At 70.5% G+C, this 57,424-nt stretch carries 51 protein-coding genes and 2 pseudogenes (1 of these 53 cut by a window edge); 26 read left to right on the plus strand and 27 right to left on the minus strand.

The genetic code is table 11. The annotated features are described in order from the left end of the window. The 5 genes from Aple_RS52020 to Aple_RS16670 all read left to right on the plus strand — a co-directional run. Positions 1–1,386: hypothetical protein (locus tag Aple_RS52020; RefSeq protein ID WP_170321515.1), on the plus strand; the 1,386-nt coding region annotated here is incomplete at its 5' end. 10 nt (positions 1,387–1,396) lie between these two features. Next, the gene (locus Aple_RS56260; protein ID WP_373869592.1) at positions 1,397–1,474 is read left to right on the plus strand and encodes a 50S ribosomal protein bL37; all 78 of its coding nucleotides are present in this window, start codon (positions 1,397–1,399) and stop codon (positions 1,472–1,474) included. A 60-nt stretch (positions 1,475–1,534) separates the two neighbouring features. After that, the gene (locus Aple_RS16660) at positions 1,535–2,044 is read left to right on the plus strand and encodes a PH domain-containing protein (RefSeq protein ID WP_155345520.1); all 510 of its coding nucleotides are present in this window, start codon (positions 1,535–1,537) and stop codon (positions 2,042–2,044) included. Between the two features lie 95 nt (positions 2,045–2,139). Then, positions 2,140–3,531, plus strand: a complete 1,392-nt coding sequence (locus Aple_RS16665) for a TROVE domain-containing protein (RefSeq protein WP_155345521.1) — start codon at positions 2,140–2,142, stop codon at positions 3,529–3,531. Between the two features lie 193 nt (positions 3,532–3,724). Then, the gene (locus Aple_RS16670) at positions 3,725–4,642 is read left to right on the plus strand and encodes a slipin family protein (protein WP_155345522.1); all 918 of its coding nucleotides are present in this window, start codon (positions 3,725–3,727) and stop codon (positions 4,640–4,642) included. A gap of 93 nt (positions 4,643–4,735) precedes the next feature. Here Aple_RS16670 and Aple_RS16675 read toward each other — a convergent pair whose 3' ends face one another. The 5 genes from Aple_RS16675 to Aple_RS16695 form a co-directional block, all read right to left on the minus strand. After that, positions 4,736–5,539: an ABC transporter permease gene (locus Aple_RS16675; RefSeq protein WP_155345523.1), complete on the minus strand. Its 804-nt coding sequence runs from the start codon at positions 5,537–5,539 to the stop codon at positions 4,736–4,738. Further along, a complete protein-coding gene (locus Aple_RS16680; RefSeq protein WP_155345524.1) occupies positions 5,536–6,501 on the minus strand; it encodes an ATP-binding cassette domain-containing protein in 966 nt (321 codons plus the stop codon). The genes Aple_RS16675 and Aple_RS16680 overlap by 4 nt, the downstream gene beginning before the upstream one ends. 75 nt (positions 6,502–6,576) lie before the next feature. Further along, positions 6,577–7,119 carry a DUF1707 SHOCT-like domain-containing protein gene (locus Aple_RS16685; RefSeq protein ID WP_155345525.1) on the minus strand — a complete coding sequence of 181 codons (543 nt, stop codon included), beginning with the start codon at positions 7,117–7,119 and terminating at the stop codon, positions 6,577–6,579. A gap of 51 nt (positions 7,120–7,170) precedes the next feature. After that, positions 7,171–7,716, minus strand: a complete 546-nt coding sequence (locus tag Aple_RS16690; protein ID WP_155345526.1) for an EXLDI protein — start codon at positions 7,714–7,716, stop codon at positions 7,171–7,173. 27 nt (positions 7,717–7,743) lie between these two features. After that, complete coding sequence (locus tag Aple_RS16695; protein WP_218038363.1) at positions 7,744–10,518, minus strand: ATP-binding protein; 2,775 nt, start codon at positions 10,516–10,518, stop codon at positions 7,744–7,746. 124 nt (positions 10,519–10,642) lie between these two features. On the opposite strand from Aple_RS16695, the gene Aple_RS16700 reads away from it, so the two are divergent. From Aple_RS16700 to Aple_RS16745, 10 genes are all read left to right on the plus strand, one after another. Then, positions 10,643–11,344 carry a DUF4386 domain-containing protein gene (locus Aple_RS16700; protein WP_155345528.1) on the plus strand — a complete coding sequence of 234 codons (702 nt, stop codon included), beginning with the start codon at positions 10,643–10,645 and terminating at the stop codon, positions 11,342–11,344. 62 nt (positions 11,345–11,406) lie between these two features. Beyond that, positions 11,407–12,546, plus strand: a complete 1,140-nt coding sequence (gene glf, locus Aple_RS16705; protein ID WP_155345529.1) for a UDP-galactopyranose mutase — start codon at positions 11,407–11,409, stop codon at positions 12,544–12,546. 95 nt (positions 12,547–12,641) lie between these two features. Beyond that, a complete protein-coding gene (locus tag Aple_RS16710; protein WP_155345530.1) occupies positions 12,642–13,610 on the plus strand; it encodes a glycosyltransferase family 2 protein in 969 nt (322 codons plus the stop codon). After that, entirely contained in the window at positions 13,574–14,866 is a 1,293-nt protein-coding gene (locus Aple_RS16715; RefSeq protein ID WP_155345531.1) for a hypothetical protein, read from the plus strand. Before Aple_RS16710 ends, Aple_RS16715 begins: the two co-directional genes overlap by 37 nt. A gap of 1 nt (position 14,867) precedes the next feature. Then, the gene (locus Aple_RS16720) at positions 14,868–16,673 is read left to right on the plus strand and encodes a carbamoyltransferase family protein (protein WP_155345532.1); all 1,806 of its coding nucleotides are present in this window, start codon (positions 14,868–14,870) and stop codon (positions 16,671–16,673) included. Further along, a complete protein-coding gene (locus Aple_RS16725; protein WP_155345533.1) occupies positions 16,670–17,320 on the plus strand; it encodes a hypothetical protein in 651 nt (216 codons plus the stop codon). The genes Aple_RS16720 and Aple_RS16725 overlap by 4 nt, the downstream gene beginning before the upstream one ends. Next, on the plus strand, positions 17,317–18,522 hold the full coding sequence (locus Aple_RS16730; protein WP_155345534.1) for an ATP-grasp domain-containing protein: 1,206 nt from the start codon (positions 17,317–17,319) through the stop codon (positions 18,520–18,522). Before Aple_RS16725 ends, Aple_RS16730 begins: the two co-directional genes overlap by 4 nt. After that, positions 18,509–19,525 (plus strand): GNAT family N-acetyltransferase, encoded by a 1,017-nt coding sequence (locus Aple_RS16735; RefSeq protein ID WP_155345535.1) that lies wholly within the window; start codon positions 18,509–18,511, stop codon positions 19,523–19,525. The genes Aple_RS16730 and Aple_RS16735 overlap by 14 nt, the downstream gene beginning before the upstream one ends. Continuing rightward, positions 19,522–20,802 (plus strand): phenylacetate--CoA ligase family protein, encoded by a 1,281-nt coding sequence (locus tag Aple_RS16740; RefSeq protein ID WP_155345536.1) that lies wholly within the window; start codon positions 19,522–19,524, stop codon positions 20,800–20,802. Before Aple_RS16735 ends, Aple_RS16740 begins: the two co-directional genes overlap by 4 nt. Positions 20,803–20,951: 149 nt before the next feature. After that, complete coding sequence (locus Aple_RS16745) at positions 20,952–22,307, plus strand: aminotransferase-like domain-containing protein (protein WP_170321516.1); 1,356 nt, start codon at positions 20,952–20,954, stop codon at positions 22,305–22,307. Here the strand turns inward: Aple_RS16745 and Aple_RS16750 are convergent. The 5 genes from Aple_RS16750 to Aple_RS16770 all read right to left on the minus strand — a co-directional run bounded on the left by Aple_RS16750 (position 22,282) and on the right by Aple_RS16770 (position 27,310). After that, entirely contained in the window at positions 22,282–23,490 is a 1,209-nt protein-coding gene (locus tag Aple_RS16750; protein WP_174889841.1) for an ATP-grasp domain-containing protein, read from the minus strand. The two genes, Aple_RS16745 and Aple_RS16750, sit on opposite strands and share 26 nt — an antisense overlap. Further along, entirely contained in the window at positions 23,480–24,466 is a 987-nt protein-coding gene (locus tag Aple_RS52790) for a glycosyltransferase family 2 protein (RefSeq protein ID WP_155345539.1), read from the minus strand. Before Aple_RS52790 ends, Aple_RS16750 begins: the two co-directional genes overlap by 11 nt. After that, positions 24,463–25,146: a hypothetical protein gene (locus Aple_RS16760; RefSeq protein WP_155345540.1), complete on the minus strand. Its 684-nt coding sequence runs from the start codon at positions 25,144–25,146 to the stop codon at positions 24,463–24,465. Before Aple_RS16760 ends, Aple_RS52790 begins: the two co-directional genes overlap by 4 nt. Positions 25,147–25,173: 27 nt before the next feature. Further along, entirely contained in the window at positions 25,174–26,184 is a 1,011-nt protein-coding gene (locus tag Aple_RS16765) for an NAD-dependent epimerase/dehydratase family protein (protein WP_218038364.1), read from the minus strand. A gap of 88 nt (positions 26,185–26,272) precedes the next feature. Next, complete coding sequence (locus tag Aple_RS16770; RefSeq protein ID WP_155345541.1) at positions 26,273–27,310, minus strand: GNAT family N-acetyltransferase; 1,038 nt, start codon at positions 27,308–27,310, stop codon at positions 26,273–26,275. Between the two features lie 398 nt (positions 27,311–27,708). Here Aple_RS16770 and Aple_RS16775 point away from each other — a divergent pair, with 398 nt between their 5' ends. Then, the gene (locus tag Aple_RS16775) at positions 27,709–31,029 is read left to right on the plus strand and encodes an ATP-binding protein (RefSeq protein ID WP_155345542.1); all 3,321 of its coding nucleotides are present in this window, start codon (positions 27,709–27,711) and stop codon (positions 31,027–31,029) included. A gap of 47 nt (positions 31,030–31,076) precedes the next feature. Here Aple_RS16775 and Aple_RS16780 read toward each other — a convergent pair whose 3' ends face one another. After that, the gene (locus Aple_RS16780; protein ID WP_155345543.1) at positions 31,077–31,352 is read right to left on the minus strand and encodes a hypothetical protein; all 276 of its coding nucleotides are present in this window, start codon (positions 31,350–31,352) and stop codon (positions 31,077–31,079) included. A gap of 219 nt (positions 31,353–31,571) precedes the next feature. On the opposite strand from Aple_RS16780, the gene Aple_RS16785 reads away from it, so the two are divergent. From Aple_RS16785 to Aple_RS16795, 3 genes are read left to right on the plus strand one after another with little or no spacing between them, the layout of a single operon-like run. Beyond that, the gene (locus Aple_RS16785; RefSeq protein WP_155345544.1) at positions 31,572–32,297 is read left to right on the plus strand and encodes a methyltransferase domain-containing protein; all 726 of its coding nucleotides are present in this window, start codon (positions 31,572–31,574) and stop codon (positions 32,295–32,297) included. Positions 32,298–32,309: 12 nt separating this feature from the next. Further along, positions 32,310–33,341 (plus strand): hypothetical protein, encoded by a 1,032-nt coding sequence (locus tag Aple_RS16790; protein ID WP_155345545.1) that lies wholly within the window; start codon positions 32,310–32,312, stop codon positions 33,339–33,341. Then, the gene (locus Aple_RS16795) at positions 33,338–34,234 is read left to right on the plus strand and encodes a phosphotransferase family protein (RefSeq protein ID WP_155345546.1); all 897 of its coding nucleotides are present in this window, start codon (positions 33,338–33,340) and stop codon (positions 34,232–34,234) included. The genes Aple_RS16790 and Aple_RS16795 overlap by 4 nt, the downstream gene beginning before the upstream one ends. 113 nt (positions 34,235–34,347) lie before the next feature. Here Aple_RS16795 and Aple_RS16800 read toward each other — a convergent pair whose 3' ends face one another. The 5 genes from Aple_RS16800 to Aple_RS16820 all read right to left on the minus strand — a co-directional run bounded on the left by Aple_RS16800 (position 34,348) and on the right by Aple_RS16820 (position 39,324). Then, on the minus strand, positions 34,348–35,130 hold the full coding sequence (locus tag Aple_RS16800; protein ID WP_155345547.1) for an HAD family hydrolase: 783 nt from the start codon (positions 35,128–35,130) through the stop codon (positions 34,348–34,350). After that, a complete protein-coding gene (locus Aple_RS16805) occupies positions 35,123–36,274 on the minus strand; it encodes a GNAT family N-acetyltransferase (RefSeq protein ID WP_155345548.1) in 1,152 nt (383 codons plus the stop codon). Before Aple_RS16805 ends, Aple_RS16800 begins: the two co-directional genes overlap by 8 nt. Next, positions 36,271–37,479 (minus strand): MFS transporter, encoded by a 1,209-nt coding sequence (locus Aple_RS16810; protein ID WP_155345549.1) that lies wholly within the window; start codon positions 37,477–37,479, stop codon positions 36,271–36,273. Before Aple_RS16810 ends, Aple_RS16805 begins: the two co-directional genes overlap by 4 nt. Continuing rightward, complete coding sequence (locus tag Aple_RS16815; protein WP_155345550.1) at positions 37,464–38,321, minus strand: GNAT family N-acetyltransferase; 858 nt, start codon at positions 38,319–38,321, stop codon at positions 37,464–37,466. Before Aple_RS16815 ends, Aple_RS16810 begins: the two co-directional genes overlap by 16 nt. A 508-nt stretch (positions 38,322–38,829) precedes the next feature. Beyond that, the gene (locus tag Aple_RS16820) at positions 38,830–39,324 is read right to left on the minus strand and encodes a MarR family winged helix-turn-helix transcriptional regulator (protein WP_155345551.1); all 495 of its coding nucleotides are present in this window, start codon (positions 39,322–39,324) and stop codon (positions 38,830–38,832) included. Positions 39,325–39,428: 104 nt separating this feature from the next. Between Aple_RS16820 and Aple_RS16825 the strand changes: the two genes are divergently transcribed. Then, a complete protein-coding gene (locus Aple_RS16825; RefSeq protein WP_155345552.1) occupies positions 39,429–41,723 on the plus strand; it encodes an LLM class flavin-dependent oxidoreductase in 2,295 nt (764 codons plus the stop codon). On the opposite strand, the gene Aple_RS16830 is transcribed toward Aple_RS16825, so the two are convergent. Together Aple_RS16830 and Aple_RS16835 are read right to left on the minus strand one after the other, a co-directional pair. Further along, entirely contained in the window at positions 41,677–43,569 is a 1,893-nt protein-coding gene (locus tag Aple_RS16830; RefSeq protein WP_155345553.1) for an ABC transporter ATP-binding protein, read from the minus strand. The genes Aple_RS16825 and Aple_RS16830 overlap by 47 nt on opposite strands. 59 nt (positions 43,570–43,628) lie before the next feature. Further along, positions 43,629–44,210 (minus strand): TetR/AcrR family transcriptional regulator, encoded by a 582-nt coding sequence (locus Aple_RS16835; RefSeq protein ID WP_155345554.1) that lies wholly within the window; start codon positions 44,208–44,210, stop codon positions 43,629–43,631. A 148-nt stretch (positions 44,211–44,358) separates the two neighbouring features. On the opposite strand from Aple_RS16835, the gene Aple_RS16840 reads away from it, so the two are divergent. Together Aple_RS16840 and Aple_RS16845 are read left to right on the plus strand one after the other, a co-directional pair. Further along, positions 44,359–45,780, plus strand: a complete 1,422-nt coding sequence (locus Aple_RS16840; RefSeq protein WP_155345555.1) for an MFS transporter — start codon at positions 44,359–44,361, stop codon at positions 45,778–45,780. Between the two features lie 51 nt (positions 45,781–45,831). Continuing rightward, on the plus strand, positions 45,832–46,251 hold the full coding sequence (locus Aple_RS16845; RefSeq protein ID WP_155345556.1) for a hypothetical protein: 420 nt from the start codon (positions 45,832–45,834) through the stop codon (positions 46,249–46,251). Here Aple_RS16845 and Aple_RS56040 read toward each other — a convergent pair. Beyond that, a pseudogene (locus tag Aple_RS56040) lies at positions 46,237–46,395 on the minus strand (ATP-binding cassette domain-containing protein); the annotation flags it as partial. The gene Aple_RS16845 and the pseudogene Aple_RS56040 overlap by 15 nt on opposite strands. Before the next feature lie 154 nt (positions 46,396–46,549). Here Aple_RS56040 and Aple_RS52030 point away from each other — a divergent pair. Then, the gene (locus Aple_RS52030; protein ID WP_170321517.1) at positions 46,550–46,987 is read left to right on the plus strand and encodes a hypothetical protein; all 438 of its coding nucleotides are present in this window, start codon (positions 46,550–46,552) and stop codon (positions 46,985–46,987) included. Positions 46,988–46,992: 5 nt separating this feature from the next. Here the strand turns inward: Aple_RS52030 and Aple_RS56265 are convergent. Then, positions 46,993–47,127 (minus strand): annotated as a pseudogene (locus tag Aple_RS56265) (peptidoglycan-binding protein); the annotation flags it as partial. Here Aple_RS56265 and Aple_RS54430 point away from each other — a divergent pair. After that, on the plus strand, positions 47,084–47,236 hold the full coding sequence (locus Aple_RS54430; RefSeq protein ID WP_246264522.1) for a hypothetical protein: 153 nt from the start codon (positions 47,084–47,086) through the stop codon (positions 47,234–47,236). The pseudogene Aple_RS56265 and the gene Aple_RS54430 overlap by 44 nt on opposite strands. A gap of 58 nt (positions 47,237–47,294) precedes the next feature. Here Aple_RS54430 and Aple_RS16860 read toward each other — a convergent pair whose 3' ends face one another. Continuing rightward, positions 47,295–47,534, minus strand: a complete 240-nt coding sequence (locus Aple_RS16860; RefSeq protein ID WP_155345557.1) for a hypothetical protein — start codon at positions 47,532–47,534, stop codon at positions 47,295–47,297. A 149-nt stretch (positions 47,535–47,683) separates the two neighbouring features. On the opposite strand from Aple_RS16860, the gene Aple_RS16865 reads away from it, so the two are divergent. Then, positions 47,684–49,024 carry a sensor histidine kinase gene (locus tag Aple_RS16865; protein WP_170321518.1) on the plus strand — a complete coding sequence of 447 codons (1,341 nt, stop codon included), beginning with the start codon at positions 47,684–47,686 and terminating at the stop codon, positions 49,022–49,024. A gap of 69 nt (positions 49,025–49,093) precedes the next feature. On the opposite strand, the gene Aple_RS16870 is transcribed toward Aple_RS16865, so the two are convergent. Further along, positions 49,094–49,807 carry a TIGR03943 family putative permease subunit gene (locus tag Aple_RS16870; protein WP_155345559.1) on the minus strand — a complete coding sequence of 238 codons (714 nt, stop codon included), beginning with the start codon at positions 49,805–49,807 and terminating at the stop codon, positions 49,094–49,096. A 140-nt stretch (positions 49,808–49,947) separates the two neighbouring features. Between Aple_RS16870 and Aple_RS16875 the strand changes: the two genes are divergently transcribed. Further along, positions 49,948–51,174 (plus strand): RNA-guided endonuclease InsQ/TnpB family protein, encoded by a 1,227-nt coding sequence (locus tag Aple_RS16875; protein WP_155345560.1) that lies wholly within the window; start codon positions 49,948–49,950, stop codon positions 51,172–51,174. 35 nt (positions 51,175–51,209) lie between these two features. Here the strand turns inward: Aple_RS16875 and Aple_RS16880 are convergent, their stop codons facing one another. From Aple_RS16880 to lysA, 5 genes are all read right to left on the minus strand, one after another. Then, on the minus strand, positions 51,210–52,223 hold the full coding sequence (locus Aple_RS16880; RefSeq protein ID WP_155345561.1) for a permease: 1,014 nt from the start codon (positions 52,221–52,223) through the stop codon (positions 51,210–51,212). Between the two features lie 67 nt (positions 52,224–52,290). After that, positions 52,291–53,364 (minus strand): patatin-like phospholipase family protein, encoded by a 1,074-nt coding sequence (locus Aple_RS16885; protein WP_155345562.1) that lies wholly within the window; start codon positions 53,362–53,364, stop codon positions 52,291–52,293. Continuing rightward, positions 53,357–54,358 carry a diguanylate cyclase regulator RdcB family protein gene (locus Aple_RS16890; protein ID WP_155345563.1) on the minus strand — a complete coding sequence of 334 codons (1,002 nt, stop codon included), beginning with the start codon at positions 54,356–54,358 and terminating at the stop codon, positions 53,357–53,359. The genes Aple_RS16885 and Aple_RS16890 overlap by 8 nt, the downstream gene beginning before the upstream one ends. Further along, positions 54,355–56,265, minus strand: a complete 1,911-nt coding sequence (locus Aple_RS16895) for a dynamin family protein (protein WP_170321519.1) — start codon at positions 56,263–56,265, stop codon at positions 54,355–54,357. Before Aple_RS16895 ends, Aple_RS16890 begins: the two co-directional genes overlap by 4 nt. 378 nt (positions 56,266–56,643) lie before the next feature. Beyond that, positions 56,644–57,424, minus strand: the 3' portion of a protein-coding gene (gene lysA / locus Aple_RS16900) for a diaminopimelate decarboxylase (RefSeq protein ID WP_155345565.1). It continues 560 nt past the right edge of the window; only the last 781 of its 1,341 coding nucleotides appear in the window; its start codon lies beyond the right edge, outside the window — the gene reads right to left on this strand; the stop codon is at positions 56,644–56,646.

The following is a 57,424-nucleotide window of genomic DNA, read 5'->3' on the forward strand; positions in this document are numbered from 1 at the left end:
TCCATGACCACACCCCAGTCCTCGCGGCCCCGGGCCGTGGAGGCCACCAAGAAGGAATTGTTCCTCCTGGTCGCACGCGCTCTGACCGACGAGGAGGCTCAACATCCCGGCGACCGCTTCGCCGCACTGGTACACGAACTGGCGCTCGCTGACGACGACTGGCTCCAGCGGCTCGCCGACTGGACACGCGCGCAGCCCGTACTGCGCCGGACCAGGCTCGCGATCACCGTGGGGTCCGCGCATGTCAGGCTGGAGGCCACGCTCCGCTCAGCCACCGAGACCCGGCGGCTGATCAGCGAGGCCCTGGTCCGCGCGGACGAGCCGGGCGAACTGCTCGCCTACGCGGCCGACCGGTACGGCCGCTCGATTCCCAAGCCGATCAAGGCCGGGGTCGCCAAGGCGGCCGAACGGCTCTACGACGAGCACGCGCTGGCCACCTACGACACCGCGGACGCCCCCATGCGCTTCTCCGAGGTGATCGACCTCACGCACGCCAAGCCGGTCGGCCAGGCCCAGCGTGAGGTGTTCCAGCACGCGGCGCAGCGCCTGCGCCTCGGCTCGCATCCGGTTCCCGAGGCACTGACCACGCTGCGGGCCCGCGCCCAGCTGCAGGCCCTCCCGGCCGAGCAGCGCGTCAGGACGCTGGACGGTCTCGACGCCGCGGACATGCTCGCCAAGGCCGCGATGACCTGGCAGCAGATGAGCGCCTGGCTGAACGGCGAGATGACCGACAAGGTGTGGGCCACGGTCCTGCCGTCGATGAGTTACCGGCAGCGGCTGGCCCACCTCCGGGACTTCGAGACGGCCGGTCTGGCCGGTGAGGTGGCCGACTGGGCCTGCGCCGAACTGGCCGAGGAGGGATCGGTGGCGCGCGGCCGCGCGATGCCCGTGGAGATTCTGGCCGCCTACCGTTCCGTCCCGGCCTCGCGCTGGTCCTGGGCGCTGGAGCAGGCGCTGAGCCACTCGCTGGCGCAGGTCCCCGCGCTGTCGGGCCGCACGCTCATCCTGGTGGACCGCAGTGCGGCGATGGCCTCGCGAGCCGATGCCGCCGCCGTCTTCGCCGCCGCGCTCGCGCTGCGTTCGCCCTCCGTCGAGCTGGTGGAGTTCGGGCCGGCCACCAGGCCGGTGACCGCGGCCGCCTCGGTGCTCGCGACCGTGGACCGGTTCAGCGCGACCGGTGGCGCCCAGACCGTGGCGCAAGCCGTGCCGGCGTATGTCGAAGGCCATGACCGGATCATCGTGCTGACTCACCCCGGCGCGGCCGTGGAGGCCGTCCAGGCCGTGACGGCGCCCGGCCACGAGCACGTCATCAGCCAGATCAACGACGGCTGGTTCGCCGCGATCCCCGCCATCGAGTCCGCGCGCACCGGCGCCTGGCCCTTCTAGAGAGTTCCGCATGTCCAAGCGCTCCCGCAAGAAACACGCGCGCCGCAAGAAGAAAGCCAATCACGGCAGAAAGCCCTGCAACCGCTGATCCAAAGGCTCCGGCACCGAACCTGCCGGAGCCCGTGGCGTTCTGAGGAGGTCGTCTCCCATGCTTCCCGAGTTCTTCCACCCCCGCCCGTCACGCGGTTACGTGTCGCTGTCCGTCGTGACGGCGCTGGTCGGATTCGCGGCCGCGAGCAATCTCGCCGCCGGCACCGACCACGAATTCCTCATCGGCCTCTGCCTCACCCCGGTGGCGGCCTACCTGATGGCCTTGACACTGTGCTTTCCCCTGATGCGGTATGTGGTCTCCGCGACGACGCTGACCGCTCAATACGGTCCCCTGCTGCGGTACCGCGTTCGACTGTCGGACATCATCTCGGTCACCCGCGTCCAGCTGTCGCCCAGGTTCTTCGCCGCACTGGCCATGCCGGGAATCGCCCTGTACGGCATGCACTGCCTGGGCGTCGGCCGCGTGCGCATGTGCGCGACCCGTCCCGCCCACCGCATTCTCCTGATCAAGACCGACCGGGGAACCTGCTATGGATTCACGCCCGCCGACGACAAAGCGTTCCTCGGCGCTTTGCGCAGGCATGGCGTACGTGTAGGCAACGCGTAGCGATTATTCGAGGCGCGGACAACCCCGGGCCGCCCGCGGCGTGTGGGCGGCACTTTCCCCAAGACCCACCTCGATCCAATGGAGTTGAGCTGTCCATGAGCACGCGCGCGATCATCGGCGTGGAAACGACCAGGAAGGAGATCTTCCTGCTCGTCTCACGGGCACTTGCCGTCGGCCACGCCGGGATTCCCACGGACCGGTTCGCCGATCTCGTCCGCCGGCTGGCCATGACCGACGACGCCTGGCTGGCCAGGCTGACCGGATGGATGGCCCGCCACGGGACGCTCCGCCGGCTGCGGCTGGCCGTCGTCGCCGAACTGGTGCACGCCCGGCTGGAGGCCGGGACGACCGGCGCGAGGAAGACCGTCGACCGGGCCCTGCTGCGGGCCGACGAGCCAGGCGAACTGCTCGCCTACTGGATCCGCCGGTACGGCCGGGCCAGCCCCAAACCGATCAAACGCGGCGTGGCGGACGCGACCGTCCGCCTCTACGACGAGCTCGCCCTGGCCGTCTACGACAGCCCGGGAGCCGCGATGCGCTTCGCCGACGTGCTCGGTCTGACTCATCCGGCTCCCGTTGGAGACAAGCAGGCGATGGTATTCGGCCACGCGGTCGACCGGCGCCGTAACCTCGTGGAGGGCGTCCCGGAAGGGTTGCCGCTGCTGCGCGCCCGGCGCACGCTCTACTGGATTCCCGCCCACCGGCGCGCCACGCTGCTGGAGCGGCCGGAAGCTGCCGAGAGGCTGGCCCTGACCACCATGTCCTGGCGGACGATCCAGCGCTGGCTGCTCGGCGAGATGACGGGACCGGCGTGGGTCGCGGTCCTGCCCTCCATGTCGTACCAGGATCGGCTCGCCCATCTGGCCGACTTCGATCGGACGGGGGTATCCGACGAGGTCGCCCGCGGCGTAGCGGCTGAATTCGTGGAACCGGCTTCGGTGATCCGGTCCGGAGTGACCCCGCTGGAGATCTACGCGGCCATCCGGTCGGTACCGGCGTCCCGCTGGTCCCGGGCTCTGCGCCAGGCCATCGACCTGTCGATGACCAACGTCCCCGCCCTGCCGGGGCGTACCCTCGTGCTGATCGACCGATCTGACCTGATGGCCGGCCCCGCCGTTCCGTCGTTGACGCACGCCGACGTCGCCGCCGTCTTCGGCGCGGCGCTCGCCCTGCGTGCGTCGTCGGCCGATCTGGTCGAGTTCGGTACGGTCACCGCGCGCGTGCCGGTCCGGCCGGGGCGGTCGCTGCCGGAGACGATCGAAGGTTTCCACCCGATCGGTGGTGCCGCGAGCCCGGCGCACGCCGTGTGCGACCATCTCAAGGGTCACGACCGCGTTGTGATCCTTACCCACCCCGACTCCGCGGTCGAGACCGCCGAGGCCGTCACGACCCCGGGCCACGAGCACATCATCACCGACGTCTCCAGCGGCTGGTTCGCCGCCATCCCGCACATCGAGATGGCTCGCACTGCCACCTGGCCGTTCTAGGCGTCGGCGGCGGGGGAACCACGCTCGCCCGTCCTGTACCGGCTCCAGCTGATCCGACTCCCAGTGGAAGCCGGCACGATCAAGATCATGTAGGTGCCGCCCGCCCGACCCTCGATCTTTACGTTTTCCCTACGCCTTCCCCGCGTGCAAGTTCCGCCGAGGAGCCTTAGCTTCGAGAAGGAAGGGATCCCCCATGTTCATCTATATTGCGCTCGGATTACTCGCGATCCCCGCCCTGTGGATCGTGCTCGGTGGGGTCAGGGTCGTCAACCAGATCGAACGGGGCGTGGTCTTCCGCTTCGGAAGAGTTCGCCGCCGAGTGCTCGAGCCGGGACTCGCCCTGCTCATCCCCCTGGTGGACCGGCTGCAGAAGGTCAACATCCAGATCGTCACGATGCCGGTGCCCACCCAGGAGGGCATCACCCGCGACAATGTCTCGGTTCAGGTGGACGCCGTCGTCTACTTCCGGGTCCAGGATCCGCTGAAGGCGACGATCGATGTGCAGAACTACCTGTTCGCCATCGGCCAGGTGGCGCAGACCTCACTGCGCTCGATCATCGGCAAGAGCGAGCTGGACGACCTGCTGTCCAACCGCGAGGAGCTGCACCGGGGCCTGGAACTCATGATCGACAGCCCGGCGCTCGGCTGGGGTATCCACATCGACCGGGTGGAGATCAAGGATGTCCAGTTGCCGGAGTCGATGAAGCGCTCGATGTCGCGCCAGGCAGAGGCCGAGCGGGAACGACGCGCCCGGGTGATCACCGCGGACGGCGAGTTCCAGGCCGCGCAGAAGCTCGCCGACGCCTCGGCGATCATGTCCGAGACGCCGGGAGCCCTGCAATTGCGGCTGTTGCAGACCGTGGTGGAGGTCGCGGCTGAGAAGAACTCCACCCTGGTCATGCCGTTCCCGGTCGAGATGCTGCGATTCTTCGACCGGGCCACGCAACCCGCCCGGGCCGAGGAGGTGTCAACGCCGGCCGATTCGGGCAGCCCCGAGTTGCCTCCCGTGGAGGACAGCCCCCGAGCCCTCACCGAAGCCGCCGTGAACATCCACCACCCGGTCGCCGAGGGTCAGGACGGCGGCGAGAGCCGCGCACCTCAGCCGGCCTAGATTTCTGTTCGTGGAGGTGATCGTGCCCGACGCCTCGGAGTTCGAGAACGAGTCGCGACCTGGTCAAACCACCAGGCAGGTGGCAGGTGGCGGTCAGCGGCTGACCGCCTTCTGGTACAGCCGGGTGGCCAGGGGGACGAACACGATCAGGATCAGCACGCACCAGAGCAGCGACACCAGCACCGCGTGCTGGAGCGGCCAGGCGCCCGAGACGGCGGTGGCGGGAATGGCGTTGCCGAACAGGTCGCGCGCCGCCTGGACGATCGTGGAGACGGGATTCCACTCGGCGACGGTCTTCAGCGGGCCGGGCAGCCGGGCGCTGTCGACGAAGACGTTGGACAGGAACATCAGCGGCATCGACACCAGGGTGGCGATGTTGTTGAACACCTCGGGCGTGCGCAGGGCCAGCGCGACCGTCGCCGTCACCCAGGAGAACGCGTAGGCGAAGAGCAACAGCAGCAGGAAGCCCAGGACGGCCTCGAGCGGTGTCGTGTGGATCCGCCAGCCGACGATCAGGCCCACCACGGCCATCACGACGATGCTGGTGAGGTTCATGAGCACGTCGCAGAGAGTCTGGCCGGTCAGCACCGCCGAGGGCGACATCGGCAGGGTGCGGAACCGGTCGAAGATGCCTTTCCGCAGGTCCAGGGTCAGGGTGTAGCCGGTGATCTGCGCGCCGGAGACGATCGCCACGACGAAGACTCCGGGGACCATGTACTCGCGGTAGGAGACGCCGGGCACCTCGATCATGCTGCCGAAGATGTAGGCGAACAGCAGCACGAACACGATCGGGAGGATGACCGCGCCGCCGAGCAGGTCGGGGGCACGCTTGATCTTCAATGCGTTGCGCTTGGTGATCGTCACGGTGTCGGCGATCGCCATCTGGAGGGTGTTCATCGGCTGTGCTCCTTCGGGTTGCCGGTTGCCTGGCGCCCGGTGAGGGTCAGGAACACCTCGTCCAGGGTCGGTCGCCGCAGGCCGGCGTCGCGGATGGTGACGCGTTCGGCGGTCAGTGTGCTCAGGGCGGTGGTGAGGGATGCGGCGCCGCTGGTCACCGGGATCGTCACCTGGAGTGTGGTGGCATCGGTCCGCATGTCTCCGACGGCCAGGGGCGCCAGCGTCCGCCGTACCGTCTCCAGGTCCGCCGGGTTCGTCACGGTCAGCTCGATCCGGTCGCCGCCGATCTGGTCCTTGAGCTCGTCGGCGGTGCCGAGCGCGATCACGTGGCCGTGGTCGACCACCGCGATCCGGTCGGCGAGGCGGTCGGCCTCCTCCATGTACTGGGTGGTGAGCAGCACCGTCGTGCCGGTGGCGACGAGTTCGGAGATGGTGTCCCACAGGCCGGCGCGCGCTCTCGGGTCCAGGCCGGTGGTGGGCTCGTCGAGGAACAGCACCGGCGGGTTGGCGACCAGGGCCGCGGCGAGGTCGAGGCGGCGGCGCATGCCGCCGGAGTAGCCCTGCACCGGGCGGTCGGCGGCCTCGGTCAGGTCGAAGCGTTCGAGTAGTTCGCGGGCGCGTTGTCTGCTGGGTTTGGTGCCGAGGTGGTAGAGGCGTCCGACCATCTCCAGGTTCTCGGCGCCGGTGAGGTGGTCGTCGACGGCGGCGAACTGGCCGGAGGCGCCGATGCGGGAGCGCAGGCGGTGCGCGTCGGCGACGACGTCGAAGCCGGCGACGGTGGCATGGCCGGCGTCGGGTTTGAGAAGGGTGGTCAGGATTCGCACGGTCGTGGTCTTGCCGGCGCCGTTGGGGCCGAGCAGGCCGAACACCGTGCCCTCGGGGACCGACAGGTTCATCCCGTCGAGGGCGACCACGTCGCCGTACTTCTTGACCAGGCCTTCGGCCATGATGGCGGGGGGCATGAGCGTTTCCTTCGGTTGAGGGCATGACGACATGGCGGACGGTCGGCTGATCGTCCGGTTTGTGGTTATGAAGGGTTAGTTGAAGGGTTTGCGCGCGTAGCGGATCTTCACGTGGCCGTAGCCCAGCTGGCCGGTGACCCGGACGTGGAGCTTGCCGGGGGTGGGACGTCCCGGCACCTTGCAGGTGGTGTTGCCCCAGTTGGTCACCACGGCGTCGGCGTTCGCGGTCGCGCCGGATGGGAGGATGATCGTCGCGGAGCCGTACGCGAGCTGGAGGTCGATCTCGATCTCCGGGTGGTCGATCACGGTCTGGGAGAGGTCGAGGTTCGCGCCGCCGTACCCGGAGATGATCCGCAGCCGTCGCGGGACCAGCCAGTCACCCGCGCGCTTGACGCGCCCGCTCGTGGAATTCAGCTCGACCACCTCGTCCACGGGCTCGTCGGGCAGGTCGGCGACCGCCGGGGCCAGATCGCCGTGGGACCTGGCCGTGAAAGCCAGCTCGAGCCGGTCGTCCATCTCCTCACGGGTGATCAGGCCCGCCGCGAACGCCCGCTGAAGTCGCTGAACGGTCCTGTCCCGATCGTCATCGGAGATACGCACCCGCGGCTCTATCGGCATAACTTCTCCTTTGGCGTACGCCGGCCGAACGACCCCATTGTCGTTCAGCTATTAAATGTCGAGGTCCTCCACGGCGGGACGCGTGGCCACATCGGCGATCAGGTCGTAGAACTCGTCCGGAACCTTCCCGCGCAGGTCCTCGAAGGACGCCACCACCTCGAGCGTGGCTTCCCCCTGCACGAAACCCCAGTTCGAGTCGGCCAGGCCGAGATAGGTCTTCCACGCCCCTCGGGAGAAGAGCCCTTCCAGCCAGTTCTCGGATCCCTCGCTCGCACTGTCCGTCCAGTCGGGAGAGCGGTCTATGTGCAGGACATACTTGCCCGTCCGGGACCGGTAGACGCGGAACATCTCGACCCGGCTCCCCGTGGTGCGCCCCCACTCGCCGAGAAGCACCCCGGAGAACCGCTGCTTGCGCCCGACCCCCTGCCCCACCTGCACGATGATCTCGTCGTAGCCCTCCTGGCGCCCTTCCTCCATCTCGATGTAGCGCCGCAACGCCGTGGAGATCGCCTGAGACAGATTCCCCCCGGAGAGCTCCTGAGCCCGCTGGAAGAGCTTCAGATCGTCCTCGGACACATAGATCGTCTTATTCGGCATACGTATGAGTCTACGTATACGCGAGGACTATCGCAATGCCGCGAGAACGTCACGCATGTACTCAAGCGCTTGCCGGGCATCGAACTTCTGTCCAGGCTGTACGACACCTGCGGCGATCTGGCCGGCGGCGTCGGCGACGAGGGTCCGGAGCGCGAGGGCGCCGAAGTCGCCGGTGGTCGCGAGGTAGTCCAGCACGCGTGCCGCGTCCCGCAGGCGTCCGATCGCCGCCATCATGTTGACGAACTCCACGGCGGCGATCCTGGCGACGTCGGTGTAGTCGGTCTCAAGCAACTCTTCGACGTACGAGCGGAGAATCCGGAACGCCCCCGGCCGGTCCCCGCGCCGGAAGGCGGATCGTGCCTCCATGGGTTTGCCCACCGAGACGGTCCGATGGGGGACGGCGACGCTCGCCGACTCGTCGAAGAACCGGTCCGCCCGGTCGGCGTCGCCCTGGAGCAGGGCGGAGTAGCCGAGCATGGCCAAGCTCAGGCACAGGAAGGTCGGCGGGCCCTGAACGCGATACCGATCCACCAGGGCCGGGACGAATCCGTCCAGTTCCTCGAAACGTCCGACGCTCAGCAGCCCTGACGCCACCCCGGCGATCTCCGTGAGCGCCGCCGCGTGGTCCTCGCCTATCCGCCGGAGCCAGGCCACGGCCTCGGCGGCGGACTCCCGCTGCGCTTCGCCGTCCTCGTAGAGGTACGCCCGCGTGTACCGAATGAGCGGATGGTCCGGCCGCCCGTGCCGGCGGACGAGACGCTCATACCCGTCGTGATCTCCGCTTTGCATGGCGCGATACGCGGCCCACGCGAGCCAGTAGACGATCTGCTCCTCGTCGTCCGCCGGCGTGATGGCGAGGATCCGCTCGGCCCAGTCGCTGATCTCGCTCTGCTTGCGCAGGTTGACCTCCGCCGCGACAGGCCGGACCAGCGCGTCGGCCGCCTCGCGGTCGCCGGCGGCACAGGCCCGGTCGAAGGCGGCACGGAGGTTCGGCCACAACTGCCCGAGGCGGGCCACCCCTTCGATCTCGGCCGGGCCGACGAGCAGCCGATGGATATCGGCGACACTGTCGCGGCACCACCGCGCGTGGCGTTCGGCGATCAGGCCGGTCTGGCCCTCCTCCGCCAGATGCTCGGCCGCCAGCTCACGAATGGACTCCAGCAGCCGGAAACGCCGCCCGAACGGGCCGGACTCGGCGACGAGCATCGACTTGTCGACCAGATCCCCCAGCAGGTCGTCGATATCCGCACCCGCGGCGACGCTCCCGGCCGCCGCGAGATCGAACGGCCCCGCGAAGATCGAGAGCCGCTGGAAGAGGACCTGCTGGGGGCGCGTGAGCAGGTCGTAGGACCAGTCGATGGTGGCCCGCAGCGTCCGGTGGCGTTCGGCGCTGGTTCGCCTGCCGCCGGTCAGGAGGCGGAGGGGAGCGCCGAGCCGGGCCACGAGATCCGGTGGCGCGAGACTTCTCGTGCGAGCGGCGGCCAGCTCGATGGCGAGCGGGACGCCGTCGAGGCGGCGGCAGATCTCCTCGACGTCGTCCCGGTGGGCCTGGGGGTCGAAGGTCAGCGAGACCGCCCGGGCCCGCTCGTTGAACAGCTCGGCTCCCGGCCCGGCAGGGTCCAGGGGCGCCACCTCGACGAGCTGCTCGCCGCCGATGCCGAGGGGCTCCCGGGACGTGGCGAGCACCCGCACGCTCGGGCAACGCTCGGCGACGGCGTGGGCGAGCTCGGCCGCGCCGTCGATGACATGTTCGCAGTTGTCCAGGACGAGAAGCGCCGCACGTGACCGCAGGGCCACGACGATCGACTGGGTCAGGGTGCGCCCCGAGCTCTCCTCGACCTCCAGGGTGTCGGCCACGACGCGGGGCACGTCGCCCGGCGAGGCGATGTCGGCCAGTTCCACGAGCCAGGCCGCCGCGCCGGACATCTGCGCCGCCGCCAGGGCCAGCCGGGTCTTGCCTATCCCGCCCGGTCCTACCAGCGTCACGACGGGGGACTCCGCGAGAACGCCGGCGACGACGCCGAGATCCTCATCACGGCCGATGAGCCGGCCCAGCCGGACCGGGAGGTTCCCGGCGCCGTCGCCGAGCGGGAGGACGCGGTGTCCTGACCCGCGCAGCCGCTCATCATGGCCGAGAATCAGGGACTCCAGGTCGCGCAGGCGTGGGCCGGGTTCTATCCCGAGCTCCTCCACGAGGTGGCGGCGGGCCTTCTGGTACGCCGCGAGCGCGTCAGCCTGCCGTCCGACCCGGTACAGGGCGGTCATCAGCAGCGCCCACAACCCCTCGCGCAGCGGATGGCACGCGGTGAGCTCCGTCAGCGGGCCGACGGCCGCCTGGACATCCGTCCCGACGCGACGCTCGAGATCGGCTTCCACCGCGCCCAGCCACTGCTCCACCAGCCCGTCCACCATCGGCGTGAGGGCGTGCGCGTCGAGCCCGGCAAGGGGAGTTCCGGTCCACTCGGCCAGCGCCGCCTGGACGTCGCCCACGTCGAGCCGCCGCCGGAAGCGGGCCACGTCGACCGCGTCGGCCGCCACGGCCAGGCGGTAGCCCGCGCCGGTCCGGACGATCGAGTCGGGGCCCAGGGCCTTGCGGAGACGGACGACATAGGACTGCACGGTCTTTTCCGCCGTACGCGGTGGGTCGTCGCCCCACACCAGCTCCACCAGCCGCGGCACCGGAACGACGGACCCGGCGGACAGGGCGAGCACCGCGAGCACGGTCTGGCACTTCGCCGGACCGACGTCCACCGTCTCCCCACCGACGGTGGCAGTGACCCCACCGAAAAGACCGATCCGCACCACCGGGCCGCTCCCGCGCTCAGGGATCGATCCTCCCACAACCACGGCTATACCGGCCTTCCACCAGGACTCAACTCGGCTCTGTCACGGTCTGACCACATCCAAAGGACCGAAGGAGCACCTCATGGACTCACCGAAGCGGCTCGCCAGAGCCGCAGGAGTCTTCTACCTCATCGTCGCCATCCTCGGCGGCTTCGCCCAGGTCGTGCGACTCGATGTCTTCGCGCCGGGCGATGCCGCCACCACCGTCGCGAACGTCGTGGCGAACGCCTCGCTGGTCCGGATGAGCTTCGTGGCCGACCTGACGCAGGCGACATTCCTCCTGCTCGTCGTCATGTCCCTCTACCGGCTGCTGCGGCACGTGAACAAGAGCGTGGCCCACGCCATGGTCATCTTCGTGGTGGTCGCGGTCGCCGTCATCTGCCTGAACATGCTCCACCAGCTGGGCGGCCTGCTCGTCGCCACCGATCCCTCCTACGCCGGCGCCTTCGGCCCCGAAGGCTCGCCCGCGCTGGTGCTGCTCCTGTTCGACCTCCAGCACTCCGGCTACCTCATCGCCCAGATCTTCTTCGGCCTGTGGCTGTTCCCCCTGGGCCTCCTCGTCTACCGGTCCGGCATGTTCCCCCGTCCGCTCGGCGTCACGCTGATGGTCGCGACCGGCTTCTACCTGCTCGACGTGGCCCTGCAGTTCCTCGCCCCCGAACTCGCCGGCGTGGTCAACCCGCTCGTCGTCGTGGTGGCGACCGTCAGCGAGGTCTCCATGCTCGCCTACCTCTTGATCAAGGGCGTCAAGACCCGTCCCGCGGACCACGCGCTCGCGACCTGAATGGTGGTCCGGTGCGAAGTGGACCTCGGCTGGCGCTGGTGCGGGCATTACGTTGAAACGCGATGGATATTGATCTTGTGGTCGCGGGGGCGGGGCTGTTCGGGCTGACCGTGGCGGAGCGGTGTGCCCGGGACCTGGGGCTGCGGGTGCTCGTCGTCGAGCGCAGGGGCCATATCGGGGGCAATGCCTACAGCGAGATCGAGCCTTCGACCGGCATCGAGGTCCACCGCTACGGGGCGCACTTGTTCCACACCTCCAACGAGCGGGTCTGGAACTACGTCAACCGGTTCACGGCATTCACCGACTACCGCCACCGGGTCTTCACGATCGCGGGGGACCGGGTCTATCCCATGCCGATCAACCTGGCCACGATCTGCGCCTACTTCGGCCGGGCCATGTCGCCCGGCGAGGCGAGGGCGATGATCGCCGCGCAGGCGGGCGAGGTCGCCCAGCCGGCCAATCTGGAGGAGAAGGCGATATCGCTGGTCGGGCGGCCGCTGTACGAGGCGTTCATCCGCGGCTACACCGCCAAGCAGTGGCAGACCGACCCCAGGGACCTGCCCGCGGAGATCATCACGCGGCTGCCGATGCGCTATACCTTCGACGACCGCTACTTCGCCGACCGGTACCAGGGGCTGCCGGTCGACGGCTACACGGCATGGCTGGAGCGCATGGCCGACCACCCGCTGATCGAGGTCCGGCTGGGCACCGACTTCGCCGAGCTGGGCGCGGCCGGGAACGTTCCCGTCGTCTACACCGGACCGCTGGACGGCTACTTCGGCCGCGCCGAGGGGGCGCTGGGCTGGCGGACCCTGGACTTCGAGTTCGAGGTCATGCCCCAGGGCGACTTCCAGGGCACGTCGGTGATGAACTACGCCGACGAGCACGTGCCCTACACCCGGGTCCACGAGTTCCGCCACTTCCACCCCGAGCGCGACTATCCCGGCGACCGCACCGTCATCGCGCGCGAGTACTCCCGCTTCGCGGGCCCGGGAGACGAGCCGTACTACCCCATCGGCACTCCCGCCGACCGCGCCCGGCTGGCGCGCTACCGGGAACTCGCCCGCGCCGAGAAGGACGTGCTGTTCGGCGGGCGTCTCGGCACCTACACCTACCTCGACATGCACATGGCGATCGCCTCCGCGCTCGCGATGTACGGCAACCGGATCCGCCCCCGCTTCCGCCGCCAAGCCTGCGCCTGAGTGGTCCACCAAGCCGATCATCCGCCGCCGAAGTGGACCTGTGAACGCCCAGAACCCGTGGATACGCTGCCGAAAAGGACCCTGGGGGAGTGGCCGTGGCGAACACCGGACCGGCAGAAGCCGGATTATCAGTGGTCATCCCCTGTTTCAACGAAGTCGAGGCCATCGCCCGGGTGCACGCCGAGATCGTGGCCGACCTGGGGCACCTGGACCTGGAGATCCTCTTCGTCGACGACGGCAGCGACGACGGCACCCTCGAAGCGATCAAATCGCTCGCCGGAACCGATCCCCGCGTGCGGTACATCTCCTTCACCAGGAACTTCGGCTTCGAGGCGGCGTTCTCGGCCGGCTACCGGTACGCGGGCCGCCCGTGGATCCTGCATCTCGACGCCGACCAGCAGTTCCCCGCGGCCGAGGCGCTCCGGCTGATCGACGCCTCTCCCGGCCAGGACGCGGTGTTCGGGGTCAGGACCGAGCGCAAGGACTCCTGGACCCGCAGGTCCGGCACCGCGCTCTTCCACTTCCTGGCCGCCAGGGTCCTGAACGTGGAGCTGCCGCCGGGAGCGACCGCGTTCCGGCTGGTGCGCTCGCCGGTCGCCCGTGCGGTCGTCGACCTCGAGCTGGGCACGCCGTACTTCCTCGCCACCCTGCCGAAGCTGACCAGCAGGTATGTCACCGTCCCGGTGCGCCACCGCGAGCGCCTGACCGGTTCGCCGAAGGCGACCCTGCGCCGGCTCGCCGCGCACGCGGCCGGTCTGTTCGTCACCAGGAGCGGGCGGCTGACGAGCGCGGCGTCCGGCCTGGCCCTGGCCGGGGCAGGGCTGGCCGCGCTGGCCGCCGCCGGCGCGGCGCTGGGCGGGCTCGGCCAGCCGGCCGGGGCCACGGTGTCGCTGCTGCTCGCGGCGGTGAGCCTCGGCGTGCTGGCCTTCCTGGTACGGCACCAGGCGACGATCGCGGCCGGTCAGGCCAGACCCAGGCTCTTCTACGTCCGCGAGGCGAGCATCCCGATCGCCGCCGAGGACCTGCTGTGCCGCCCCGCCGAAACCAGCGCGCGGCGGCCATGAGCGAGGTGACCGTCGCCTTCCCCCGGCCTGCCATGATCCTGCGCCTGCTCGCGGGCCGGGGGGCGTTCCGGCTCGGCGTGCAGCTCATGCCGGTCGCCCTGACGGGGGTCTGGGACGCAGGCGCCTTCGGCCTTTACGCCAGCACGGTCGGGTTGTCCATGTGGCTGCCGCTGGTCGTGAACGCGCCGGAGAAGGCCGCCCTGAAGGCGCTGCCCCGGTGCCGGCGGCTCGCGCCGGAACTGGCCAGGATCACCGTCGCCTTGTCCGCCGCTCCGGTGGCCGTCCTGCTGGCCGTCCTGGTGCCGGTCATGGCGCTGGCCCCCGCCTCGGAGGCGGCGGCGTACCTCGCCGCGGCGGCCTGGCTCGCCTGCACCGGCCTGCTCATGACCCTGTGCGGCCTGCACCGCCTGTACGGCAGCCCTGCCGCTGACGCGCTGGCGTTCGCGGCCAACGGCGTCGCGGTGCTCGCGGCCACCGCCGTCACCTGGCTGGCCGGCTGGGCGCCGCAGTTCCACCTGACGACGCTGGCCGCCGGGTGCGCCCTGGTCACGGCATGGACGCTGGCGACACTACCGAAGGCCGTGACACGGCCCGAGCGCAGACTGCGGCGACGCGGGCTCGTCCGCCGCCTGGCCCACACGACGGTGCTGCTCGGCGGTTCGGAGGTGCTGGACACGCTCTCCTTCTCCCTGATCTACCTGGCCCTGGCCGTGTCCGGGCAGATCGCCGAGAGCGGAACCCTCTACCTGGTCCTGCTGCCCGCGACCGCGATCGCCCAGCTGGCCAACTACTTGCTGCGGATGGCCCAGCCCGGCACGTCCGCCCGGCTGCGGGGCACCGGCCGCGCCGAGGGCGACGCGCGCGCCGCCGCGTTGCTGCGCCTCGGCGAGCGCCTCGGTCTCGCCTTCGCCGTGCTCTGGTCAGTCCTGCTGCTCGTGCCGGGCACCCGCGAACCGCTGCTGACCGGAGTCGGCCGCCTGGTGGCGCTCGGCGCGCTCGCGCTGCTCGTACTGGCCCTGTTCCTCATCGTGAGATACGCCGTGCACCTGCTGGAGAACACCACCGACCGGGCCGCGGCCCGCACCTCCACGACCGCGCTGATCGGCGTGCTCGCCGCCGGCCTCCTGGCGGCCGCGCTGGCGCCCGCGCTCGGGGCGGTGGGCGGCCTGACGGCCCTGGCCCTCGCCATCGCGGCCCGGGCGGGCGTCCTGCGGCGAACACTGCGAACCCAACGCACTGACAGTACGGAGCACTGAGATGTACGTCCTTGGCATATCCCGGGTCCACGACTCGGCGGCCGCGCTGGTGCGCGACGGCGAGATCGTCGCGTTCGCGGAGGAGGAACGGTTCAGCCGCGTCAAGCACGACGGCCGCTTCCCCGGCGGGGCGATCAACTCCTGCCTCGACCAGGCGGGCATCACCCTGGCCGAGGTGGACCACGTCGCCTTCTACTGGCAGCGCTGGCCCGAGGTCGCGCACGCGGCCAGGGTGTTCGCCCGCTACTTCCCCGGCACCCTGGAGGTGTTCCGCAACAGGCGCGAGGGAGGCGTGCGCTCGGCCGGCTGGCGGGAGACCTGGCGGCACGGCGGGGGATCTGGCGGCGTGGACGACTTCCACGTCGGCGGGGCGGTGCTCGCGCATGTCAAACGCACCTACACGATCGGCCAGGAGATCAGGGACGCCGTCGGGCACACCGGACCGACCCGGTTCAAGGTGCATCTGATCGACCATCACCGCGCGCACGCGGCCAGCGCCTTCTACGTCTCCCCGTTCGACTCCGCCGCCGTCCTCACCATGGACGGCGTCGGCAGCGACGGCACGAGCACCTGCCTGGCCGTCGCGCACGGCGACAAGATCTCCGACCTGCGGCGCGTCAAGTACCCGCACTCCCTGGGCGCCATGTACGCGATCATCACCGGCTACCTCGGTTTCCACCCCACCGTGGACGAGGGCAAGGTGATGGGCCTGGCCCCCTTCGGCTCCGGCGCCTACGTCGACCAGTTCGCCGACCTCGTCCACCTGGACCCCGACGGCGGGTTCGAGCTGAACCTGAGCTGGTTCCGGCATCACGTCAACGGCCGGCACCTGGTCTCGCGGAAGTTCCTCGACACCTTCGGCCCGCCGCGGCCCCGGACGAAGGTCACCAGGGACAACCCGATCTCGCAGCACTACATGGACATCGCCTACGCGTTGCAGGCGACGCTGGAACGCGCGGGCCTGCACCTGGCCAGGTGGCTGCACGGGCGGACCGGGCTGCCCCGGCTGGCCGTGGCCGGCGGCGTGGCGCTGAACTCGGTCATGAACGGCCGGATCCTGCGGGAGACGCCGTTCGAGGAGTTCTTCGCCCAACCGGCGGCGGCCGACGACGGGTCGGCGCTCGGCGCGGCCCTGGAGGTGTCGGTGGGCCGCTACGGCCGCCCCCGGCCGACCGAGGGCTTCATCTACACGGGCCCGGAATTCGGCGAGGACCGGATGGAACGGGCGCTGGCCGACGCCGGGGTGCCGTACCAGCGGATGGACGACATCGCCGCGCACACCGCGGCGGCGCTCGCCGACGGCCTGATCGTGGGCTGGTTCCAGGGCCGGATGGAGTGCGGCCCGCGCGCCCTGGGCAACAGGTCGCTGCTCGCCGATCCCCGGGATCCGGAGGCCAAGACCCGGATGAACGAGAAGGTCAAGCACCGCGAGGCGTTCCGGCCGTTCGCGCCGTCGTGCCTGGCGGAGCGCGCGGGGGAGTACTTCGAGGGCGACCACCCGTCGCCGGTCATGCTGCTGGTCTCCGACGTGCTGGAGCACCAGCGCGATCGGGTGCCCGCGATCACGCACGTGGACGGCACCGCCCGGGTGCAGACGGTGAGCCGGGACGACAACCCGCTCTATCACCGGCTCATCGAGAGGTTCGCGGAGCTGACCGGCGTGCCGATGCTGATGAACACCTCCTTCAACGACAACGACGAGCCCATCGTGTGCACGCCGGAGGACGCGGTCGCCTGCTTCCGCAAGACCGACGTCGACGCGCTCGCGCTCGGCCCCTTCTGGGTGCGGAAGGAGGCCGGGGTATGAAGAACTGGCTCTGGCTGGTTCCGGGGGTCCCGGCGGCGGCCCTGGTCTACCTGATCATGATCGTGCTGCCGCCGAAGCAGACGCTGGGCGACCTGGGGGACTGGGCGTTCAGGCTCAGCCCGTTCGTGCTCGCCGTGGTGACGGTGGCGGTGCTGCCCCGATGGAGGGCCGCACCCTGGCTGCTGGTCGGTGCCACGATCGTCTACATGGGCTTCCTGGACACCGGGCTGGTCCTGCGGATCCTGGCGTACGGCGCGGTCTCGCCCGCCGAGCAGGACGCGGCGTTCCAGCCGATCTACCAGTTCCAGCTGCTGACGGTGACGTTCGTGGTGCTGTTCGCGCTCTTGGCCTACCGCATGGCGGGGGCGCGCACCGCGGCGGTGCTCAAGGCCGGGTTCGCCGCCATCCTGGTGGTGATCTCCGGGCTCAACGACCTGACGTTCTGGCTGACCTATGACTGGCAGAACGGCAGGCCGTCCGAGCTGAGCTGGGCCTCGCACATCATCGTCTTCCTCGGCGGGCCGCCCAGCGTCACCGCGGCCGTGATCTTCATGGCCGTGCATCTGGCACTGGCCGTCGGCGTGCTCCTGCTGCCGCTGGACAGGATTGCCGAGCGGTGGCTCGCGCGTGGGCACGTGGCGTCGTGAAGGCCCTCGTCGTGCTCGGCGCGGCGGACGGCGCGCTGTCCACGTATCGGATCGCGGCCGAGATGGGCTACCGGACGATCGCCGTGGACCGCTCGGCCGCCGCGCCCGGCGTCGCCGTGGCGGACGAGTACCTGCCGCTGAGCACCCGGGACGCCGACGGGATCCTGCGCGCGCTCGCCTCGCGCGGTGACCTGGCCGGGGTCATCGCGCCGTGCAGCGACATCGCCCTGCCGACGCTGCTCCAGCTGACCCGCGCCCTCGGGCTGCCCGTGCACCTGTCGGAGACGGCCGTCCGCGCGTCGGTGGACAAGACGGTGTTGCGCGGCATGCTCGACCGCCTGGGCGTCTCCTCCTATCGGTGGATCGAGGGCCACGACCCCCGCGAGATCGCTTCAAGGGCTCGCGGCCTGCGGTTTCCGCTGGTGGTCAAGCCCGCGGACGCGCAAGGCGGTCGCGGCGTGACCAGATGCGAGTCGCCCGAGCAGGTCCCTGCGGCCGCGCAGGCGGCCAAGGAGCGCGCTTATGGCGGCGGGATCATGGTCGAGGAGGAGATCCGCGGTACGCACTGCGGCTGCGAGTGCATTATCGAGGGCGGCCGGGTGGTGTTCATGGCGATGACCCGGCGCACGCTGAGCCCGCCGCCGCTCACGCTGACCACGGCGCACGCCATGCCCACCGGGCTGCCGCCCAAGGTCGAACGGGCCTGCCGGCGGCTGGTGAACCGGGTGTGCGGGCTGCTTGGTTACCGGCGCGGACCGCTCAACCTCGACCTGGTCATCACGCCGGGCGGTGAGCCGTATCTGATCGAGCTTGGGGTGCGCACCGGGGGAAACGGCATCGACGACCTGACGCGGATCTGCCACGGGGTCGATCCGGTCCGGGCGGCAGTGCGGGCCGCAGTCGGCGAGCCGTTCGAGCTGAGACCGCACGAACCGAGGCCGGTCATGTGGCAGGTGCTGGCCGCCGAGCAGGCGGGGAGGCTCGTCTCGGTCTCCGGCGTGGAGCGGGCCAGGGCGCTTCCGGGTGTGGCCGAGTTGGTGATCCTGGCGCGGCCCGGACAGCAGGCGCGGCCCTACGGCGAGGTGTCGGACAAGCTGGGCTGGGTGGTTCTGCGCGGGGACAGCGTCGCCGCGCTCGACGCCGCGTCGGAGGCCGTCGCGCGAACGTTGCGCTTCACGGTGGCGAGCCATGTACTCCACTGAGGTGCTGGACACGATCGCATCCGTCGATCCCGTCGAGTGGGACGCTCTTGGCGAGACCGGCGACTTCACCGGGCATCGTTGGCTGCGGCTGGCCGAGCGGGTGCTGGCCGGTCACCGGCCCAGATATCTGCTGCTGCGTCGTCAGGGACGGCTGGTGGCCGCGGCGGCGTGCACGCTCGAGCAGCGGCTGCAGAACCCCGCCCTGGAGGCGCGGTTCGGGTGGGTGCTGCGGCGGACGCCGTACCTGCATGTGGGGGTGCCCATGATGGCGCGGGCCGGGCTGCTGGTGCAGGGCGCGGAGCTCGCCGCCCTGTGCCGGGAGCTCCACGCCCTGACCCGGCGCGAGCGGGCCCCGTTCAGCGTCATCGACCACCTGCCCGTCGGCCATCCGGCCTGGAGTGGACAGGACAGGTGTCATGCGCTCGCCATGGAGCCGGAGACGCGCATGGACGTGGCGTGGAGTTCGTTCGAGGAGTACCTGGGGAGTTTGCCCAGGAAGCGGCGGCAGGAGGTCCGGCGGGTCGAGCGGCGCTCCCTTGGCGAGGGTATAACCGTGCGGCTCTTGGCCGAGCGGGACGATCCGCGCCTGGATCGCTTGGTGGGCGATGTGGTGCGGCGTCACCACGGCATTCACCGGTTCGTGCCCGGTCTGTTCCAGGAGGCCGCCGCTGTGCTGGGTGACGATCTGACCGTCCTGGCCGCTTACCGGCACGGGGAGCTGGCCGGATGTGTCGCCCTGCTCCGGGACGGCGACGACCTGTCCGCCAAATGGATCGGCCGCGACTACCGGCTGACCGAGGGGACCAGCGCCTACCACGCGCTGGTCGCCGCGTGTGTGCGGACCGCGATCGCGCTGCGTGTGCGCCGGGTGCACTTCGGCGCCTCGGCGTACGAGACGAAGAAACAGTTCGGCGTGTGCCAGGAACCGAGGGGACGCCTGCTCGCCATGCGCAGTCCGATCCTGAACCGGTGCGTCGGCTGGCCGCTGCGGAGGATGTCATGATGCGAGACGCGATACAGCAGGGCGCCGCCGTGATCCGCGCGCTCCGCGACGAGAGGCTGACGCCGGACCAGGTGCGGAGCCGCCAGGAGCGCTCCCTGCGCCGCATGGTCGAGTACGCCTGGAACCGCAGCCGGTTCTACCGCGACAAGTTCGAGGCGGCCGGGGTGCGCCCGGACGACATCGGGTCGATCGCCGATCTGGCCAGGCTGCCCACGACGACCAAGGCCGAACTCCAGCGGTACGGAATCACCCGGGCGCTGGCGCGGGGCTACTCCCCGGCCAACACGTTCGAGGACGCCACCTCCGGCTCCTCCGGGACCGTGATGAAGTTCTACCATTCGCGCGAGGCGTACAACCGGTACTTCGCCTTCGCCTTCCGGCACCTGTCGGCCATCGGATACCGGCCGTGGCACCGGGTGGCGTACACGGCCTACGAGCGGCTCACGCCGCTGCCCTGGGAGCGGTTCGGCCTCGGGCGGCGGGAACGCGTCGATCTCACCCAGGCGGATCCGCGCGGCTACGTGGCGGACCTGCTGCGCGTCCGGCCCCACTTCATCACGGCCTATCCCTCGATCCTGCAGCTGATCCTGGCCACGGCCACCCCGGCGGAGCTGTCCCGCATCCGGCCGCGCGCCATCCACCTGCACTCCGAACTGCTGACCGAGGGGCTGCGCAGGCAGATCAGCGAGGGGTTCCGGTGTGACTGCTTCGACGATTACGGCGCCTTCGAGTTCCATCACATCGCCTATGAGTGCCCGCGGCACCGCTACCACCTCGCGGCCGACAACGTGATCGTGGAATTCGTCCGGGACGGGCGGCCCTGCGGGCCCGGCGAGGAAGGGGAGATCCTGCTCACGGGGCTGAGCAACCGCGCCATGCCGCTGTTCCGGTATGCGATCGGTGATGTGGGCGTGCCCAGTGACGAGGTCTGCTCGTGTGGCAGCGGGTTTCCCACCATGAAGCTGGTGCAGGGGCGGGTCGACGACTTCGTCGTGCTGCCCTCCGGCCGGCGGCTCAGCCCTCGGGCGATCAACCCGGTCTACGAGCACCTGCCCGGACTGCTGGAGCACGTGCTCATCCAGGAGAGCCTCGATCACGTCCTGGTCCGGGTCAACGTCGCCGAGGCGCACCGGGAATCCACCCCCGCCATGATCGAGCGGGAGCTGGGCGCGCTGTTCGGCGGGGAGGTCAGGGTGGAGGTCCGGCTGACCGCCCGGATCGCGCGCGGGCGCACGGGCAAGCTGCGCACGGTGATTTCGAAGGTAACCCCGCGCTGACCTCCTGCTTCAGCACCGCGTCAGCGGATTTTCAGGCCGCCAGGACACCATGAGGTGGTCAAGCGTCGTCGGCGGGGGGATCGCGGGCGGCGACGGAAAGACGCGCTCCGGGGGAGAGAATGCGCCAGCCACAGCGACTCAGTGTTCCTTTGCTCTTAGACAGAGACCAGCCGCCGCCGCTCCAGGAGCAACTGCTGACGCAGTTGAAGGCGGCCATCGATTCGGGGCAGCTCGCCACCGGAACCCGGATGCCTTCCACCCGGGCGCTGGCGAGAATACTCAAGGTGTCGCGCGGGGTCGTGGTCGGAACCTACGACGCCCTCTACGCCGACGGTTACATCACCGGAGTGGTCGGCTCGGGAACCTATGTCGCGAAACACTCCCTGGACGCCGCGCGCAAGGCTCCCGTGTCCAGCAGGCCTGGACCGGCGCCGGCCATCGATCTGCGGCCGGACCGGCCGAGCTCGGATTGCTTCCCGCTGTCGGCTTGGCGGGCGGCGTGGCGCACGGTCAGCTACATCGCCCCCGGCGTCGCGGAGGCGCCGCCGCTGGGGCTGCCGGAACTGCGCGCGGCCATCGCCGGGCACCTGCTTCAGGCGCGGGGAATCGTGCTGGACCGGCACGAGGTGGTCGTCACCAGCAGCCAGGACAGCGCCCTGCGGCTGGTGCTGCGCGCCCTCGGCGAGGACCCGGCGATCGCGCTGGAGTGTCCCGCGCTGCCCATGGCGCGCACGGTGGCGGCCAGGCACGGCCGGGTGTCGTCCGTCCCGGTCGACGACCAGGGCCTGCGGCTCGACCTGATGCCCGGCGACTGGGACGCCGCCGTGCTGACTCCCGAGCGCAACCCGCTGCTGGGCGCGCGGCTGTCGCTGGAGCGCAGGCGGGCGCTGGCCGAGGACGCGCGCACGCGCGGGTCGCTCCTCATCGAACCGGCCCTGGGCGGCGTCCTGGACCTGGACGTCAGCCCGCTGCCGCCCCTCATGTCGCTGGCGCGCTCTGAGCACGCCGCCCTGATCGGCTCCTTCGGCGCCGTCCTGACCCCGGCGCTGCATCTGGGCTTCGCCGTCGTCGAGCGCGGCCTGGCCGAGATGATCGCCAAGACCTATCCTGCCGACTACGAGCAGCCGTCCCCGCTCGTGCAGCTGGCCGTCGGCGATCTGCTGGCCTCCGGCGGCATGGCCGCGCACCTCACCCGGCTCGCCGGGCGCCACGCCGCGCTGTGGCGGCTGGTCTGGCAGGCCCTGGGTGACCTGCCCGGCACGCGGCTGCTGCGGGCCGGGGGCACGGCGACGCTGCTGCTGCCGGACGAGGTGTGCGCGAAGCGGGTCGTCCGGGCACTCGCCGTCCAGCGGATCCACCTCACCGAACTCGACTCCTACGTGCATCCCCGGTCGCCTGCGCTGAACGGGGTCGTCATCGGGTTCGGCCACCTCGGCGAGGCGGTGCTCGGCACCACCCTGCGGGTCATCCGGCGCACGGTCAGCGCGGCCCGCCGCCTGGAGTGATCATCAGGCGCAGCGTGGCGAGCGCCGTTTTCAGGGTGGACTCCGCGTCGTCGGCGGAGTCGCCGGTCACCACCAGGTAGCCGAGCTTGTGCCCCGACTGCGTGAACGGGTGGACCGGCGCCCCTGCGGGCGTCACCACTTCCGCGTCGGCCACCCCGGGCAGCGCCCTGACCTCGTCGAGACCCTCCACGCGGGCCAGCACACCCTCCCGCTCGTACGGCGAGCGCAGCACGTGGATGATGCCGTGACCGTGCTGCTGCGGCGTCAGGTCGAAGGGTTCGCCCAGCGCGAGAGCGATCAGCGCGCCTACCGTGTCCACGCCGTACACCGCACGGGTGAGTCGCGGATATCCGTTGCCGCACAGTCTCGCCCCCACCTCCAGCACGTAGGGTGTGCCGTCCGGAGCCAGGATGACGTCGAAATGCGCGGGCCCGTCACGCCATCCCATAGCCGCGCACAGCCGCAGCGCCGCCGCCACGATCCGTTGCCGAGACTCCGCCTCGATCGGGGCTGGGCAGGTGTGCCCGCCGATCAGGAAGCCAGGGCCCGGGATGACTCGTTTCTCGGTGAGCACGGAGAAGGCGACCTCGCCGTCCCGCAGAAACACCTCGACGGTGATGTTCCTGCCCTCACGGAACTCCTCCACGACGGCCTCGCCGCACACCGAATGCGCCAACGCGGCGGCCAGCGCCGCGACCAGCCCGGACGGTTCGCGCACCAGCGCGACCCCCTTGCCGCCGGAGGCGTCCACCGGCTTGACCACCACGGGGAACTCCAGCCCGGGCATCGGTTCGGCCAGGCGCGTCACCGCCCACCGGTAGCCGGGCAGCCCCGCGCTCCGCGCGACCCGGTGGAAGGCCGCCTTGTCCATCGACGCGTCGGCGGCCGCCCGGGGGTAGATGTGCGGGGTGCCGTACCGCCTGGACAGCTCGTGCCAGCTCAGCAGGCACATGTCGCTGCCCGCCGACACCACCCCGCTCGGCCGGATCTCGCCGAGCGCCGCGACGACGGCGGCATGGTCGCGGGTCGAGACCCGCAGGAACCGGTCGGCCAGCGGCACCCCCGGGCGGTCGTCCCGCCAGTCCACCGCGATGGTGCGCAGGCCCCGCAGGCGCGCCTCCCGGAACAGCGGAAGCTGCTCCTCCCCGGCCCCCAGCACCAGCAGCGGTCCCTCAGCGGCCATGATCGTGTCCCTTCTCCGGCGGCAACGCGGGCGGCGGCACGGCGGGCACGCCCCCGTCCAGGGTGTCCTCAGGCCGGACGTCCAGATTCGACTCGGCGATGTAGAAGGCGCGCAACGGCGTGGCATCCAGCATCAACCGGTGCAGATAGCGCGCCGACAGGGCGCACACGACGGCGGTCAGCGCCGAGCTGTCCAGCGCCGCGACCGCCACGGCCGCCGGAGCGACCAAGCCGAGCAGCCAGCCGACGGTGAGCGCGGCGGCCACGGCCGCCGCCACCGCCGCGATCAGGTACGCGGCGTTGAGCGGCCGCCACGAGAAGCCGAAGAACAGCTCGAAGGCGTGCCCGCCCAGCCGCAGCGGGCGGAACCGCGACCGGCCGGACTCCCGGGCCCGGTGAGTGGTCTGGACGGTCGTGTAACGGGAGGTCACCAGCGGCGCCTTCGCGGCGAAGTAGGCGTTGTTCATGCGCAGCTCGGCCAGGGTGCGGGCCACCGGCGCGCGCAGCACCCGGAAGGACGAGGCCCCCATCGGCACCTCGACGCCCAGCAGCCGCCTGGCCGCCCACTGATGGCCGGCCGCCCCCAGCCGGCGCAGGAGCGGATCATGCCGGACCCGCCGGGTGCCGAACACCACGTCGTAGCCCTTGGCCGCCTCGGCCAGCAGCACCCACGTCTGGTCCGGCGGGACCTGCAGGTCGGCGTCGAGCTGGACGATCCACGGGTGGCTCGCGTAGCGGAACCCCGCGCTGATCGCGGCCGAGAGCCCGAAGTTGCGCGAGAAGGAGATGTACCGCACGCGCCCGTCCCGCGCGGCGATCGCGCGCATGTGCTCCAGCGTGTCGTCCGAGCTGCCGTCGTCGATGAAGATGATCTCCAGCTCGGGGATCGCGCCGAGCGCGCTCACGATGGCGCGGTGCGCGGCCGCCACCTGCTCGCCCTCGTTGAAGCAGGGCACCACGGCCGTCAGCCCGGTCACGGGGACCGCCGCAGCCGCCGGGTGAGCGACCTGACCGCCCGCCCCGGCACCGCCAGCACCGCGATCGCCGCCACCACGTGCACCGCGATGAAGATGTACGCCTCGTTCTTGGTCGGATAGTGCCCGATCCTGACCCGGATGTGCTCGGCCCAGTGCCACACCTCGGGGATGGGCGTCCACGCGGGATCGGTGTGCGGGTTGATGACCAGGAAGGCCAGATCCTCGAGCCCGGAGAGCTGGAAGATGATCAACGCACCGCACAGCCGCAGTGTGCCCGAGCGCGAGCCGCCGCCGAGCCGGTAGGCCAGCGCGATGGACAGGATGATGAACGGGACGAGGGTCAGGACCAAGTAGTAGTACTCCGAGCCCGGCTCGCCGGCGACGAAGAACATCCGGGGGATGAACACGGCGTAGAAGATCAGGAAGCAGAGGGGGATGAGGATCATCGGCAGCCGGAGCCACCGTGCCCACGCCGGATCCAGCCACGCGATCGCGACGCTCATCGCGACGAACGGCAGCAGCTTGAACAGGAAGATCCACAGGGACTCGATGGTGTGCTCGTGCGGCAGCCGGAGCCACACGATCGCCGCGAGCGCCAGGCCCGTCGTCCCGGCGACGAGGGTGACCGCGTTCGCCCGCAGGAACGGCGCGCGGTGCTCTGGTAAGGCGTCTACAGGCATGAGGGCTCCGGGTGGTCTGGGATGCGGTCAGATCAGGTGGTCGGTCCAGGTTCTGGGCGTGAGCGCCGAGACGATCTCCAGCTCCAGGCCGTAGTCGAACTCCCGCGGCCCGCGCGCCGAAATCCAATCGATCATGCTCCGTAGCCCGTCCCGCAGCGTGGTCCCCGTCTCGTAGCCGAGTAGCCTGCGCGCCTTGCCGGAGTCGCAGGTGGCGTGGTGGACCTCTAAGGGCCGGGCCGGCACGAAGATCGGATCGTGCGGCACCCCCATGAGCTCGGCCAGGGTCTCGGCCAGGGTGAGCACGGAGACCGGATCCTCGTCCGGGCCGACGTTGACGACCTCGCCGCGCACCCGGGCGTCCGCGCCGAGCCGGACCAGGCACGACACGACGTCGGAGACGAAGCTGAAGCAGCGCAGCTGGGAGCCGTCGCCGTAGATCACCGGGCGTTCGCCCCGCAGCATGCGGTTGATCATGATGGCGGCGACGTTGCGGTAGGGATCGTCGTAACGCTGCCGGGGGCCGATGACGTTGTGCGGGACGGCGATGTTGAACTCCATGCCGTGCGCCTCGCAGACCGACCGCACCATGAGCTCGGCGGCGTACTTCGCGATCCCGTACGGCGTCACGGGGGCGGGCTCGTCGGTCTCCGCGAACGGCGGTCGGCCATCGCCGTACCTGGACATCGACGAGCAGAACACGAAACGGCGCACGCCCGCCGCGGCGGCTGCCGACAGCAGCGCCACGGTGGCGCCGCAGGTGTGCTCGTGCACGTGGAAGGGGCTGAACACGCTGAGCCCCTCGTACGGCGCGGCGGCGCAATGGTAAACGGTTTCGACCCCGGCGAGCAGATCGGCGTACGACCCGGATTCGCGGCAGTCGGCGACCCGGAAATCCACCCCGCCGGGAACGTTGTCCTTGTAGCCGCCCATCAGATTGTCGACGCCGCGCACCTGATGCCCCTCCGCCAGCAGCGCGTCGGCTAAATGGCTCCCCAGGAACCCCGCCACTCCCGTGATGAGAACGGGACTCTTCACCATGCCTCCATTAATGTTCCGGGATGATTTGCCGGAAATCTATCCCCGCTTTCCGGGCGATCACAGAGCCACTTGCGGCGGAAAAAGTGGGCTATGCGGTTCGCCCCGCCGCCCAGCGCGGCACGACCACCCGCCACATGGGCACGGGCTGGAAGCCGAGCGAACCTTTGACCTCGAACATGCCCTGACCGGCGGAGAGCTCGCGCCGCCCGCCGCTGCCGGCCACGTGGTCGATCAGGCGGAGGTAGTGGTAGAAGTACAGGTGCTTGCGGCCGCCTTCGCCGGGATCGATCGCCGCCCAGGAGCCCAGCTTCGGATGGGTGGGGTGATCGAGCAGGGCGCCGAAGGCCAGCAGCCGCCCCTGGCGTTCCCGGTAGGTCGCGGTGACCACGTCGGGGCGGCCGTGCAGGGCGGCGAAGTAGCTCGCGGGCAGCGGCACGTATGGCTCCCACACCGACTTGAGCCGCAGTTCGTGGTCGTCGTGCAGGCGGGCCATCTCCTCGTGCTCCCCGGGCCCGAGGTCGGCGCGCCCGGCCCCGATCTCCACTTCCAGGTCTGCCGAGCGTGCCACGATGCGGCGCTGCCTGCGCAGGTCCTTGCGTCGGCTCGCGCGCAGCGAGCCGAGCCACTCCTCGGCGGACGACCAGGTCACGGGCATGCTCCCGGACGTGGCGGCGGCCTGGGTGAAGGCCGCCCGGCGCGCCACCACGGGCAGGTCGGCGGCGGTCAGGCCCCGGTAGACGAGACCGGCGCAGCCCTTGCCCAGCCAGGCCAGGACCGCGCGCTCGTAGGCGCGCAGCAGCTGCCGCCGGCGCTCCGGCGGGACCCAGGAGGCGAAGTGCCAGCCGGGGCCGTGCGAGTATCCGGGCACCCGGACGTCGAGCAGGACCGGCTCGCGGCGCGGCCTTGGCCGCCTGCCGCGGCCGAGCCCGAGGTAGAGGCCGATCGCGATGCCGCAGGGCCGCCCGCCGTCGTGGAACAGGGCGGGCAGCACGCCCGCCCGCGCCGAGCCGGCCACCTCCCGGATCACGTCGTAGGACCACGGCGCGGTCAGCCCTTCGTCCCGGTGAAACTCCCGCCATCCCGAGGGTTCCGGGTCGCTCCGGGGATCCACAAGCTCAACGCCCATCGGGCCTTTCCTGTCTTGTCGGGATTTAAGCATCGCACGGCGATGGATCCGCTGATTAGCGGGAAAAGCGTGTGATTTCAGCGCCACGTCAGCGCCAAATCAGGATGGCCGGATATTTCGTGGCAAGGGCATATTCGGGCCATTCGCCGTGGCACCCGGGGGCCAGCCCTCCGCCCATAAGCCGAAAAGGTACGTGTCGTGCCGACGCGATGGCTTTGGTCCCCGGCGATCGGCCGAACCGACGCACCGACGCACCGACGCACCGACGACGCCGATGACCGCGCCGTATGGCCTGCCGCGGCTGCTGTAACACCGCCTGGAACGGGATGGAACGCCACCTTTAGAGAGGTGACCCCCACAGCGACGTGGAACGGCCAGTACGGTAGGTGATCTTGTTCATGTCAGTCCTGGTGCGGCTGCTCGGTCCGGTGGATGTGACGGTGGACGGCGTGGCCATGCCGGTGCCCGGCCTGCGGCGCAAGGCCGTGCTGTCCCGGCTGGCGTTGCGGCCGGGCGAGGTGGTCGGCGCCGACCAGCTGATCGACGCGGTGTGGGACGGCGAACCCCCCGCCACCGCGGCGAACTCGCTGCAGAGCCACGTGTCGTACCTGCGGCGCCTGCTCGGGGCGCGGGGGGAGATCCTCGCGCGCCCCCCGGGATACGTGCTCACGGGGTTGGGGACCGATCTGAGCCAGGCGGAGCAGCTGATCGAGCGGGCCAGGCACACCGCCGAGCCGGTGGAACGGCTGGCCACGCTGGAGCGGGCGGAGGGCTTGTGGCGGGGCCAGCCCCTCGCCGACGTGTCCGGCCTGTCATGGTTCGCCCGGGAGGCGGACCGGCTGGAGCGGATGCGGCGGGCGGCGGAGCGGGCGGCCGTGGAATGCCGGCTGCTGCTCGGCCAGCACGCCTCGCTGGTGCCGGAACTCCCGGGCCTGGCGGAGCTGCACCCGTTCGACGAGGACCTGCACGGGCAGCTCATGCTCGCCCTGTACCGCAGCGGCAGGCAGGCCGACGCTCTGGCAGTCTTCCGCCGGTTGCGCGACCGGCTGCGCGAGGATCTCGGCATCGACCCCGGCGTGCCGCTGCGCGAGCTGGAGGCGGCGATCCTGCGCCAGGACCCGGGCCTGGATCGCGCGCCCGTGCCCGCGCGATCGGGACGGCTCGCGGGCGGCCCCGCCCTGGTCGAAAGGGACGCCGAGACGGGCCTCATCGACCAGGCGCTCGATCACGCGGCGGCCACCCGTACCGGACATGTCCTGATTTTTGAGGGACCGGCGGGGATCGGGAAGACCAGCCTGCTCGACCACGCCAGGAAGCGGGCCGCCGCGCTGGGCTGGCCGCTGGCCGCGGCCCGCGGCACCGACCTGGAGCCCGACTACGCGTGGGCGTGCGCCCGGCAGCTCTTCCATGGCGATTTCTATGGCCACACCGAGCTGGACGACGTCCCCACCACGCCGGACGGCGAATACCGCGTCCTCAGCTCGCTGCACCGGCTCGCCGCCGGGCTGGCGGCGGACCACCCGCTGGTCATCGTGCTGGACGACCTGCACTGGGCGGACACGCCCTCGCTGCGGTTCGCGGCCTTCCTCGCCGCCCGCCTCGACGCGCTGCCGGTGGTGCTCGTCCTCGCCCTCCGGCCGGGCCACGACCGCATCGGCCACCTGACCTCGGCCATCGCCGGCCTGCCGCACACGACCACCCGGGTGCTGCGGCCGCTCAGCCGGGACGGCTGCGCCGAGCTGCTGGCCGAGGCGATCGACGCCGAGCCGGACCGGGAGCTGGCCGGCCAGTGCCACGCCATGAGCCGCGGCAACCCGTTCCTGATGCGGGAACTCGCCGCGCAGCTCGCGGCCTCCGGCGGCGACGCGCGCAAGGCCCTGCCGGCGGGCGTGACCAGGTTCGTCGCCCAGCAGCTCCGCCACCTGCCGCCCGCCGCCGTGGACGTGGCCCGGGTCCTGGCGGTGCTCGGCGAGGCGGCCGGCAGCGACTGGCTGGCCCAGATCGCCGGGATCTCCCCCCGCGAGGCCATGGACGCGCTGGTCCCGCTGCTGTCCAGCCAGCTGGTCGTCGCCGACGGCGTCCCGGCCAGGTTCGCCTTCGACCATCCGCTGATCCGCACCGCGGTCTACGACGCCATCCCGATGGCGCTCCGCACCGACCTGCACCTGCGGGCCGCCGAGACGGCCGGCCGCGGCCAGGATCCGATCACCGCCGCGACGCACCTGCTCAAGGTCCCGCCCGGCGCCGGCGCGCCCGACCCGGTCGGGGTGCTCACCCAGGCGGCCGACCTCAGCCTGGCCCGCGGCTCGGTGCACGGCGCGGTGGACTTCCTGCGCCGGGCCCTGGCGGAGGATCTCGGCGACCGGCGGCCCGGGATCCTGGCCCGGCTCGGCATGGCCGAGGCGCTGGTGGGCACCGGACCCGCCATCGAGCGGCTGTCGGAGGCGCTGGACAGGGAATGCGATCCCGAGGCGCGGGCGCGGATCTCCTACGGGCTGGCCAGCACGCTGTGGCTGACCAGCCGTCCCAGGGAGGCGGCTCGCGTCTGCCAAGCCTCGCTGGAACGCGACCTGGGTATGTCGGCGGACGCCCGGCAAGCACTCCAGGGCTGCGCCGCGATGGTCGCCTATGGCACGCGCTACGGCTCCGACCTGGTCGCCCTGCTCGACGGCTACGCGGTCGAGCCGCCCGGCCCGTCCATCGGCGGGCTCATCCTCGAAGCGGGCCTCGCGCTGCACGACATGCACCAGAACCGGCGGGAGGCAGCCGAGCGGCGTGCTCTCAACGTCATCGCGGGCGACCGCCTGATCGGCCATCCGATGGCCGAGCCGCCGCTGACCTGCGCCTGGTATGCCCTGCTCCCATGTGACTCGCCCGCGCTGCTGCCGTCAGTGGAGGCGGCGCTCGCGCACAGCCGCCGCATCGGCTCCCCGCGCGGCATCGCCCCCGCCCTCTTCTACCGCTCGGAGATCATGTACGTCCTCGGCCGCCTGACCGAGGCTCTCGCTGACGCGCGGCAGGCGTGGGAGGCGTGCCAGGACGCGTCCGTCGGCATCGGCGAGCCGTTCGTCGCCAACGTGCTGCTGAAGACGCTGGTGGCCCGCGGCGAGGTCGAGGAGGCCGCCGCGGTGCTCAAGCAGGTCAGGTCCAGGCACGTCGCCGGCGTCACCGCGGTGCTGTACGCCCCTGGCGAGATCGCCGTGCACCTCGCCATGGGCCAGACCCGGCGGGCCTTCGAGACGGTGCGGGCCACCCGGGACGAGTGCGGCTGGAAACCGCTGGTCAACCCGCTGGTCTCGGACTGGCGCGCGCCGCTGGTCCGCTGCCTGGCCCTGCTCGGGCGGGGCGAGGAGGCGCGCGAGGCCGCCGGGGAGATGCTGGCCGTCGCGACCGCGTGGGGCGCCCCGCGGGCCGTCGGCCGGGCGCTGCGGTTCGCCGCCTCGGTTGAATCCGGGGTCGAATCCGGCCCGCGCCGGCTGGACATGCTCGCCGAGTCCGTCCGCCTGCTGGACCCCACCCAGGCCAACCTGGAGCAGGCCAGGTCACTGCACGCCTTCGGCGAGGCGCTGCTGCGCTCCGGTCGCCTCGCGGACGCGCGGACCCGCCTGGAGGCCGCGCTGGAGCTGGCCGCCGGCTGCGGGGCCCCACCCCTGCGGAACGCCGTCGCGGCGAGCCTGCGCAGGGTCGGCGGATCGCCGCGGCCGCTCACCGTCCGGTGAGGCCGGCTCCTGGAGATGCGCGGGGCATCCCCAGGAGCGCTAACCCGTCAGGGGTTGATAGGGCCGGGCCAGGGCCACCAAGGGTCTGGCTCCTGGAAGTCGTACGGAACGTCGTCGTTCGGCGGCGGGCCCTGGATCGGGCAGAGCACCTCGTACGTCTCGCCCGGGTGCCCGGGAATGGGCAGCTCGGCGCCGCACGGGGGCAGCGCCCCGACGCGGGCGTCCGCGGAACCACTCGCCAGGAAGGCGGCGATGGCCATCCCGACCGCGGCCAGCACAATGAGCGGGCGCCCGCGTGCCAACCTGGTGCTTTCTGAAGTCATTGAACTTCCTCCATGAATCGCTTTTTCACTTCGGGCGCTGACGCGCCCGGCGTGACTTGTGAAATCCATAAGATCCCTTCCACGCCGCACCGCCCAGGGCCACTAACGGTGAAACGAAGGGCTAAAGTGGACCCCGGGGTATGCTGGCGGACCACTTGCGGGTCAATGCGCATTCCGAGTGGATCTGTGCGCGATGCGCCCGGCGACGTTCCATGAACTATGAACTTGTTCCATGGCACGGCGGTCGGGGACGGCATTGTCAGCCCGCATGGGAGGTGGACTTTCGGGGGCGATGTCTGCGACACCTTCGACATTCACGCCGACAAAAGCATTCCGTACTACCGTGACGGGCACGAGCTGGTGGCCCAGCTCTCCGAGTTCTTCGTCCGGACCGGTGGGGTCGTTTACGAGATCGGCTGCTCGACCGGCACCCTGATCCGCGCGCTCGCCCAGCGGCACCACGGCAAGGACGTGCGCTTCCTGGCGGTCGACGTCGAACCCCGGATGGCGGAGGAGGCGCGGCGGCGCTGCGCGCGCTATCCGGAAATCGAAATCATCGAGGCCGACGCCACCGCTCTGAAGTTCGAGGGATTCGATTTCGCCGCGATCTACTACACCCTCCAGTTCCTCCGCCCCGATCAGCGGCAGCGGCTGCTGGCCGGCCTTTACTCCGCGCTCCTTCCGGGTGGCGCCGTCGTCGTCTACGAGAAAGTCCGCTCGGCCAGCCCCATGTTCCAGGATCTGGCGCAGCAGATTTATCAGGATTTCAAGTTGAGCAATGGATACACGCCGGATGAGGTGCTGGGGAAGTCGCGCAGCCTCAAAGGCGTGCTCGCGCCGCTGACCAGCGAGGAGAACATCGCCTCGCTGCGTGCCGCCGGGTTCGGCCAGGTGGTCTCCGTCCAGAAATACGTCTGTTTCGAGGGATTCCTCGCAGTCAAATAGAAAGCAGAACCGATGAGATTTCCCCTGATGGAGCAGTTGATCGACTGCTCGCTGATGAAACACGAGGAATTCTGGCCGGAGACGGCTCCGGTCGTGGCCGAGAACGCCGTCGCGGGCCTGGAACGGTACGGCTTCGTCGTCTTCAAGATCGGGATGCTCCGGCTCGACGGTGACGCCAGCCGCCGGGTGGCGCATCGGGTCGCCGCCGAACTGCGGACCGAGCTGATCCGCGCGGGCGCGCCCGGCGACCTGGGCCTGGAGATCGACGCCGCCCAGGCGACCCCGGTGCCCGAGCCGTTCTCGTGCCGCTCGCTGCTGCCGCACCACGACGGCCAGCACGCCTCGTATCTCACCCCGAGCGTCCTGGACGAGCCGGACTGGGACCCCGCGTGGCGTACCTTCTCCAGCTCCGGGTACACCACCACGCATGCGCACAAGATGTATCAAGGGATCTTCATCGCCGACCCCGGCGAGGCCTTGAGCGTGACCACGTACTACGACTGGCTGCGCATCCTCGAAGACGTGAAGTCCGCCCGTTTCATCGGCAACCCTGACCCGCCCAGCACCGCGCGCTGGCTGGGTGACAACCTCAGGCGGGCGCTGGACGCGGGCCTGACGCACTCCTTCTCCTATCCCACGGTCGGCGGCATGCTCGGCCTGACCGAGACGGCCCTGCTGGCCGTGCCGCTGCTGCACTGCGAGCGGCCGGTCGCGGCGGAGATGAAGGAGCGCTTCCCGCTGCTGCACACCCTGAGCGGCACCTGCCCGTGCCGCGGCTGCGCCGGCGAGGTCACCCGGGTGTTCTGCAATCTCACCTCGCTGGCGATGGGCCTGACCTGGCCGGAGTTCCGCGCGCGTTACGAGGTCCAGGTGCCGGGGGAGCGGTTCGACCTGCTGGTGGGGCACAATCTCACCACCCTGCACGGCGGCCTGGCCGGCGGGCGGGGGCGCGTCATCGAGCCGCTCTGCCTGGTGGTGGACAAGCCGTCCGGGCCCAGGTACGAGGCGTGGCTGAGCCGGTCGTGGCGAAGGCTCTCCGGATGAGCGGAGTTCCCGCCGAACTGGCGGGCCTGGCTTCCGCTCTGGGCATCCTGCGGCTGGCGCCGCTGAGCGGCGGGGTCGAGTTCCTCGTCTTCCGGGGCACCGGCCCGGACGGCGAGGAGCTGGTCGTCCGGATGCCCCGGGCGCGCACCTTCCACACGGCCAACAACGTGGGGGTCGAAGCCTTGCTCCTGCTCGACCAGGAGCAGCGGATGGCCGAGTGGCTGGCACCCCAGGGTTTCCCGGTCGCGGAGGTCCTCGGCCGGCACAGGACCGGCACGGGGCTGCCCGTCCTGATCTCCCGATTCGTCGCCTCCGACGACGGGGACCCCGACTGGGCGTCGGTGGGCGCCCTGCTGGCCACCCTGCATGCCCTGCCCGCGCCGCAACCCGGCCCGGTCCTGCAGTACGGCATGCCCCTGCCGGATCTGATCGCCAAACGCCTGCCCGAACGATTCCGCCGCCTCCAAGCGCTCCAGCCGGATCTCGGCGGCCTGCCATCGCCCGCCGCGATCGCCAGGCGGCTCGCCTTGGTTCCCGCCCGCCACGCCCTGCTGCACCTGGACGTCCGGCGGCAGAATCTCCTCTGCCGGGGCGGCCTGGTGCGCGCGGTCATCGACTGGTCCAACGCGCTCGTCGGCGACCCGCGGATGGAGCTGGCGCGCATGTCGGAATACGCCAGAATCCCGGAGAACGGCCTGGACGAGGCCCTGATCCGGAAGGGCTACGCCGCCAGCGCCGCGGAGGAGGGGGTCGCCGACTGCCTCTACCGTCTCGACGCCGCCGTGATGCTCGCCCTGGTCTTCCTCTCCGTGGCTCCCCGGCCGGACCTGGCTCCAGCGCAGACGGCCCGGGTCGCCGAGTTGCTGATGACGCTCGGCGCGGGCTGGCATTAACTCGAAGGTGCGGCTCGTCAATAGCCACCCCGGCTTGCCCCGTTTTCCGCACTCGGCACTTCGTCGCAGGTCAGCTGCTATAGCTGATCGGCACCAGCGGTAATCAGAACTGATCAAGTATGGTGACCTGCGGAAAGCAGGGCTAGCGGCACCACGCCGGTCAGGGATGGGATTCGCGTGCCCGCGAAACCGGGGTGCCGGCCGGTCCTGTCCACCAGCACGCCGTGAATCCCCGCCGCCGTCGCGCCACCGATGTCGGAGTACGGGGAGTCGCCCACGTGGAGTGTCTCGTGGGGGAGTGAGCCCGTCTGGTCGAGCGCGTATCGGAAGATCGACGCGTCGGGCTTGTAGGCACCGAAACGGTACGAGGTCACGATGAGCGGGAAATAGCCGGTGATGCCGGTGGCGTCGAGGATCTCGTACAGCAGGTCGTCGAAATTGGACACGACGGCGATCCTGATACCGGCGGCGGTCAGCAGGTCCAGCACCGGCCGCGCCTCCGGAAACAGGGCATATCGGGTCGGGTCCAGGATCTTCTGGGCGATCGTCCGCGGCTCCGGGTGCGACTGACCGGCCGCGCGCAGGACGTTCCCGACGAAGTGGGACCAGGCCTCGACGCGCGCGTGCGCCGAACCCTGGTCGTCGGGCCAGCCCTCGGACGTGCCGACCAGGCCGATCGCGCGCTCGATCTCCACCTGCGCCGCCGGAACGCCGCCGCACTGCGGGACCGCCGGCTGGTCAGGCACTGCTACCTCGTCGGCGCCCCGGACGAGACGCCTGCCCTGCCACGCACACACGTGGGTCACCTCGTCCGCTATCAGCCGGGCCAGCGGGGGGTCGAGGTCGAAGAGCGTTCCGGCGGCGTCGAAGAGCACCGTGGTGATCGTGTCAGGCACCCTGGTCCCCGTTCTGGTGGCGGGCGAGTTCGGACTCCTCCAGCCCGCCGCGCAGCGCCGCCGCGTCCTCCACCCAGTCCTGGTCGCCGTCCAGCGCGAGGATGCGGGTGTGGAGGCGTTCGAGGCGGCAGCCCCGGTGGGTCTTCGCCTCGTAGGAGTGCGTGCCGTAGTGGATCGACCGTGCGCCGATCTCGATGGCGTGGCTGATCAGCTCGTAGAACGCGAGATTGAAGTACACCCCGCTCCGGTCGCCGCCGAAGGCGCCCAGCCGGGGCACCAGGCGGGCGCGATGCCGGTCGTGGTAGCAGGCGACGAATCCGGCGGGGCCGTCCTGGCCGTCCGCCCGCACCACGTGGAGTCCGGGGATCGTGCGGGCGCGGGCGAAACGATCCCGGACGGCGTGGGCGTCGGCTTCGAAGCCGTACCTCAGGTAGCGCTCCAGCTGGAGCGGGACCAGGTCGTCGGTCAGACCGGTGCCCGCCGACACCCGATGGCCCTCATCGAGATAGCGGCGGCGCTCCTTGCGCAGCACTTTGCGCCGGTTGGCGGTGAAACCGGCGAAGTAGGCGTCCAGGCTGGGGAACGTCACGTCCAGAACGGCGTTGGCTCCGACCAGCGCGTCGGCGTAGCCCCGCGCGGCGAGGACCTCGGCGATCCACCGGTCCTGACCCGTGGCCTGGAGATGGGCGAATTCCACATGGGTGGCTCCCCAGGATCGCGCGACCGATTCCACCGCGCGCGCCAGCGTCTCGGCGATCGCCTTTCCCTGATCACACGCGAGGACCACGCCCGATGCCGTGGCCGTGCCCGGCGCCACGACGACCAGCGTGTCGCCGCACCGGTCTGCGGCGACGCTCCGCAGCGCGGCGAGGCGTTCCAGTTCGTCGCGCCGGGCGAGCTGCTCGGCTCGCGCGCCGAGCAGGACCTCAGTCGGCTGGTACGCGCGATGCGTTCCGGCGCGGGGGACCAGGTAGCAGGCCGCCATCCCGATCGCCTGACCGTCCTCGGCATGGACGGTCACGTAGTGCTGGCGGTCCGCGACCCTGCCCTCCTCGGCCAGCAGCCACGCGGCCGAGCGCTCCAGCTCACGCTCAAGCAGCCGCTCCGCGGCGGCGTCGATCGACGGCGACGACGTCCAGTTCACGGTCCCTCCGCGCGGTAGGCGCGCACGTCGCGGCTGGCCACCAGGATCAGCGTCCCCGCGACCGCCCACAAGCCGCCGAACAGCAGTACCCCAGCCTGGCCAACCCCCTCGCCCGCAACGGGGGCGGCCAGGAGACCGAGCGGGAACAGCACGAACGATCCGGCCGAGGAGACCGAGCTGACCCGGGCCATCAGCCCGGGCTCCACGGATTGCTGGATCGATGCCGACATCAGCACCGAATAGGCGGCGATCCCGACACCGGCTCCGGCCTCCGCGACACAGATGATCCAGAAGGGCTGGTCCAGGGCCAGGGCCAGCGGAGGGAAGGCGAGCAGGCCAAGACCGGCTCCGGCCCACAGGACCGGCCGGGAGGGTCTGGTCGCACCCGCCGCCATGCCGCCGAGCACGCTGCCCACGCCGAACGCGGTCATGACCAGCGCCCACGCGCCGGAGCCGTGGGACTCGACCAGCGACGGGCCGAACACCATGAACGGCGCCGTCACGAAGAACAGCATCGAGGCGGAGACGCTGGTCTCCAGCAGCAGCCAGCGGACCCGCCGCAGCGCGTCCCACCCGGCGCGCAGGCTCGCGATTCCGCCGCCAAGGCTGATCCCGCCCGTCGCGGCGCCCCTGGGGAGGCCGCGCATCAGCAGCGCGGCGGCGAAGAAGGTGATCCCATCGAGAACTATCGCCCAGGCCGCGTTCCGGGCGATCAGAGCGATCAGGGCGACGAACGTCGGGCCGATGATGTTCGCCAGGTTAAGCGTGCTCGCGAGCAGGCCGTTGGCCGGGCCCAGGTCCCGCTCGCCGACGCAGACCGGCAGGTAGGCGAAGCCCACGGGGAACACGATGCTCGCGACCGTGCCGTACAGCAGCTGGCAGAGCAGGGCCGCCGGTAGCGGGCCGTCGAGGAGGAACAGCAGGCCGGTGGCGAGCTGCAGGCAGCCGCGCGCGAGGAATCCGGCCACCAGCAGCGGCAGCTTCGGGAGTGCGTCCCCCAGGACGCCGCCGACCAGCGTGACGACCAGGCGCGGCAGGGTGACCGCGGCGAGGAAGGCGCTGAGCCGGCGTCCGTCGTCACCGGTCCCGACCAGGTAGAGGGCGATCGCCGTGGGGGCGAAGGCGTCCCCGAGCATCGAGGCCGACTGGGCGGCGTAGTAACGGCGGAAAACCGGTCCGGCGAGGACGCCTACGTAGGCGCGCACAGCGCTTGCTGACCAGGTGATTCCGCCGCGTCGGCCTGTCGGCGCTCGAGCACACCGTCGCGGGCGATCGCGACCAGTTCAGGATCCTTTCCGGCCAGACCCACCCACAGCGTTTCCAGTACAGCACCGCGCTGTCTCTTGGCCGCGTAAGAGCCGATGCCGAGATGCAGCGCCCGCGCGCCGATCTCGTAGGCGAGCTCGATGGCCCGGTAGAAGACGAGCTGAAAATAGACCTGCCGGTGTTCCGGTTGGCGGTGATCGATGCCGAGCATCCGCCCCCAGAGCGTGCCGCCGTGAAGGAAGAACACCGCGCACCCGAGAAGGGAACCCCGAAACCGAGCCGTGATCATGAAGCCGTTCAGGAGACCGGCGCATTCCTTGAGATATTCGACGTAGTCGCTGGCTGGCCGCCGGTAGTTAGCGTCATATTTCCGCATCTGACCGACGAAGAGATCGGCGGCTTCGTCCGCGCGATCCATCGGATCCGCGACGGAATAGCGCACCCCCGACTCCGCCGCGGCACGCATCTCGGCCCGGACCATACGCCGCCGCTTCGGCGCCAGGGACTGCGCGTAGTCCTCGAACCCGCTCCCGGGAAGCTCCAACCACGCATCGCTGACCAGCGGTTCCACCAGAACACCGGCGGCCCGCAGCCCCTCGGCGGTGTCCCTGGAGACGTAAGGGATGATCGTGACCCGATCCGGAAAGGCGTCGAGAACACCACCCGCCAGAAGCGCGGCAGTGCAGCCACCGGCCAGCCTCGGCGCGTTGCGGTACCCAGCCTGCGGCGCGGCCACCACACACTCCCGCGCGGCCAGCCGACCGGCCAGCAGATGGCCCACGGCATAACGGCCGGACCTGACCTGCTCTCCCGCACACACCGGCACCATCGCGCGGCCCGGACCGTCGGTGACGGTCAGATACCGGTGTTCATGCCCCACCCGCTCAAGAAGCTCCAACCAGGCATCACTGCTGTACAACTCCCCGCATTCCCCACCCGCGAACAATCCCCGGACGCTCCCGCTGAACGAGACTTCCACGCTTCACCCTCCCTCCCGACCTCATGAAAACACCGCCGCGCGGCAACCCACAGGTCCACTTACGCCGGGCCACTGTCATCCATCCGCAGTAGCCGCCGGATACGGCGAGCGAAGGATGCCTTCCTCACGTCACGGTCACGCGCACAAGCACGGCACCGGCCCCGCCCGGCTGACCCTGGCCTACCCGCCGGGCCGGTTGCGCGTCGAGGTCAGCAACGACTGCCCGGAACCTCGGCCGGGCGGCGCCGGATACGGTCTGATCGGCGGCCGTGGTGCTCGGCCATCACGCGCGCGACGCACGCTGTCGCGCTCAGGGCAGTTCCGTCAGGGCGTGCTCGGCCGCGTCGCACGGGTCGGCCTGCGGTTCGATGTCGCGGAGACCGCAGGCCACGCGGCGCAGCAGGTCGCGGAAGGCCGCCCGCTGCCGCTCGTCGAGCCCGCCCAGGAGGCTCTCCTCGGCTTTGCGAACCCGCTGTTCGAGTTCGGCGAGGGTGCTCGCGCCCAGCGGGGTGACGACGATCTTCCTGGCCCGGCGGTCGGCCGGGTTCAGCTGCCGTTCGACCAGGCCGGCCTTGACGAGGTCGTCGATGAGGTAGGTCATCACGGTGCGGTCGATGCTGAGGTGGGCGGCCAGGGCGGCCTGGGTGGGCTGGTCGCCGTGGACCACCGTGGACAGGATCTGGTAGCCGCGCGTGGCGTGCGGGAGCTCCCCGAGTAGCGGGGTCACCGAGCCGTGGTAGGCGGACAGGAGCACGCCGAGGTGCCAGCCGAAGTCGCCGTCCGCGTGCCGCTCCTGAGGTGTCATGGCGAAATATTACCCGGACATGCGCTGTTCGACAAAGCGTCTGTGATGAATATAGTTTGTGTCACAACTCATCTGAGGTGCAGAGCGCATCGAGAGGCGGACGGATGCCCGACTACGGCCACGACCTGATCTTCGGGTCCTTCATCACCCCGGCGAACGCCGCGCCGCAGCAGGTCGTGGACCTGGCGCGGGCGTCGGAGGCCGCGGGCCTGGACCTGGCGACCTTCCAGGACCACCCCTACCAGCCGGGGTTCCTCGACACCTGGACGCTGCTGTCCTACGTCGCCGCGCGGACCGAGCGCATCCATCTCTCGGCCAATGTCCTCAACCTTCCGCTGCGCCCACCGGCCGTGCTGGCGCGGGCCGCCGCGAGCCTGGACCTGCTGTCCGGCGGGCGCTTCGAGCTCGGCCTGGGCGCGGGCGGCTTCTGGGACGCGATCGGCGCGATGGGAGGGCGGCGGCTGACCCCCGGCCAGGGGGTGCAGGCCCTGAGCGAGGCCATCGACATCATCCGCGGCGTCTGGGACGCGGGAAACACCTCGATCTTGCGGGTGGACGGGACGTACTACCAGGTCGACGGGGCCAAGCGCGGTCCCGCCCCGGCGCATGACATCGGGATCTGGCTGGGGGCCTACAAGCCGCGAATGCTCCGGCTGACCGGGGCCAAGGCCGACGGATGGCTGCCGTCCCTGCCGTATATGAAGGGCGGCCTGGACGAGATCGCCGCGAGCAACGCGATCATCGACGAGGCCGCCGCCCAGGCCGGGCGCGACCCCTCGGCGGTCCGCCGCCTGCTCAACCTCGGCGGCCGGTTCGGCCCGGCGGGGGACGGGCTCCTGTCCGGTCCACCGCAGGAGTGGGCCGAGCAGCTGGCGGTCCTGACCTTGGAGTACGGATTCTCCGGCTACATCGTCATGGGCGACGACCCCGGCACCATCCAGACCTTCGGCCAGGAGGTGGCCCCCACGCTGCGGGAACTGGTCGCCGCCGAACGTTCCGTACGCGCGACCGGCGAGGGCCCCCAGCCCACCACCATCCGCAGCCGCGGTCGCCGCAGCGCGGACATCGACTACGACGGCGTCCCGGCCTCCCTGGCGGGCGCGGCGATCGAACCGGACGACCCCGGATACGCCGCCGTCCGGTCCACCTACCTGCGGGGCGGCTCGCCGGGCTTAGTCCTGCGGCCCCGCACCGTGACCGAGGTGGCCGACGCGCTGGCCTTCGCCCGGCGGCAACCCGTGAAACTGTCGATCCGCAGTGGCGGGCACGGCATCGGCGGCCGGTCGACCAACCGCGGCGGCATCGTCATCGACCTGGCGGCACTCAACCAGATCGAGATCCTGGACAAGCAGACGCGCAGGATCCGCGTCGAGCCGGGCGCCCGATGGAGCGAGGTCGCCGCCGCGCTCGCCCCGCACGGGTGGGCGCTCAGCTCCGGCGACTACGGCGGGGTCGGCGTCGGCGGCCTCGCCACCTCGGGCGGCATCGGCTGGATGGTCCGCGAGCACGGCCTGACCATCGACCACCTGCGCGCCGTCGACATCGTCCTGGCCGACGGCGCCCTCACCCGCGCCAGCGAGACCGAGAACCCCGACCTGTTCTGGGCGGTGCGCGGCGCGGGGGCGAACTTCGGCATCGTCACCTCCTTCGAGTTCGAGGCGGACGAGGTCGGCGACGTGGGATTCGGCCAGCTGGTGTTCGACGCCGGCGACACCGCCGGGTTCCTGGAACGCTGGGGGGCCGCGGTGGAGGCCGCGCCACGGGATCTCACCAGTTTCCTCATCATCGGGCGGCCGCGGCCGGGTCAGCCGGTCATCGCCCAGGTCATGGCCATGGTCGACAGCGACGACACCGACACGATCATCGACAGGATCCAGCCGCTGGCCGATGCCGGGCCGCTGCTGGACCACGCCGTCCAGCGCCTGCCATATACAGCGGTCATGGCGGCCCCGCCGGCCACGCACCAGGCGCAGGGCGAACCCGTGACCCGCTCCGGACTCGTCGGCCACATCACCCCCGAGTTCGCCGCCGCCGCGACGGAACTGATCATGAGCGGGGAGTCCTACTTCTTCCAGATCCGCTCGGTCGGCGGGGCCGTGGCCGACGTCGCCCCCGACGCCACCGCCTACGCCCACCGCGCGGCGAACTTCCAGGTCGTCGCCTTCGGCCCCAGCCGCACCGGGCTGGACCGGGTCTGGGACGCGATGCACCACCACTTCACCGGCCTCTACATCAACTTCGAGACCGACCTGCGCCCCGAGCGCCTCACCGACGCCTACCCCACCGGCACCCTGCGGCGGCTACGCGACCTGAAACTCCGCTACGACCCCGCCAACGTCTTCCGCGACAACTTCAACGTCCCGCCTCAGGATCCAGAAACGCCGCCGCCTGCAGAGTGAAAAGCTCCGAATAACGCCCGCCGGAGGCCATCAGCTCCTCATGGCTCCCGCGCTCCTCGATCTCGCCGCCGTGCAGCACGTAGATGTGGTCGGCCGACCGCACGGTGGAGAACCGGTGCGAGATGAGCAGCACCGTACGGCCCCGGAACAGGTCGCGGATCCGCTGGAACAACTCGTGCTCGGCGCGCGCGTCGAGGGACGCGGTGGGCTCGTCGAGCACGATGAACGGCGCGTCGCGGAAGAACGCGCGCGCCAGCGCGACCCGCTGCCACTGCCCGACCGACAGGTCCGTGCCCCCCGTGAACTCCTTGCCGAGAACCGTCTCGTACGCCTCCGGCAGGCGGGAGAGGAACTCGTCGGCATCGGCCAGGCGCGCGGAATCCCGGATCGCCTCGAGGTCGTCCAGCCGCTCATGACGGCCGAAACCGATGTTCTCCCTGCCGCTCAGGTGGTACTTGACGAAGTCCTGAAATATCACGGTGATGAAGTCGCGGAGCGCTTCCTCGTCACAGGTGGCGGTGTCCGTGCCGTCCCACCAGATGTGCCCCGAGGTCGGGCGGTAGAGCTGGGCGAGCAGCTTGGCCAGCGTCGTCTTGCCGGAGCCGTTCTCGCCGACCAGCGCGATCACCTCCCCGGCCTTGATCGTCAGCGACACGTTCCGCACCGCCGGCGCCGTGCTGCCGGGGTAGACGAAGGTGACCCCCTCGGCCCGGAGCTCCCGGAATGCGGGCAGGCGCGTGCCCCGCTCTCGCGGGATCGCGGACCCCTGCGCCAGGAACTCCTCGTAGTCCTGGACGAAGAGCGACGCCCCGTACAGGTGCGCCACGCTCATCCCGGTCATGGCGAGCGTGCCCGCCATCTGGGTGAGGGCCGCCGCGGCCACCCCGGCCGAGGCCAGGTCCAGGCGGCCGCTGACGTACAGCCAGGCGAGCACCGCGAACGTCACTCCGGTGAGGAACGCCGAGCTGACACCGCCGAGCAGGGAACGGCGCAGCCGTTGCCTGGTCACCGCGCGCAACTCGCGGACGCGCTCGGCTCCCAGCCGGTCGTACCGGCCGCGCAGGTAGCCGCCGAGACCGAACGCCCGCACCTCCTTGACCGACTGCCGGTCGGTGAACAGGCTGGCCAGGTAGTGCCGCGCCCGCTCCAGCGCCGTTATCCCGACGAAGAACCGGAACGTGTCCTGGCTGTTCTTCCTGGTGACGATCCACAGCGGCAGCGCGGTGACGGCCAGCAGCGGCACCAGCAGCGGTTGCAGCACCAGCAGGACCGCCACCGCGCCCGCCGCTCCCGCCGCCGCCCGGGCCAGTCCGAACAGGCCGTGCACCATCTCCATGGACCGCATTCCCCCGCCCATCGACACGCGCTGGAGGCGGTTGAAGAACGCCGGGGACTCGAACTCCGCCAGGTCGATCCGCGCCGCGACGTCCAGGACGCTGCTCTGGGCGTGCTGCGTCACCAGCTCCCTGAGCAGCTCGCTCTGCTCCTGCTCGGCGGCCGTCGCGAACCGCTGCAAGGCCCCCACGAGCACCAGCGCGACCACGCTCGGGATGACAGGGCCCAGCCCTGTACTCCCCAGCAGGGCCTGCAGCACCTCACGTCCGATCAGCAGCTGGACGAAGGTGGCCACCCCGTTGAACACCTGCAGCCCGCAGGAGATCAGCAACTCCCGGGGTGCCGCTCGCCAGGCGAGCCGGAACGAAGTCCTCACCAGCCGGGGTAATCGCCGCCAGTCGCGCGGCCCTTCCGCGCCCGGCATCAGGTCATCGATCGTGAACCGCTCGGGCGGTTTGCCATTCCCGGGCGGCTGCTCAGCACCGTGTGCGGAAATTTCCGGCTTATCCACCGTTCGAGCGTGGCATCAGGATGACCGTGCGACCACCGATTTCTCCCGGAACGCGGCCCTCATGAGGCGGGGCGTGCCCGGACGCCGTCGAGGGCGATTCCCAGGACCCGTTCGCGCTGCTCCTCGTCCGCGAAGGCGCCGGCGGTGATGCCGCTGACCAGCCGCAGCACGTCGTCGAAGCTGGCGTCCGCGCGGGCCTCGCCGGCCTGCTGGGCCCGGGTGAGCAGGGGCTCGCCCGCGCCGTACATGGCGACCCTGCAGGTACGGAACATCTCGGACTCGCGGTTGAGCGCCTCGTAGATGGCCCGCTTGGTGGCCACGTACGCGACGAAACGGCGCAGCCAGGTGACCAGGGCCTCCCACGGGGGGAGTTCGGCGACCTGTTTCGCCGCGGCGCAGAGGTCTTCGACCTCGCCGACGTACACGCTCTCGAACAGGTCCTGGCGGGTCGGGAAATTGCGGTAGAGCGTGCCGATCCCGACGCCCGCGCGGCGGGCGATGTCCTCCAGCGAGGCCTCGGCGCCCTTCTCGGCGAACGCCTCGCGCGCGGCGCTGAGCAGGGCGTCGAAGTTGCGCCGCGCGTCGGCCCGGTGCGGGCGGCGCACCGCGACGCCGGGGCCCGCGGTCGCTTTGTCTGTCATCGTCTTCCTCCCTTGACCTGGACCGCGACTTGTACCGGAGGTATGCCTCCGCTATTGTGGAGGCATACCTCAACTTTAGCAGGCGTATTTCACCGAGGCCTGTCGCAGGTATCGATCATCCCGCGCTCTCCGCGTCGAAGGATTCTTAATGACACGCACGACCTCGTCTACACGGCTGACCTTTGTGGTGCTCTCGGCCGCCGTGGCCTCCTTCTCGATTTTGCAGTCCCTGGTCAGCCCCGTGCTGCCCACCATCCAGCACGACCTGAACACCAGCCAGAGCACCGTGACCTGGGTACTGACCGCGTGGCTGCTGTCGGCTTCTGTCGCGACACCCTTGCTCGGCCGGATCGGCGACATGATCGGCAAGGAGCGCACGCTGCTCATCGCCCTGGGCGCGATCGCGGTCGGCTGCCTGGCCGCCGCGCTGGCCCCGAACATCGGGGTATTGATCGCGGGCCGGGTGATCCAAGGGCTTGGCGGAGCCGTCTTCCCCATGGCGTTCGGCATCATCCGCGACGAGTTCCCGCCCCGGCGGGTGCCCTCGATGATCGGCGTCCTGTCGGCCGTGATCGCGGTGGGAGGCGGGTTGGGCATCGTTCTGGCCGGTCCGATCGTCGAAACGCTGAACTGGCGGTGGCTGTTCGGGCTCCCGGTGATCATCGTCGGGGTGACCGCGATATTGACCCACCGGTACGTCCCTGCGTCCCCGGTGCGCACCCCCGGGCGGATCGACTGGCTGGCCGCCGTGCTGTTGTCGGGATGGCTGGTGGCGCTGCTGATCCCGCTCAGCGAAGCCTCGTCGTGGGGCTGGGGCTCGCCCGCCACGATCGGGCTGCTCGCCGTCGCCGCGGCCCTGCTCGCGCTGTGGATCCGGGTCGAGCTTCGCTCGCCGCACCCGCTGATCGACATGCGCATGATGCGCCTGCCGGCGGTCTGGACGACCAACCTGACGGCTTTGCTGTTCGGGGCGAGCATGTTCCCGGTCTACGCGTTCCTGCCGATGTTCATGCAGATCCCGTCCGCCACCGGTTACGGCCTCGGCTCCAGCGTCACCGAAGCCGGGCTGCTGATGCTGCCCATGCTCGTCACCATGGCCGTCGCGGGCGTCCTCAGCGGTCCGATCGCCCCGATCGTCGGCGTCAAGGGGCAACTGGTGCTCGGTTCGATGCTCAGCGTCCTGACGTGCGTCTCCTTCGCCGTCTTCCACGACCAGCCGTGGCAGCTGGCGACCGCCGGCGGGATCTTCGGCTTCGGCCTCGGCCTGGCCTACGCCGCCATGACCAACCTGATCGTGCAGAGCGTCCCGGCCCACCAGACCGGCGCCGCCAGCGGCATGAACGCCAACATCCGCACCATCGGCGGCTCGATCGGCACGGCCGTGGTCAGCACCACCATCACCGCGCATCTCATGACGGGCGGCCTGCCCTACGAGATCGGCTTCACCAGCGCCTTCGTCCTGGTGGCCGTGACCTCGGCGGTCACCGTCGGCCTGGCGCTCCTGGTCCCGGCCGCCCGCCGTCGCACCCCCGAGACGGTCGCGGAACCGCTCGTCGCCTCCACCCGCTAGGTCCCCCTCGCGGGGGAGGAGCGAGCCCCGCCGGGGCGTTACGCTGCGGACATGGGCCTCAGGCGCCGGATGGCCGCGTCGTATGTGCTGGTGACGGCGGCGGCCGTGCTGGTGGTGGAGGCGGTCCTGCTGGGTGTCTACGTGCCGTCGCTGCTGGGCGACTCCGACCTGCGGAACCGCCTGCAGAGCCTGGCCAGCCAGGACTCGAAGATTCTCAGCCTCACCATCAGCAGGATCAGCGCCGACAACCCCGGGCTGGGGATACCCGGCCTGCTGTTCCTGGCGCAGCGGGAGGCGGGACCCATGGTCTCGCTCCAGGGCACCAGGCTCGACGATCAGGGCATCCAGATCGTGTCCGCATGGTGGCCGCAACCCGGCCAGCGCCCGGTCACCCAGCTCCTGTACGGCATGTCCGGCCAGCCGCACCGACCCGGACGTGGGCCAATCCAGCGCGGCCATCAGATGCAGTAGCGTGGACTTACCCGACCGCGACGGGCCGAGCACCGCGACCATCTCGCTTTCCCGCACCGTCAGATCGATCCCCCGGACCGATTCCACCGGCGGCTCCCCGGGATAGACCTTCCACACCTCGCGCAACTCCAGGACGGCGTTCATCCGGCAGGCACCTCCACCATCGTGCCCTCGCTCACGCCGTCGACCTCGACCAGCCCGGCCGTCTCGTCGAACAGCCCGACCCGCACCGGCACCTGGCGGCCGTCCGTCCACCACGACCGCGAACTCCCCGCCGGGCCGGGCCAGCAGCGCCACGATGGGCACGGCCAGCACGTCCTCGTGCACCTGGGTGGTGACCGCGACCAGGACAAGCGACTGGTCCAGCCCCTGCGGGGTCTTGCCCGGCAGCCGGATCGTGATCGGCACGGTCGACGACACCTGCCCGTCCGACCCTGTCGTGGCGGTGGCCACGGGGCTGACCCGGCTCACCCGGCCGTCCTTGGCCGAGCCGTCCGGCAGCGTGATCCGCACCCGGTCGCCCACCTTGACGCCGGACATCTGGGCGGGGTCGAGCTGCACGGTGACGGCGGGCACCGCGCTGGTGCCGTGCAGCACCCGGCCCTGGGCCGGCTCGCCGAGCCGGGCGTCGTGCCCGCTCACCCGCAGTGCCCTGGGCAGGAACACGACCTGGCCGAGCGGGACGTTGCCGGTGACGGGCAGGCGCGTGTCGTGCTGCCAGCGGCGGACCGCGTAGTAGGTGGCGAGGGAGAAATGCCGGTCGACCGTGAGGCCTTCGTAGCCGGGCGCGCGGAGGTTGGCCTCCAGTTGCTGGACGTCGGTGCCGTCGGTCATGCCGAGCGACAGCGGGCGCCAGGCGGGGCGGGAGCCGTACATGAGCCGGATCCCGCGCCCGCCCGCCTCATACAGCGTGCGGCCGCGGGTCATGACCGCCCCGAGAGCGGGCAGCCGGGTGATCGTCCCGCCCGCCCCCCGCACCTGGTAGTCGCCTTCGTAGGACAGCGTGCCGTTGACCTGGCCACGCTGCGCGACGTCGGTGCGGATCACCTCGGCGGAGCCGGTGGCGATGGCCGCGAGCTCTCCATCTTGATCTCGCCTTGGGCGTCGACGGTCGGATCGGGGAAGTTCGGCGCGCCGTTCGCGCGCAGGCACTGGGCCAGCTCGCGGAACACCGCGAGACCGGCCGACGGACTGGGCGAACTCACCGCGCCTGGATCAGCGTTCGCCGCGCAGGCGGCGAGAAACGGGATGAGCAGCAGCGGCGCCGCTCGGTGAAGGGTCATACCCGCACACTCGCCGCTGGGCTCACCCGGCACATCGCGCCGGAGCGGGGCGCACGCTCCCCCGCTCGGGGGAGCGGCATGTGATTAACTGGCAGGGGGGCACGGTAATGAATGCGAGACGCAAAATCTCGATCATATCCCGTATCACTTTGTTCACCGGTACGGTGGCGGCTCTGCTGTGCGCCACCCTGGTCACCGTCCTCATGGTCACGCTCGACCGGTTCACGGTCGGCGCCCTCACGGAGGAGGTCGCCGCGGCCGGGAAGCGCGTGGCCACCCAGATGGGGCAGGGGCGGCTGCAGTACCCGCTCGCCGATCACCCGCATCGCAACATCCAGGTCGTCGACGCGCGGGGCGCGGTGGTCGCCTCGACCCCGCAACTTCAGGGCAAACCGGCCATGACGACCTTCATGCCCGCGAAAGTCGCCACCACCGTCGTGTGTGGTGGGGTCTTCCCGTCCGGCCAGTGCGACATCGTGGTCGCTCAGCGGGTCCATCGCGGAGCTGAGCACTGGATCGTGTACGCCTCCTCCCCGACGATCTCCCCGTGGGTGGATCCGCAGCTGGCCGCGCTGATCGGGGGAGCCGTGGCGCTGCTCGCCGTGGGCATCACCTATCTCGGCAACCGCGTCGCCACCGCCTCGCTCCGGCCGGTGAGGGCCATCAGCTCGGAGCTCGACGAGATCAACGCGGCCTGCCCCAACCGCCGGGTGCCGGTGCCGCCCACCGACGACGAGATCCACGACCTGGCCACCAGCGTCAACCACACGCTGAGCCGCCTGCACACCGCGCTGAAACAGCAGCGCCAGATGGTCGCCGACGTCTCCCACGACCTGCGCACCCCGATCACGGCCATCCGCGCCGAGGTCGAGGACGCGCTCTACGCCCCCCAGGAGACCAGCGTGACCAGGCTGGGGAAGACCCTGATGGGTGGCCTCGACCGCCTGCAGGCGATCACGCGCGACCTGGCGACCATGGCGAAGCTGGACTCCGGGGCGCCGGACGTGCGCGAGCCCATCGCCCTGTCCACCCTCGTCGCCACCGAGTTGCGGGCGCGCCGCACGACCAAGCGGATCGAGCACGCGCTCGACCCGGAGGTGTGGGTAGCGGGGGATTGCTCCCAGCTGGCCCGCCTGCTCGCCAGCCTCGTCGAGAACGCCGAACGGCACGCGAGCACCACGATCAAGGTCACCGTGCGGAAGCAGCCGGGCGACCCGAGTGACGACCAGCGGTTCCCTGACGGCGTCGCGGTGCTGGAAGTGCTCGACGACGGGTCCGGCATCCCCCCGCACCAGCGGGAACTGGTCTTCCAGCGCTTTACCCGGCTGGACGCGGCCCGCACCAGGGACGCGGGAGGCGCGGGACTCGGCCTGCCGATCGCCCGGCAGATCGCCGAAGCCCTGGGCGGAACCCTGCACATCGAGGACAGCCCCAGAGGCGCCCGCTTCGTCCTTTACCTGCCGATCCTCGCGGTAACTCGTTCCAGCTGACGTTCCGCCCGGAGGACGGCGAGTTCGGCGCGGACTAGGGGTGGCCGAGATCGTCTTGGCGTCGAGCGCCTACTCGTAGGGCTCGACCGGCTGGGGAATCCCGGTGACCGAGACGGCGTCCAGCTCCGGCGCGACGGTCCCGACCGGAAGCTTGCCGGACTTGGGTTCCCGCCAGGTGCCGGTCACCTCGACCCACGAGTTCTCCGGCGGCATGGCGGCGTCCAGAACGGCCACCTTCAGCGCGATCCCGTCGGCCGCGCAGCAGGCGATCTGGATCCGGGCCACATACCACCGGTCCTTCTTCTTCGCCGACGGCACGGCGAAGCCGGTGAGCTTCACCTGCCGCCCTGACAGCGATTTGGACGAATCACCCCAGGCACGCCCGATGAACTCGCCCAGGGTCATGTCGTTGACTTTTCCGGCGGGCAGAACGTCGTACGCGTCCAGCGCGGAAACCGGCTGGGCCGGAGCCTCCTCCGACTTGGCGGAGAACGCGCCGAGCGCGGGCGGCGCGATCAGGTAGATCGCGAACACCGGCAACGTCAGCAGCCAGGCCACCCGCGGCGCGTGCCCATGATGGTGGTGATGATCCGTTTGCGTGGATCCCCGCCACTCCTGGATCAGCCCGACGACGCCCAGCACGAACACCACCGCGCCCGCCGCGATCAGGAACGGCCGGAACCCCGGCTTCACGTAGTTCAGGTATGTGGTGGACAGCGTCGTGATCCGCAACACCGCCCCGCCCAGCAACACCAGGATCATGCTCTGCGTCAGCCTGTTCACCGAGACCTCCGGAGGAAGCCCGGTCCTTCAGGGCCGGGAGGAATTCGGACCCCGCTTGGGGTGGCCCGGCGAAGCCGGGACAGCTGTGGGCGCCAAGCGCGCATCAGAGTTTGTCGGTCCTTCCCGATAGGGTGCTGAACATGTCGAGGTCGCAGGCGGGGGATGCCGGGCACGCTCGGTACACCTACCGGCTGCGTGTGTCCCAGGCCGCGCTTGCCGCCCTGGAAGCCGAGTGGGCGCGCTGCCGGTGGATCTGGAACGAGTCCGTCGCCAAGTCCAAGCAGGTCCACGCCGTCAATCAGAACCTGCCCGCGGGCCAGGCCAAGCTGACCTGCGGTCCGGCACGGTTGGACCAGATGCTGACCGAGGCCCGCGCCCGCACACCGTGGCTGGCCCAGGGATCGTCGGTCCCGCAGCAGCAGATCATCCGGGACTTCGGCAAGTCCCGTGCCAAAGCCTTGAAGGACATCAAGGACCGGCTGCCGATCAGGCAGCGGGCCGGGATGCCGAGATACAAGAAGAAGCGCGGGTCGGATCCGACGCTGAACTACACCCGTAACGGGTTTCGGCTGACCGGCGGCCGCCTGCACCTGGCGGGCGGGATCGCCGTGACGGTGGTGTGGTCGCGGGAGCTGCCCGCGCAGCCGTCCTCGGTGCGCGTGTACCGCGACAGTGTCGGCCACTGGTATGCGAGCTTCGTGGTTGCGGCCCAGGTGCGGCCGCTGCCCGCCACCGGCCGCGTGATCGGCATCGACTGGGGCGTCAAGGAGACCGCCACCACCACCTCCGACGCCTACGACCTTGCGCATGCCGAGCACGGCAAGAACGCCGCAAGCAAGCTCGCCCGGTACCAGCGGATGATGGCGCGCCGCCAACGGCCCAAGGGCAAGGCGCAGTCCAAGGGCTACCGAAAGGCGCAGCGGCAGGTTGCCCAGCTGCACAAGAAGGTGGCCCGCCAGCGGACCGACACCGGCCGCAAGTGGGCCAGGAAGGTGGTTCGCGACCACGACGCCATCGCGGTGGAGGACTTCCGGCCGAAGTTCCTCGCCAAGACCACCATGGCCAGGAAGGCCGCCGACGCGGCGATCGGCGCCACCAAGCGGGCACTGATCGAGATGGGCCGCAAGCACGGGCGGGACGTCCGGCTCGTGCACCCCGCGCACACCACGATGGACTGTGCGCAGTGCGGAGCGAGAACCAAGCACGCACTTCCCCTTTCCGAACGTACCTACGCGTGTACCGCGTGCGGAGTCTCCTCTCCCAGGGACAAGAACTCTGCCTACGTGATGCTCGCCCGGGCTGGTCTGGCCCCGGCTGGTGTTGACGGTGTAAGACCTGCCGGGACGCCGTCCCGGCAGGCAGCTTGAGCCAGGAATCCCCCATCCTTCAGGGCGGGGAGCAGTCAAAGCAGAACCTCTCCGACCGCCATGCTGACGATCACCGCGAGAACGAAGGTCAGCGGGATGAACCGGGCGGCGAACCGCCGCCCGAAGGTCCCCGCCTGCAAAGCGATCAACTTCAGGTCCACCATCGGTCCCACCACCAGGAACGCCAGCTTCGCGGTCGGTGAGAACGCGGTCAGGGAGGCGGCCACGAACGCGTCCGCCTCCGAGCAGATCGACAGGATCACCGCCAGCGCGGCCAGCGCCAGCACCGAGAGCACCGGCACGCCCGCCACCGACTCCAGCCACGACCGCGGCACGATCACGTTCATCGTCGCCGCGGTGGCCCCGCCGACGACGAGGAACCCACCGGCGTGCAGGAAGTCATGCCCCATCGCGTCCTGGAAGTTCCGCCACTTCGACCCCTCGCCCGTCGCGCGCGCGGGGATGCGCAGCCATTCGGCCCGGCCGAACCGCAGCCACACCCACCCCGCCAGCACCGCCACCACCAGCGACGCCCCGAACCGGGCCACCGCCATCATCGGCTGCCCGGGGAAGGCCACCACCGTCGCTACGACGACCACCGGATTGATCGCCGGGGAGGCCAGCAGGAACGCCAGCGCCGCCGCCGGGGTCACCCCCCGCGACATCAGCCCCGAGGCGACCGGCACCGACGCGCACTCGCACCCGGGCAGCACCGCCCCGGCAGCCCCCGCCACCGGCACCGCCAAAACGGGCCGCCGCGGCAGTGCTCTGGTCCAGAACGAGGCGGGCACGAACGCGGTGATCGCCGCCGACAGCAGCACCCCGAAAACCAGGAACGGCAACGCCTGCACGCAGATGGCCACGAAGATCGTCGCCCACGCCTGCAACGCCGGAGCCGTCAGATACTGGGCGAACACCAACCGCCCGACCACCAGCAGCCCGACGACAACGGCGAACATCCACGGCCCCACCGCCGCCACCGGCTCCCGCCGGCCCCACTCCGAAGGGGGAATCTCCTGGGAGGCATCGACCGTGGCCCGTTCAGACATGTGCCGATACTCCCAGATTTCGGCAAGCGTGTGGTGATGATGTCAGACCCGCTGATCGGAGGAGACGTCACATCTCGTAATCGTGGTTCTCGAGGGCGGCGACGGCTTCGACGGCCCGCATGACGGTGGTGCGCAGCCGGTGGGTGGCCAGTCGCGGGCCAAGCCAGCGGCGTACGACTCCGGCGGCGTCGTGATAGCCGAGAGCGGCGAGGGCCGCGAAACGTCGCGGTGTGAAGTCGAGCAGGGCGGCGAACGTGCGCCCGGGTGGCGTGAGGGGGCGCGATGGCCGGATTTCCAGGACGCTCCTTCCTCGCAGGTCTCGGTGGTCCCACAGTTCCCCGGTGGACAGATGGACGACGAAGATCGGATCAAGGTCGGTATGGGCTAATAGCGCACCCGCCGGAATATTGTCCGCATACCATCCATCCCGGTAAACACCGCCGTCCAGGCGGCGAGGCGGGAAGAGCAGCGGCAAGGCGGCGCTGGCCAGGACAGCCGTTCGGGCGTCCGCCAGTCCGCGCTCATGCAGGCCGATCCACTCACACCGGACGCCCGCGGCGACGCGGACCCCATCGAGGGCCCAAGCCCAGTGCCGACCCACGATCTCCGGGTCCAGGGCAGGGAAAGCACTCACCCACACCGGATGCAGGAACCCTCGCACGTGCCGTTCGACCAGTGCGTCGATGAACCCGGGGCGCAGGACGTGACCACCGAGCCCGTCGAGCAGCGACCCCACCTGATCAAGGTCGCCCACCTCGACGACGCCTTCCGCACCCGGTGGCGCCATCGCGGTCCCCGCCGCCGACGTCGCCTCCCGCCAGGTGCCGGCCAGCACCGCGGCGCCCGACGTCAGATCCGGCTGTCCCGCCAGTACGGCCGCGTTCAGCGCTCCGATGCTGGTCCCCGCGAACCCAGCCGCCCGCAGGCCCACCTCGGCGAGAAGCCGTACCGCGCCCACCTGGTAGGCGCCCTTCGCCCCACCACCCGCCAGGACCAGCCCGATCGGGGGCAGGTCCACGTCCGCGATGGGCCGCGGCGGTTCGGGACCCGCCAACGGCGCGGCGGGCAACGGCCGATCGGCGATCTCCGCCGCCGCCTGCCCCAGCCACGCCAATTCCCCACCCTCCTCCGTCTCACCCACGGGCCGACTCCGCCGCCGCGTCGAACTGTTCGTCGATAAGCCCGATGACCAGGTCGGCCAGGGAGATCGCGTGCGGCGGGGCTCCGTATTTCTGCTGCGACAAGGCGACGGCGGTACGACCCGGCTCGGGCGGGCGGGACCGCGCCGGAAGCGCGGCCAACTCCGCGGCGAAGACGATCGTGGCGGTGAGGGGGCCGCGCCGGAGGGCCAACGGCTCGGGAACGGTGGATTCCAGGAGCCAGGCCGCGATCTCGCACCGCTGGGGGGTGCCGAGCCGGGCGATCATCTCATCGAGATGGACATGAATGCTCGCCAGGCGCGGACCGTTCGCCGGCTGGCGGCGTTCGACGACGCGGGCCGCCAGGATGTCGCGAGCGGTGCGGTCGCCGTCGACCCGTTCGGCGTGACCGCACGGTCCGGCCGCAAGTGACCGCGCCAGGAGGACGAGCCGGCACAGCCAGGGCAGCTCTCGGTCCGTCAGCGTCCAGCGGCTCAGAACCAGGTCGAGCTCGTGCCGGGCGTCGACCCGCCGGCGGAGGTGGGCCAGGTCGTTCTCCAGGTCACGCAGCCGGCGTTCGCACTCGGCGGCGATGCGCGAGACGATGCCCGCGAGTTCCCGCACTTCACCCAGCGCCTGCAGGGAATTGGCGTGCGCCGCCTCGGCGGTCGCGCGCACGTGCGCCAGGTGCCGCGCGACGCGCTCAAGGCAGAACGCGGTGACGGCGGCCTGGTCGGCGATTCCGGTCACCCACTCGACCAATGCCTCCTGGTTGTCGTTGAGCAGCCCGATCGAGCGGATCTGCCGCTCCCGGTCCTCACCCACGAGAGCGGACAGGATACGGCGCGGTAGGGACTCCGCGGTGCTGTGGGCGTTCAGGTCGCGTATCACGCCGAACCGATTGGCCACCTCGAGCAGCACACGGTCCTCAAGGCCGGGCGCGTCGCCCTTGAGCGCCGCGACGTCATTCCGGTACGCCGCGAGGTCGATGGTCATGACAGCTCGCTCAGGTGATCGAGGTAGGCGGTGATCCGGCCGCGCCGCGCCTGGATGTCGTCCATGGTCTGGCGGCCCGTCTCGGCGATCTCCGTACGCTGCCGGGCCGCGGTTCGAGCCCGCTCATCGCGCTGCGCGATCAGGGCCGCCTCGTAGTCCGAAAGGAGTGTGAGCATCGCGCCCGCGTACTCGGCGAACTGTCTGTTCATGGCTTCTGTGTTCGCGGCTGCCTGCTGCCTGAGTTGCTCGACCTTTTCGCCGAAAACGCGGCTCAGCGTTTTTCGCACGGAATACAGGTCGGATTCATATCTTTTTTCTGTATCACCCCATTCGTTCTCTTTCTCGTCGCTGTCCCACGCCCATCGGATGCTGACCCATCCGAGTTCCACCCGTCCGATCGTCCCGTTCACTGCGGGCGGTTCCGGTACGGCCCTGCTCAGGTGCCCCGCCGCGCGCTGCGCGAGGTCACCGTTCAGGCCGGAATCGGCCGCGGGGTCCCGCTCCGCCTGGCGGACTCGTTCGGAGAGCGCTTGCTGCGTCTCGTCCAGAATCACTTGGAGGCGCTGCCGGGGGTATTCGGACTTGCTCTCGATGAAATCCTTCACTTTTCGTTTCGACTTGAACTTCCTGTTGCCCCGAATCGCCTCGATCACGGCGTTCCCACGCGCCAATGCCTCCTGGATGATCGCCGGGCCGTCGTTCGTGAACCGTTCGATCTCCCCCACGCGGGCCGCCGACTCCGTGGTCGCGGCCAGTTCCTGGTCCAGGTCCGCACGCTGCGTCTCGGCCTCCTGCGCCGCGCGCAGGGCCGCCGCCGTGGTGACGCGCACCGACTCCGCCAAGTCATGCAGCCCGCCGTCGGCGCGTCGCAGCGAGGAGTCCAGCAGAGTGCGCAGGAGCCGGAGGCGGGAGTGGTCCAGCACCAGCTTCAGCATCTGGGGGATGCCGCTGGTGATCCATCTGCGCTCGGCGGTGATCCTCAGCTCCTCGGGCGTGATCGCCCGCAGCCGGTGATCACGCTCCACTTCGTCGGTGTACAACCCCGAGAGGAACTCCTGCGCCGTTGGATCGTTCCGCGGGTCAAACTGGTCGCCGGCCCGATCGAGGGCCGCCAGGAGGCGGGAGGCCTGCAAGGCCCACAGGGCCTTGGTCTCCACGATGCGATCGCGCCGTTCCGGCGGGATTCCCAAGCTCATCCCGACGAACGCGGCCACTCCGTGCTCGTCCAGATCCCGATCGGCACGACGCGCGTCGACCTTGTTCACCACCGCGAAGAGCTTGTCCGAACCTAGATCGCGTACGGCGGGCTCGACCAGATCACGGATCTTCCCCTCGGCGGTGTTGTCCATGGCGGTGAAGTTCAGCACGACCACGACCATGTGCGCCTGCGCGAGCTGCTGCGCCACGACGCCGGTGAGCCGGGACTCCAGGACGCGATCGTCGTTGCCGGGCGTGTCGACCAGCACGACCCGGCCGACGTCGGAGTCCGTTCCGGAGTCGTAGGGGACATACAGGGACGGCAGCTGCTGGATCCGCTGCCCTGGAGCGTTCCCGCCCAAGTATTCGGCGATCCGGATGAGATCGTTGATCCGCGTCAGAGCGTCGCGGATGGCGGCGGAACCGTGGTACTCGGCGCGCCAGGCCTCGGCCGCCCCGGACACGATGACGTCGAACTGGCTGAGAAGCTGATTGCGCCCGGTGAGTACTTCCCGCTGGGACGAGGCCGCCACCTCGCCGCTGATCTGCTTCAACACCTCGACGGTTTCGCCGGCCAGTCGCAGTACCGGCGCCGTTGTGGCGGGGTCGAGCACGATCCTCGTCGGTAACGTGGTCATGGCCGTGCCCCGAGAGGGCAGCAGGTCCGCTCCCACGATGGCATTGACGATCGTCGACTTACCCGCGCTCACGGGTGCGACAATGGGAACGATTAGTTCTAAATCGACTAATGCTTTCAAATCGGAACGAATCGCCTGGGCGAGGTCTGTGGGACCTCCTACTCGCTCAACCAGGTCCGCGACACCTTCCAGCGCGGCTCCGGCGTCCTCGCGGAGGTGGGCCAGCAGATCGGGATCATTCGGGCTGTCCAAAATTCATTCCTTTGCGGAGGTGGTGCCCAGGATGCATCCCAACGATTGTTAACATATTGCGCACATAATTGCCATATATCCACCTGTAGTCAGTAATTGTAGCTGACTAAGATTGTCCGGTTTTCGTCTATCGGGTCCATATGGCCGGTTTCTGAGGACTGCTGCCAGGGCGCTCTCATCTCACCTCTGGCCTGCGCTCTACAAGCCCACATCCCGGCGCATCAGGTCGTCGGGTTCCTCGCGGCGGACCACCAGGCGGGCGCATCCCGCCGCGATGGCGACGACGGGCGGGCGGCCGGTCATGTTGTAGGTGGAGGCCATGGAGTGGTGGTAGGCGCCCGTGGCCGCGACCGCGATGAGGTCGCCGGGGCGGACGTCGGCGGGCAGCTCGGCGTCCTCGGCGAGGGTGTCGCCCGCCTCGCAGTGGTGGCCGACGATGGTCGCCGTACGGGTCGTTTCGCTGGAGCGCCTGCCCACCAGGCGGGCGGTGTACCTGGCGCCGTACAGGCAGGGGCGGGGGTTGTCGCTCATTCCTCCGTCGACGGCGACGAAGACGCGGGACAGGCCTCGTTTGACGGCGATGACGCGGTAGAGGGTGAGACCGGCGGGGCCGCTGACGGCCCGTCCCGGCTCGATGATCAGGCGCGGGGCGGGCAGCCCGAGCCAGGCGGCGTGCGCCTGGACGGCGTCGCCGACGCGGCGGGCGTAACTCTCCAGATCCAGGCCCTGCTCCCCGTCCAGGTAGGCGATGCCGTGGCCGCCGCCCAGATCGAGCTCGGGCAGCACGACCCCATGCGCGTCCCTGATCCGGCCCAGCTGCTCGATCAGGGTGCGCGCCGCCCGCTCGTACGGCTCGGGCGTGACGATCTGGGACCCGAGATGGCAGTGCAGCCCCGCAAGCTCGAGCGAACTCTGCCCGAGCGCCCGCGCGACCGCCTCCCCAGCGGCCCCCGAGGCGATCGACAGCCCGAACTTCTGA

Source organism: Acrocarpospora pleiomorpha (genome assembly GCF_009687885.1).
Taxonomy (GTDB): domain Bacteria; phylum Actinomycetota; class Actinomycetes; order Streptosporangiales; family Streptosporangiaceae; genus Acrocarpospora; species Acrocarpospora pleiomorpha.

Bases quoted from the DNA above. Each gene is read 5' to 3' on its own strand.
- Aple_RS16725 (WP_155345533.1), top strand. From the start codon at position 16,670: ATGAAGAACTGGCTCTGGCTGGTTCCGGGGGTCCCGGCGGCGGCCCTG.
- Aple_RS16690 (WP_155345526.1), bottom strand. From the start codon at position 7,716: ATGCCGAATAAGACGATCTATGTGTCCGAGGACGATCTGAAGCTCTTC.
- Aple_RS16660 (WP_155345520.1), top strand. From the start codon at position 1,535: ATGCTTCCCGAGTTCTTCCACCCCCGCCCGTCACGCGGTTACGTGTCG.
- Aple_RS52030 (WP_170321517.1), top strand. From the start codon at position 46,550: ATGGGCACGGCCAGCACGTCCTCGTGCACCTGGGTGGTGACCGCGACC.
- Aple_RS16775 (WP_155345542.1), top strand. From the start codon at position 27,709: ATGTCAGTCCTGGTGCGGCTGCTCGGTCCGGTGGATGTGACGGTGGAC.
- Aple_RS16700 (WP_155345528.1), top strand. From the start codon at position 10,643: ATGGACTCACCGAAGCGGCTCGCCAGAGCCGCAGGAGTCTTCTACCTC.
- Aple_RS16750 (WP_174889841.1), bottom strand. From the start codon at position 23,490: ATGGCCGCTGAGGGACCGCTGCTGGTGCTGGGGGCCGGGGAGGAGCAG.
- Aple_RS16785 (WP_155345544.1), top strand. From the start codon at position 31,572: ATGAACTTGTTCCATGGCACGGCGGTCGGGGACGGCATTGTCAGCCCG.
- Aple_RS16890 (WP_155345563.1), bottom strand. From the start codon at position 54,358: ATGACCATCGACCTCGCGGCGTACCGGAATGACGTCGCGGCGCTCAAG.
- Aple_RS16675 (WP_155345523.1), bottom strand. From the start codon at position 5,539: ATGAACACCCTCCAGATGGCGATCGCCGACACCGTGACGATCACCAAG.
- Aple_RS16820 (WP_155345551.1), bottom strand. From the start codon at position 39,324: ATGACACCTCAGGAGCGGCACGCGGACGGCGACTTCGGCTGGCACCTC.
- Aple_RS54430 (WP_246264522.1), top strand. From the start codon at position 47,084: ATGCCGAGCGACAGCGGGCGCCAGGCGGGGCGGGAGCCGTACATGAGC.
- Aple_RS16670 (WP_155345522.1), top strand. From the start codon at position 3,725: ATGTTCATCTATATTGCGCTCGGATTACTCGCGATCCCCGCCCTGTGG.
- Aple_RS56260 (WP_373869592.1), top strand. From the start codon at position 1,397: ATGTCCAAGCGCTCCCGCAAGAAACACGCGCGCCGCAAGAAGAAAGCC.
- Aple_RS16760 (WP_155345540.1), bottom strand. From the start codon at position 25,146: ATGCCTGTAGACGCCTTACCAGAGCACCGCGCGCCGTTCCTGCGGGCG.
- Aple_RS16825 (WP_155345552.1), top strand. From the start codon at position 39,429: ATGCCCGACTACGGCCACGACCTGATCTTCGGGTCCTTCATCACCCCG.
- Aple_RS16740 (WP_155345536.1), top strand. From the start codon at position 19,522: ATGATGCGAGACGCGATACAGCAGGGCGCCGCCGTGATCCGCGCGCTC.
- Aple_RS16685 (WP_155345525.1), bottom strand. From the start codon at position 7,119: ATGCCGATAGAGCCGCGGGTGCGTATCTCCGATGACGATCGGGACAGG.
- Aple_RS16735 (WP_155345535.1), top strand. From the start codon at position 18,509: ATGTACTCCACTGAGGTGCTGGACACGATCGCATCCGTCGATCCCGTC.
- Aple_RS16860 (WP_155345557.1), bottom strand. From the start codon at position 47,534: ATGACCCTTCACCGAGCGGCGCCGCTGCTGCTCATCCCGTTTCTCGCC.
- Aple_RS16780 (WP_155345543.1), bottom strand. From the start codon at position 31,352: ATGACTTCAGAAAGCACCAGGTTGGCACGCGGGCGCCCGCTCATTGTG.
- Aple_RS16790 (WP_155345545.1), top strand. From the start codon at position 32,310: ATGAGATTTCCCCTGATGGAGCAGTTGATCGACTGCTCGCTGATGAAA.
- Aple_RS16840 (WP_155345555.1), top strand. From the start codon at position 44,359: ATGACACGCACGACCTCGTCTACACGGCTGACCTTTGTGGTGCTCTCG.
- Aple_RS16845 (WP_155345556.1), top strand. From the start codon at position 45,832: ATGGGCCTCAGGCGCCGGATGGCCGCGTCGTATGTGCTGGTGACGGCG.
- Aple_RS16765 (WP_218038364.1), bottom strand. From the start codon at position 26,184: ATGGTGAAGAGTCCCGTTCTCATCACGGGAGTGGCGGGGTTCCTGGGG.
- Aple_RS16875 (WP_155345560.1), top strand. From the start codon at position 49,948: ATGTCGAGGTCGCAGGCGGGGGATGCCGGGCACGCTCGGTACACCTAC.
- Aple_RS16680 (WP_155345524.1), bottom strand. From the start codon at position 6,501: ATGCCCCCCGCCATCATGGCCGAAGGCCTGGTCAAGAAGTACGGCGAC.
- Aple_RS16835 (WP_155345554.1), bottom strand. From the start codon at position 44,210: ATGACAGACAAAGCGACCGCGGGCCCCGGCGTCGCGGTGCGCCGCCCG.
- Aple_RS16720 (WP_155345532.1), top strand. From the start codon at position 14,868: ATGTACGTCCTTGGCATATCCCGGGTCCACGACTCGGCGGCCGCGCTG.
- Aple_RS16770 (WP_155345541.1), bottom strand. From the start codon at position 27,310: ATGGGCGTTGAGCTTGTGGATCCCCGGAGCGACCCGGAACCCTCGGGA.
- glf (WP_155345529.1), top strand. From the start codon at position 11,407: ATGGATATTGATCTTGTGGTCGCGGGGGCGGGGCTGTTCGGGCTGACC.
- Aple_RS16880 (WP_155345561.1), bottom strand. From the start codon at position 52,223: ATGTCTGAACGGGCCACGGTCGATGCCTCCCAGGAGATTCCCCCTTCG.
- Aple_RS16795 (WP_155345546.1), top strand. From the start codon at position 33,338: ATGAGCGGAGTTCCCGCCGAACTGGCGGGCCTGGCTTCCGCTCTGGGC.
- Aple_RS16665 (WP_155345521.1), top strand. From the start codon at position 2,140: ATGAGCACGCGCGCGATCATCGGCGTGGAAACGACCAGGAAGGAGATC.